This is a genomic window from Brevibacterium sanguinis, assembly GCF_039528855.1.
GTDB classification, from domain to species: domain Bacteria; phylum Actinomycetota; class Actinomycetes; order Actinomycetales; family Brevibacteriaceae; genus Brevibacterium; species Brevibacterium sanguinis.
Genome location: NZ_BAAAMB010000016.1, coordinates 63,053 through 115,448 on the forward strand (window position 1 = coordinate 63,053; position 52,396 = coordinate 115,448).

General features: G+C 69.1%; 46 protein-coding genes. 32 read left to right on the forward strand and 14 right to left on the reverse strand.

Features of this window, described 5'->3' with window-relative positions:
- Positions 1-50 precede the first annotated feature (50 nt).
- On the forward strand, positions 51-179 hold the full coding sequence (locus ABD154_RS16300) for a tetratricopeptide repeat protein (protein ID WP_344251793.1): 129 nt from the start codon (positions 51-53) through the stop codon (positions 177-179).
- 47 nt (positions 180-226) lie between these two features.
- The gene (locus ABD154_RS16305; RefSeq protein WP_344251671.1) at positions 227-1,951 is read left to right on the forward strand and encodes a hypothetical protein; all 1,725 of its coding nucleotides are present in this window, start codon (positions 227-229) and stop codon (positions 1,949-1,951) included.
- A gap of 5 nt (positions 1,952-1,956) precedes the next feature.
- Here the strand turns inward: ABD154_RS16305 and ABD154_RS16310 are convergent, their stop codons facing one another.
- A complete protein-coding gene (locus ABD154_RS16310; RefSeq protein ID WP_211978974.1) occupies positions 1,957-2,409 on the reverse strand; it encodes a hypothetical protein in 453 nt (150 codons plus the stop codon).
- Positions 2,406-2,756 carry a hypothetical protein gene (locus tag ABD154_RS16315; RefSeq protein WP_137826071.1) on the reverse strand — a complete coding sequence of 117 codons (351 nt, stop codon included), beginning with the start codon at positions 2,754-2,756 and terminating at the stop codon, positions 2,406-2,408. Before ABD154_RS16315 ends, ABD154_RS16310 begins: the two co-directional genes overlap by 4 nt.
- 138 nt (positions 2,757-2,894) lie before the next feature.
- Between ABD154_RS16315 and ABD154_RS16320 the strand changes: the two genes are divergently transcribed.
- From ABD154_RS16320 to ABD154_RS16370, 11 genes are all read left to right on the forward strand, one after another.
- A complete protein-coding gene (locus tag ABD154_RS16320; protein WP_211978975.1) occupies positions 2,895-4,124 on the forward strand; it encodes a cysteine desulfurase family protein in 1,230 nt (409 codons plus the stop codon).
- Positions 4,121-5,296 (forward strand): tRNA 2-thiouridine(34) synthase MnmA, encoded by a 1,176-nt coding sequence (gene mnmA, locus ABD154_RS16325; RefSeq protein WP_211978976.1) that lies wholly within the window; start codon positions 4,121-4,123, stop codon positions 5,294-5,296. The genes ABD154_RS16320 and mnmA overlap by 4 nt, the downstream gene beginning before the upstream one ends.
- Before the next feature lie 56 nt (positions 5,297-5,352).
- Positions 5,353-7,338 carry a S9 family peptidase gene (locus tag ABD154_RS16330; protein WP_211978977.1) on the forward strand — a complete coding sequence of 662 codons (1,986 nt, stop codon included), beginning with the start codon at positions 5,353-5,355 and terminating at the stop codon, positions 7,336-7,338.
- On the forward strand, positions 7,295-8,434 hold the full coding sequence (locus ABD154_RS16335; protein ID WP_211978978.1) for a uroporphyrinogen decarboxylase/cobalamine-independent methonine synthase family protein: 1,140 nt from the start codon (positions 7,295-7,297) through the stop codon (positions 8,432-8,434). Before ABD154_RS16330 ends, ABD154_RS16335 begins: the two co-directional genes overlap by 44 nt.
- A gap of 33 nt (positions 8,435-8,467) precedes the next feature.
- Positions 8,468-10,630: an NAD-dependent DNA ligase LigA gene (ligA, locus tag ABD154_RS16340; RefSeq protein ID WP_211978979.1), complete on the forward strand. Its 2,163-nt coding sequence runs from the start codon at positions 8,468-8,470 to the stop codon at positions 10,628-10,630.
- A 62-nt stretch (positions 10,631-10,692) separates the two neighbouring features.
- Positions 10,693-11,166, forward strand: coding sequence for a hypothetical protein (locus ABD154_RS16345; protein WP_211978980.1), 474 nt, complete (start codon positions 10,693-10,695; stop codon positions 11,164-11,166).
- Positions 11,167-11,179: 13 nt separating this feature from the next.
- Complete coding sequence (locus ABD154_RS16350; protein WP_344251672.1) at positions 11,180-13,543, forward strand: molybdopterin-dependent oxidoreductase; 2,364 nt, start codon at positions 11,180-11,182, stop codon at positions 13,541-13,543.
- A 106-nt stretch (positions 13,544-13,649) separates the two neighbouring features.
- A complete protein-coding gene (gene gatC / locus ABD154_RS16355) occupies positions 13,650-13,955 on the forward strand; it encodes an Asp-tRNA(Asn)/Glu-tRNA(Gln) amidotransferase subunit GatC (protein WP_137826078.1) in 306 nt (101 codons plus the stop codon).
- The gene (gatA, locus tag ABD154_RS16360; RefSeq protein ID WP_211978982.1) at positions 13,955-15,454 is read left to right on the forward strand and encodes an Asp-tRNA(Asn)/Glu-tRNA(Gln) amidotransferase subunit GatA; all 1,500 of its coding nucleotides are present in this window, start codon (positions 13,955-13,957) and stop codon (positions 15,452-15,454) included. The genes gatC and gatA overlap by 1 nt, the downstream gene beginning before the upstream one ends.
- Entirely contained in the window at positions 15,451-16,932 is a 1,482-nt protein-coding gene (gene gatB / locus ABD154_RS16365; RefSeq protein ID WP_211978983.1) for an Asp-tRNA(Asn)/Glu-tRNA(Gln) amidotransferase subunit GatB, read from the forward strand. The genes gatA and gatB overlap by 4 nt, the downstream gene beginning before the upstream one ends.
- Positions 16,933-17,093: 161 nt before the next feature.
- A complete protein-coding gene (locus tag ABD154_RS16370) occupies positions 17,094-18,152 on the forward strand; it encodes a hypothetical protein (protein ID WP_249121041.1) in 1,059 nt (352 codons plus the stop codon).
- Between the two features lie 21 nt (positions 18,153-18,173).
- On the opposite strand, the gene def is transcribed toward ABD154_RS16370, so the two are convergent.
- A complete protein-coding gene (gene def, locus ABD154_RS16375; protein ID WP_211978984.1) occupies positions 18,174-18,746 on the reverse strand; it encodes a peptide deformylase in 573 nt (190 codons plus the stop codon).
- A gap of 423 nt (positions 18,747-19,169) precedes the next feature.
- Here def and cysK point away from each other — a divergent pair, with 423 nt between their 5' ends.
- The 11 genes from cysK to ABD154_RS16430 all read left to right on the forward strand — a co-directional run bounded on the left by cysK (position 19,170) and on the right by ABD154_RS16430 (position 30,228).
- Positions 19,170-20,099, forward strand: a complete 930-nt coding sequence (gene cysK, locus ABD154_RS16380; RefSeq protein ID WP_211978985.1) for a cysteine synthase A — start codon at positions 19,170-19,172, stop codon at positions 20,097-20,099.
- Between the two features lie 101 nt (positions 20,100-20,200).
- A complete protein-coding gene (gene epsC, locus ABD154_RS16385) occupies positions 20,201-20,866 on the forward strand; it encodes a serine O-acetyltransferase EpsC (protein ID WP_211978986.1) in 666 nt (221 codons plus the stop codon).
- Positions 20,867-21,295: 429 nt separating this feature from the next.
- A complete protein-coding gene (locus ABD154_RS16390; protein ID WP_211978987.1) occupies positions 21,296-22,153 on the forward strand; it encodes a hypothetical protein in 858 nt (285 codons plus the stop codon).
- A 280-nt stretch (positions 22,154-22,433) separates the two neighbouring features.
- Entirely contained in the window at positions 22,434-23,663 is a 1,230-nt protein-coding gene (locus tag ABD154_RS16395) for an LLM class flavin-dependent oxidoreductase (protein ID WP_137826559.1), read from the forward strand.
- Positions 23,660-24,367, forward strand: a complete 708-nt coding sequence (locus ABD154_RS16400; protein ID WP_211978988.1) for a CE1759 family FMN reductase — start codon at positions 23,660-23,662, stop codon at positions 24,365-24,367. The genes ABD154_RS16395 and ABD154_RS16400 overlap by 4 nt, the downstream gene beginning before the upstream one ends.
- A gap of 2 nt (positions 24,368-24,369) precedes the next feature.
- On the forward strand, positions 24,370-24,849 hold the full coding sequence (locus ABD154_RS16405) for a MarR family winged helix-turn-helix transcriptional regulator (protein WP_198499229.1): 480 nt from the start codon (positions 24,370-24,372) through the stop codon (positions 24,847-24,849).
- A 58-nt stretch (positions 24,850-24,907) separates the two neighbouring features.
- Positions 24,908-25,855, forward strand: a complete 948-nt coding sequence (locus ABD154_RS16410; RefSeq protein WP_211978989.1) for a 2-hydroxyacid dehydrogenase — start codon at positions 24,908-24,910, stop codon at positions 25,853-25,855.
- Between the two features lie 146 nt (positions 25,856-26,001).
- On the forward strand, positions 26,002-27,714 hold the full coding sequence (ilvD, locus tag ABD154_RS16415; protein ID WP_137826555.1) for a dihydroxy-acid dehydratase: 1,713 nt from the start codon (positions 26,002-26,004) through the stop codon (positions 27,712-27,714).
- The gene (locus ABD154_RS16420) at positions 27,714-28,655 is read left to right on the forward strand and encodes a D-2-hydroxyacid dehydrogenase family protein (RefSeq protein WP_211978990.1); all 942 of its coding nucleotides are present in this window, start codon (positions 27,714-27,716) and stop codon (positions 28,653-28,655) included. Before ilvD ends, ABD154_RS16420 begins: the two co-directional genes overlap by 1 nt.
- 92 nt (positions 28,656-28,747) lie before the next feature.
- Positions 28,748-29,683 carry an SDR family NAD(P)-dependent oxidoreductase gene (locus ABD154_RS16425; protein ID WP_344251674.1) on the forward strand — a complete coding sequence of 312 codons (936 nt, stop codon included), beginning with the start codon at positions 28,748-28,750 and terminating at the stop codon, positions 29,681-29,683.
- Positions 29,684-29,685: 2 nt separating this feature from the next.
- The gene (locus ABD154_RS16430) at positions 29,686-30,228 is read left to right on the forward strand and encodes a MerR family transcriptional regulator (protein ID WP_198499224.1); all 543 of its coding nucleotides are present in this window, start codon (positions 29,686-29,688) and stop codon (positions 30,226-30,228) included.
- Positions 30,229-30,365: 137 nt separating this feature from the next.
- Here the strand turns inward: ABD154_RS16430 and ABD154_RS16435 are convergent, their stop codons facing one another.
- The 4 genes from ABD154_RS16435 to ABD154_RS16450 all read right to left on the reverse strand — a co-directional run bounded on the left by ABD154_RS16435 (position 30,366) and on the right by ABD154_RS16450 (position 32,816).
- Positions 30,366-31,187, reverse strand: coding sequence for an aldo/keto reductase (locus tag ABD154_RS16435; RefSeq protein WP_198499223.1), 822 nt, complete (start codon positions 31,185-31,187; stop codon positions 30,366-30,368).
- A 226-nt stretch (positions 31,188-31,413) separates the two neighbouring features.
- Positions 31,414-31,932 (reverse strand): adenine phosphoribosyltransferase, encoded by a 519-nt coding sequence (locus ABD154_RS16440; RefSeq protein ID WP_198499222.1) that lies wholly within the window; start codon positions 31,930-31,932, stop codon positions 31,414-31,416.
- 58 nt (positions 31,933-31,990) lie between these two features.
- The gene (locus tag ABD154_RS16445; RefSeq protein ID WP_198499221.1) at positions 31,991-32,581 is read right to left on the reverse strand and encodes a hypothetical protein; all 591 of its coding nucleotides are present in this window, start codon (positions 32,579-32,581) and stop codon (positions 31,991-31,993) included.
- 13 nt (positions 32,582-32,594) lie between these two features.
- Positions 32,595-32,816 carry a helix-turn-helix transcriptional regulator gene (locus ABD154_RS16450; protein ID WP_198499220.1) on the reverse strand — a complete coding sequence of 74 codons (222 nt, stop codon included), beginning with the start codon at positions 32,814-32,816 and terminating at the stop codon, positions 32,595-32,597.
- A 190-nt stretch (positions 32,817-33,006) separates the two neighbouring features.
- Here ABD154_RS16450 and ABD154_RS16455 point away from each other — a divergent pair, with 190 nt between their 5' ends.
- Together ABD154_RS16455 and ABD154_RS16460 are read left to right on the forward strand one after the other, a co-directional pair.
- Positions 33,007-33,597, forward strand: a complete 591-nt coding sequence (locus tag ABD154_RS16455) for a protein-L-isoaspartate O-methyltransferase family protein (RefSeq protein ID WP_198499219.1) — start codon at positions 33,007-33,009, stop codon at positions 33,595-33,597.
- 406 nt (positions 33,598-34,003) lie between these two features.
- The gene (locus tag ABD154_RS16460) at positions 34,004-34,810 is read left to right on the forward strand and encodes a hypothetical protein (RefSeq protein WP_198499218.1); all 807 of its coding nucleotides are present in this window, start codon (positions 34,004-34,006) and stop codon (positions 34,808-34,810) included.
- Positions 34,811-34,995: 185 nt separating this feature from the next.
- On the opposite strand, the gene ABD154_RS16465 is transcribed toward ABD154_RS16460, so the two are convergent.
- Positions 34,996-36,867: an ABC transporter ATP-binding protein gene (locus ABD154_RS16465; RefSeq protein WP_198499217.1), complete on the reverse strand. Its 1,872-nt coding sequence runs from the start codon at positions 36,865-36,867 to the stop codon at positions 34,996-34,998.
- On the reverse strand, positions 36,864-38,675 hold the full coding sequence (locus ABD154_RS16470; RefSeq protein WP_198501002.1) for an ABC transporter ATP-binding protein: 1,812 nt from the start codon (positions 38,673-38,675) through the stop codon (positions 36,864-36,866). Before ABD154_RS16470 ends, ABD154_RS16465 begins: the two co-directional genes overlap by 4 nt.
- A gap of 341 nt (positions 38,676-39,016) precedes the next feature.
- On the opposite strand from ABD154_RS16470, the gene ABD154_RS16475 reads away from it, so the two are divergent.
- The 3 genes from ABD154_RS16475 (at position 39,017) to ilvC (ending at position 42,617) form a co-directional block, all read left to right on the forward strand.
- Positions 39,017-40,954 carry an acetolactate synthase large subunit gene (locus ABD154_RS16475; RefSeq protein ID WP_198499216.1) on the forward strand — a complete coding sequence of 646 codons (1,938 nt, stop codon included), beginning with the start codon at positions 39,017-39,019 and terminating at the stop codon, positions 40,952-40,954.
- The gene (gene ilvN, locus ABD154_RS16480) at positions 40,951-41,463 is read left to right on the forward strand and encodes an acetolactate synthase small subunit (RefSeq protein WP_137826546.1); all 513 of its coding nucleotides are present in this window, start codon (positions 40,951-40,953) and stop codon (positions 41,461-41,463) included. Before ABD154_RS16475 ends, ilvN begins: the two co-directional genes overlap by 4 nt.
- 122 nt (positions 41,464-41,585) lie before the next feature.
- Positions 41,586-42,617, forward strand: coding sequence for a ketol-acid reductoisomerase (ilvC, locus tag ABD154_RS16485; protein ID WP_137826545.1), 1,032 nt, complete (start codon positions 41,586-41,588; stop codon positions 42,615-42,617).
- 66 nt (positions 42,618-42,683) lie between these two features.
- Here ilvC and ABD154_RS16490 read toward each other — a convergent pair whose 3' ends face one another.
- The 4 genes from ABD154_RS16490 to ABD154_RS16505 form a co-directional block, all read right to left on the reverse strand.
- On the reverse strand, positions 42,684-44,405 hold the full coding sequence (locus ABD154_RS16490) for an ATP-binding cassette domain-containing protein (RefSeq protein WP_198499215.1): 1,722 nt from the start codon (positions 44,403-44,405) through the stop codon (positions 42,684-42,686).
- Positions 44,406-44,409: 4 nt separating this feature from the next.
- Complete coding sequence (locus ABD154_RS16495; protein WP_344251675.1) at positions 44,410-46,080, reverse strand: ABC transporter substrate-binding protein; 1,671 nt, start codon at positions 46,078-46,080, stop codon at positions 44,410-44,412.
- A gap of 67 nt (positions 46,081-46,147) precedes the next feature.
- Positions 46,148-47,146 (reverse strand): ABC transporter permease, encoded by a 999-nt coding sequence (locus tag ABD154_RS16500; protein ID WP_198499213.1) that lies wholly within the window; start codon positions 47,144-47,146, stop codon positions 46,148-46,150.
- On the reverse strand, positions 47,143-48,147 hold the full coding sequence (locus ABD154_RS16505; RefSeq protein WP_198499212.1) for an ABC transporter permease: 1,005 nt from the start codon (positions 48,145-48,147) through the stop codon (positions 47,143-47,145). Before ABD154_RS16505 ends, ABD154_RS16500 begins: the two co-directional genes overlap by 4 nt.
- 207 nt (positions 48,148-48,354) lie before the next feature.
- On the opposite strand from ABD154_RS16505, the gene ABD154_RS16510 reads away from it, so the two are divergent.
- The 3 genes from ABD154_RS16510 to ABD154_RS16520 all read left to right on the forward strand — a co-directional run bounded on the left by ABD154_RS16510 (position 48,355) and on the right by ABD154_RS16520 (position 52,162).
- On the forward strand, positions 48,355-49,647 hold the full coding sequence (locus tag ABD154_RS16510) for a GNAT family N-acetyltransferase (RefSeq protein ID WP_198499211.1): 1,293 nt from the start codon (positions 48,355-48,357) through the stop codon (positions 49,645-49,647).
- A 138-nt stretch (positions 49,648-49,785) separates the two neighbouring features.
- Positions 49,786-51,378, forward strand: coding sequence for a phosphoglycerate dehydrogenase (gene serA, locus ABD154_RS16515; protein WP_198499210.1), 1,593 nt, complete (start codon positions 49,786-49,788; stop codon positions 51,376-51,378).
- 178 nt (positions 51,379-51,556) lie between these two features.
- Complete coding sequence (locus tag ABD154_RS16520) at positions 51,557-52,162, forward strand: DUF805 domain-containing protein (protein WP_198499209.1); 606 nt, start codon at positions 51,557-51,559, stop codon at positions 52,160-52,162.
- A 14-nt stretch (positions 52,163-52,176) separates the two neighbouring features.
- On the opposite strand, the gene ABD154_RS16525 is transcribed toward ABD154_RS16520, so the two are convergent.
- The coding region (locus tag ABD154_RS16525; protein WP_486303278.1) for a nuclear transport factor 2-like protein at positions 52,177-52,396 on the reverse strand (220 nt) is incomplete at its 5' end.

Consider the following 52,396-nt stretch of genomic DNA (forward strand, 5'->3'; position numbering starts at 1 on the left):
AGGTCGTCAGCGGCAACCCGGCCGGGGCGTTCGACCGCCTGATCTCGCTCATCCGCACGTCCACGGGACCGGAGAAGGAGGCGCTGCGCCTGCGCGTGCTCGACCTCTTCGAGATCGTCGGACCCGATGACCCGGCCGTCGCCAAAGCACGCACCAAACTGATGAGGGCATTGTTCTGAACCAGATAGTCCGCCTCACCACCGCCATCCTGTTCACGATCACCGGCGTGATCCTGACCGTGCTGGTGGCCTCTGCCATGTCCGTCGTCGGCACCGACGAAGTCACCGAGACCCCGGCCTTCGAAGTCTCCGACGGGTCGTACGCCGTCGTCCTCGACGAGGCGATCGTGCCGTTCTCCGGCACGAACGTCACCATCGAGGCGACGAACGCCGACGGCAAGGAACTCTTCCTCGGCACCGCGAACGGCGTCGACACCGCGAGCTACCTCGACGGGGTCTCCCAGGTCCAGATCAGCGACGTCGACTTCCCCAACGAGGCGACCCATCGCTCGATCCCCGGTGACCCGGCGCCCGCCGCGGACATCGCCGGCAGGGATTGGTGGACATCCGCGGAGACCGGGGCGACCGTGTCGAAGACCTTCGACCTCGATGCCGACCCGCAGGTCCTCGTCATCGCGCCGGCGACGGCGGGGGAGAACCTCGACGGGACGACCGTGCAGCTGAAGATGCGCGTGGCCGGTGTGCTCGCGCTCAGCCTCATCGGCCTGGCCGCCGCGATCATCGCCTTCGGCTTCGCCGCGTACTTCTTCCTCCGCTGGTGGAACGGACGGATCCGCCCGCGCAAGCAGTCCGGCAAGCTCAAGGAGCGCCGCCCCAGCACCGAGGCGCCCCGCCGGAAGTCCCGGAAGTCCGCCTCGGCGACCGGGCAGGAGACCGCGGACACCGCGCCGACCGGCAGCGAGAACCCGGCCGGGAGTCCGACCGCGGAGCCGGCGAAACCTGCGGCTCCGCCTCGGCGCCGGAACACCCGCGTGCGCGCGGCTGCCGGCATCTCGCTGGCTTCGGGCCTGGCGCTGTCCGGCTGCGGTGCGCTGCCCATCGCCCAGCCCGACACCCCGCAGGTCACCCCCTACGAGCGCACCGCTGTGCGCCCGGGCGAGGCCGGGGAGTTCATGACCTCGTACACGGAGTCGCTCGACAAGATCCTCGCCGACAAGGGCGAGGGACTCGAAGCGATCCAAGGCGCCCCGCTCATCGACCGCACCCGTGCGCAGATCCAGATCGCGGACAAGACGAAGCAGAACCTGCGCGCCCCGAACTTCACCGAGGTCGTCGCCGGCGGACCTGCCTTCACCGACTATCCGATGTGGTTCTACGCCCTCGGCACGACGGGCGGGGACGAGAAGCTCACGCAGGTGCAGCTGGCCACCCGGGAATCCGCCTCGGTGCAGCCGCTCGTGCGCACCGCGGTCTTCATTCCCGCCGATCAGGCCCCGACCCTGCTCGCCGACGGCAGCGGAGCGGTCGAGCCTGCCCCGCAGGCGTTCACCGAGGAGATGGCGACCGCAGCCGACCAGATCTCGACGTTCCTCAAGGACGGCAAGGTCGACGGCGGCATCGTCTCCGGACTCGACCAGGGCGGCTTCAAGTCCTTCCAGGACTACGTCGGCGGCCTGCGCAACGAGGACTCCGGCTTCGACGACGTTACCGTCGAATGCACCCCGTACCAGGACTTCGACTTCGGGTCGATGACGCTGACGACGGAGAACGGGGCGCTCGGCATGGGCGAGATCCGCTGCACCCTGACGATCAAGGTGCCCGAGGACTACTCGGTCGACCTCGGTGACACGATCGAGGCCGTGAAGACGAACGACAAGGACGGCAACACCGTCAAGGTCGACACCGCCCAGCCCTACGTCCTGCTCAAGGACGGGGAGACGATCACCGCACTCAACACCGACTGGGACATCCTCTCCTCACGGATCGAGTGAGGAGATCACACGAGGTCCGTCTGCTCCTCGCGCACCCGCCGGCCGACCCGCAGCAGCCACCACAGGCCGATGAGGGGAAGCACGAGCGGGATGAAGCCGTAGCCTGAGCCGAAGTTCGACCACACCGAGGGCTTCGCGAAGTCCTCGGGATGCGTGAAGCTGAGGATGCCGACGATGATGACGCCGGCGAACTCGATGAGGCACGCGGCGATCGCGATGCGGTGCGTGACCCGGTTGCCGATGACGAAGCACACCGTCGCGAGGATGTAGATGCCGGCGGCGATGACGGAGAGCGTGTAGGCGACCGGGGCGACGTCGAATTCGCGGATGACCTGGTAGCCGGCCCGCGCGGTCGCCGACAGCGCGAAGATCCCGTAGACCGCGGTCAGGGCCCGACCGGGTCCCGAATGCATCGCCGAGTACGGTGAGCGCGGTGCCGGGCGAGTGCGTCTGTTCACAGCCAAATCTGGTCCATTCTCTCGATCATGATGATCACCGTCAGCCCGGCGGCGGCGAGCACGCCGGGACCCCACCTGCTCAGCTCCGCGAACGCCCAGAACCCGGCGAGCGCGATGACGAGGATCGCGGTGATGACATAGCCGAAGTAGAGGAGCGGGTCGACGCCGTCGGTGCCTCCGAAGGTCGCGATCGAGATGACGAGCTCGACGATGAGGAGGAGGAGCAGGAGTGCGGAGCAGCCGAGCAGCAGCGGTCCCGCAGGTCGGTTGCGGATCGTCTCGACGATCGCCCACACGGTGAGCACGGCGGCGACGGCATAGAGCACGAGCGTGAAAACGGTGAACACCCGGACAAGTTTAGTCCGCAGGGCCCCGCGGCGAAGACCGCTCCGAGCGGCGGAACCGGGTGAGATCGGGCACGGAAGCGGGTGAGATCGGGCACGGAACCTGGCCGGGGCCGGGCCCGAGCGCCTAAAATACTCGACGTGCCGATCTATCTCGACCATGCCGCGACCTCGCCGATGCCCCAGGCGGTGCTCGACGTCTACACGACCGAGCTGAGCCGCCGGGCCAATCCGTCGTCGCTGCACGCGGTCGGTCAGGCCGGGCGGATGCGGCTGGAGACGGCCCGCGACGACATCGCCCGGGCACTCGGGGCGACGAGCTCCTCCGAGGTCGTCTTCACCTCCGGCGGCACGGAGGCCGACAACCTCGCCGTCAAGGGCCTCTACCTCTCCCGCAACAACGGCAGCTTCGCCGAGCCCGCCCGACCCCTCGTCCTCACCTCGGCGATCGAGCACCACGCGATCCTCGACTCCGTCGACTGGCTCGAGTCCCAGGGCGCGGAGATCGTCCTCCTCGACGTCGACGAGACCGGCCGGATCGACCTGCCCGCCGCCGAGGCGGCGTTGCGCCGCGACCCCGACCGGACCGCGCTGCTGTCGGTCATGGCCGCGAACAACGAGATCGGCACGATCCAGCCGATCGCCGAACTCGGTCGCCTCGCCCGGGACCTCGGCATCCCGTTCCACATCGACGCCGTCCAGGCGCTCGGGCAGATCCCGCTCGACTTCGCCGCACTGGAGGCCACGGCGATGACGATCACCGCGCACAAGATCGGCGGTCCCGTCGGCATCGGCGCCCTCCTCCTCGACCGCGCCGCCGCGCCCACCCCGATCCTCCACGGCGGCGGTCAGGAGCGCAGCGTGCGCTCGGGCACCCTCGACGTCGCCGGCGCGGTCGCCTTCGCCGCGGCCGTCGACCTCGCGACCTCCGACCTCGATTCGCGGGCCGCGAAGTTCTCCGACCTCCGCGACCGCCTCATCGCCGGTGTCGAGGCGACGATCGAGGGCGCGACACTGTCGGGCCCCCGCGGGACCGGCCGTCTGCCCGGCAGCGCCCACTTCACGTTCGCCGGCTGCGAGGGCGACTCCCTGCTCTTCGGCCTCGACGCCCGCGGGATCGCGACGTCGACGGGATCGGCTTGCTCGGCCGGCGTCTCCCGCCCTTCCCATGTCCTCCTCGCCGCGGGCATGAGCGAGGACGTCGCCCGCTCCGCACAGCGCTTCACCGTCGGCCACGACACCGCCGTCTCCGACATCGACGCGCTCCTCGAGGCGCTGCCCGCCGTCGTCGACCAGGCCCGCCGGGCCGGCATGGTCTCGGCGACGCCGCGCTGGCGGCAGACGGCCCACGAGAGTCAGGAGAGCGCATGAAGGTCCTCGTCGCGATGTCCGGCGGAGTCGACTCCGCCGTCGCCGCCGCCCGTGCCGTCGACGCCGGCCACGAGGTCGTCGGCGTCCACCTCGCCCTGTCCCGGATGCCCGGCACTCTGCGCACCGGCTCGCGGGGCTGCTGCACGATCGAGGACTCCCGCGACGCCCACCGAGTGGCGGGCATGCTCGGCATCCCCTTCTACGTGTGGGACTTCTCCGAGCGGTTCAAGGAGGACATCGTCGATGACTTCATCGCCGAGTACGCCGCCGGCCGCACCCCGAACCCGTGCATGCGCTGCAACGAGCGCATCAAGTTCGCCGCCCTCCTCGACCGGGCGCTCGCCCTCGGCTTCGACCAGATCGCGACCGGGCACTACGCCGAGGTGGTCCGCGACGCCGCCGGCCGCCCCGAGCTCCACCGCGGCGAGGACCTCGCGAAGGACCAGTCCTACGTCCTCGGCGTCCTCACCGGCGAGCAGCTCGAGCACTGCTACTTCCCGATCGGAGCGACCGCTTCGAAGGCCGAGGTCCGCGCCGAGGCGGCCGAGCGCGGCTTCTCGGTGGCGAACAAGCCCGACTCCTACGACATCTGCTTCATCCCCGACGGCGACACGAAGGCCTGGCTGGCCGACAAGATCCCGATGCGCCCGGGGCTCATCAAGGACGGCGAGGGCGAAGTCCTCGGAGAGCACGACGGTGCGATGACCTTCACCATCGGCCAGCGCAAGGGGCTCGGCATCGAGAAGCCGGCCGCCGACGGCAAGCCGCGCTTCGTCACCGGTCTCGACCCCGCCTCGAACACCGTGACCGTCGGCTCCCGCGCCGACCTCGGCGTCTCCCACCTCACCGGCATCCGCACCTCGTGGGCCGGACCCGCCCCCGCCGACATCGGCACCACACCGGAGACGGGGATCGACTGCGAGGTCCAGATCCGCGCCCACTCCGACCCCGTGCCCGCCCGCGCGTGGCTCGGGGACGTCGTCACCGAGGTGCCCGCCCACGAGGCCGCGGTGCCGGCGGCCCGGCCCGCCGGCCAGCTCCTCCACGTCGACGTCGCCGAGGAGCTCTCCGGTGTCGCCCCGGGACAGACGATGGTCGTCTACCGCGGCACCCGCGTCCTCGGTCAGGCCACGATCGACGTCACCGCCAGGGACCGCCTCGGCGCGCGGTGATGCGCACCGGTGACGCCCACCGGTGACGGGCCCGCTATGGGCGGTAGCCTGGGGGAATGAAGGAATCGCCCCAGGACGTCGTCACCGCGCCGTACGGCACGTGGTCCTCGCCGCTGAGCGCAGCGGAGGTCGCCACCGGGGCAGCCCCGATCTTCGAAGCCGCCTTCCGCGGCGAGCACGTCTACTATTCGGCGAAGTTCGCCGCCGAGAACTCCCGGACGGGACTCGTCCGCACCTCCCTGTCGCACCCGGGGCCGGGGGAGCGGATCCTGCCGGAGCCGTTCAACATCCGCTCGGCCGTCCACGAATACGGCGGCGGGGCCTGGGCGCTCGACCCCGACAGCGACATCGTCTACTTCGTCAACGCCGCCGACCAGCGCGTCTGGCAGCTCATCCCCGGCCGGTCGCCGCACGCGCTCACCCCCGAGACCTCGGGTCTCATCCGCTACGGTGACCTCCACATGACCCCGTGGGGGCTGCTCTGCGTGCGCGAGGACTGCCGATCGACGGTGCGGCGGCGCTCGATCGTGCTCATCACCCGCTTCGGGACGATGCGGGAGCTCGCGACGCAGGCGCACTTCATGGCGTGGCCGCGGATCTCGGCCGACGGCCGACTTCTCACCTTCATCGGGTGGGAGCACCCGCACATGCCGTGGGATGAGACGAGCCTGTGGGTCGTCGACCTCGGCACCGGGGGCGACCCGACCGTCGCCGCCGTCCTCCACGGCAGTGAGGTGGCCCTCCTCCAGCCGGAGTTCAGCGGACCGACGACGCTGCGGCTGTGCTCGGACCATCAGGGGCACTGGGCCCTCTACGAACTCGACCTCAGCGGGGTGGCGGGGTCGTCTGCCGCCGAGGCGGTCGACCTCTCCGTGACCGACCTCAGTCCCGTCCTCGACACGGGAACCGAGATCGGCGGACCGCTGTGGCAGCTCGGGGCGCTGTGGCACCTCGGTGACGGCGCCGAGGTGTGGGCGCACGCGCAGTCGGACATGGCCGCCCTCGTGCGGGCGCGCGACGACGCTGCCGCCACTCCCGTCGGGGACGCCAGCGCCACCGCCGCCTCGGCGCGGGTCGTCGAGGAGATCGCGACGCTGGGCAGCATCGAACTCCACGATCTCGGCCGCACCCACGTCCTGCTCACCGCGAAGTCACCGGACTGCGCGGGCGCGCTCATCGCCGTCGACCGGGTGACCGGGGCGTTCACGGAGATCGCGACGGAGCGGCTCGACGCCCACGACGACTACTACGCGCACCCGCGCACGACGGTCCTCGGCGGCGTCCCCGTCGTCCTCCATGAGCCCCACAATCCCCGCTTCATCGCCCTCGACCGGGAGCGCCCTCCCTACGTCGTCATCGCCCACGGCGGACCGACCGGGCAGGCGACGGCGGACATGTCGGCGCGGATGAGCTTCTTCGCCTCCCGCGGCATCGGCGTCATGGAGGTCAACTACGGCGGGTCGACGGGCTTCGGCCGCGCCTGGCGCGAGCGCCTGCGCGGACAGTGGGGGATCGTCGACGTCGCCGACATCGTCTCTGCCGTCGAGGGACTCATCGATGCGGGACTGGCCGACCCGCTGCGGATCGCGATCTCCGGCGGTTCGGCGGGGGGCTGGACGGCGCTGTCGGCGCTCATCAGCTCCGATGTCTTCGCGTGCGGCACCTCGTACTTCGGGGTCACCGACCTCATGCGGTTCGTCATCGACACCCACGACTTCGAGAGGCACTACGTCGACGGTCTCGTCGGCCCCTGGCCCGAGGCGCAGGACGCGCTCTTCTCCCGCTCGCCGATCCACCGCACGAGCGACATCAGGGTGCCCGTGGCGATCATGCAGGGCGACCGCGACCCGATCGTCCCGCCCAATCAGGCGCAGGAGTTCGTCGACATGCTCCGACTGGCCGGAGTGGAGTACATTTACCGTCTGTACAAGGGCGAATCCCACGGCTTCGTCCGCACCGAGACCATCATCGATTCCCTGGAAAGCGAGTTCGGATTCTATGTCGACGTCTTCGGAATCCCCCGCAGCCGCAGGCACCGCTGAGACGCAGTCACTCACTCCGTCGGCGACGACGACGTCGGTGTGGATTCCCGGTGGGGACAGTCTCGGCGGCTCCGACCCGGCCGCCGCGTCCCGGCCCGGTGACGTCTCCCGGCGGGCCGCCTCGGCGGGCTTCGACGTCCTCGCCTCGGGCCTGCCTCCCGTCCCGCTCATCGCCCACCGCTCCGGGGACCGGTGGGGCGCCGACGCGATCGGCCGCGCCGTCGGCCTGCTCACCGACCTCCACGTCGACCGCGCGTCCTACGGGTGGAGGCTGACGGCCGCGGCGGGACGGGACGAGCGTCTCGAGTCCTCCGGGCTCGGCGAAGCCCTCGACGCCGTCGCCGAATACGGCGAGGGCTTCCCCGGTGCCGTGCAGGTGTCCCTGCCGGGACCCTGGACGCTCGTCACCGCGCTCAGCCTGCCCTCGGGCGCCCGCGTCCTCGGCGACGCCGGAGCCCGCCGCGACGTCGTCCAGGCCTACGCCTTCGGCATCGCCGGCCTCACCGAACGGCTGCGCAGGCTCGGGCTGCGCACCGTCATCCGCTTCGCCGAGATGCGCCTCGACCCCGTCCTCACCGGCACCTGGCCCACCGTCTCCGGCTTCGCGAGCCTGCCCGCGATCAGCGAGACACAGGTCCACGCGGCGCTGACCTCGACCTTCGGGCACCTGCCGCCGTCCCTGCTCAGCCTGCCCGACCTCGCGCCCCTGCGGCTGCGCGGCAAGGAGATCCCCGCCGCCGAGGTGGTCCGCTCCACCGGTGCCGGCGCCGTGTCCGTGCCGTTGGCTAGTCTGAGGGCAGCAGGATGGGAGCAGCTGGCGATCCTCGCCGAGGCGGGAGTCGGCACATGGATCCGCCTGCCCGCCGACGCCGGTTCCCGACCCGGTGACGTGCGGCAGTGGCTCGACCGCATCGCCGAACCGTGGCAGCGGGTCGGCATGGGTGCCGCGAGCCTCGCGGGCTTCGGCGTGCTCACGGGAGAGGAGCTGCCGCTGGGGCACCCGCCGCTGCTCGCTCCGGCGGCGACGCCGGACCGCGCCGATGAGCCGGCGATGCGGCTGGCGGCAGGACTGCGGCGAGCCCTGACGGAGGGATAGATGAGCCAGACACAGCGAGACGGAGACACGACCATGGACGACACCTTGGACCTGCAGGACGCCGCTGCCCGGGCGAAGGCTCACGCCGCACTCGCCGAGCAGATCGAGTCGCATCGCGCCGCCTACTACAAGGACGACTCGCCGCTCGTCTCCGACGCCGAATACGACGAGCTCTCCCGCCGGCTCGAAGCGCTCGAGGAGAAGTACCCGGAGCTCGTCACCGACTCCTCGCCCACGCAGACCGTCGGCGGATCCGTCGACACGACGACGTTCTCCCCGGTCACGCACATCGGGCGCATGTACAGCCTCGACAACGTCTTCGACTTCGCCGAGCTGCGCGAGTGGTACCACAGGGTCAGCGGCGCGGTGAGCGCTGAGTCGAAGTTCCTCTGCGAACTCAAGATCGACGGACTCGCCGTCAACCTCCTCTACCGGGACGGCGAACTCGTCCGCGCCGCGACCCGCGGCGACGGGCGCATCGGCGAGGACATCACCGCGAACGTCCGGACTATCTCCGACATCCCGCAGCACCTCGACACGGAGTTCCCGCCCGCCGAGGTGGAGATCCGCGGGGAGGTGTTCTTCCCCGTCGAAGCCTTCGCCGAACTCAACGCGCAGCTCGTCGCCGAGGGCAAGCCCCCGTTCGCCAATCCCCGCAACTCCGCCGCCGGATCGCTGCGGCAGAAGGACCCGGCGGTCACGGCGAGCCGTCCGCTGCACATGCTCGTCCACGGCATCGCCGCGTGGACGCCCGCCGACGCCTCGCACCCGGAGCCGAAGGAGCAGTCTGAGGTCTACGAGCAGTTCCGCTCGTGGGGGCTGCCGATCAGCGAGTACTACAAGGTCCTCGAGACCGTCGAGGAGATCGAGGAGTTCATCGCCTACTACGGTGAGCACCGCCACGACGTCTCCCACGAGATCGACGGCATCGTCGTCAAGATCGACGACTTCGCCGTCCAGGAGGCCCTCGGCTACACCTCACGGGCACCGCGCTGGGCGACGGCGTTCAAGTACCCGCCCGAGGAGGTGACGACGAAGCTCCTCGACATCCAGGTGCAAGTGGGACGCACCGGCCGGGTCACGCCGTTCGCGGTGATGGAACCCGTCACCGTCGCCGGCTCCACCGTCGAACGCGCAACGCTGCACAACGGCTACGAAGTCAAGCGCAAGGGCGTGCTCATCGGCGACACCGTCACCCTGCGCAAGGCCGGAGACGTCATCCCCGAGGTGCTCGGCCCCGTCGTCGCCGCCCGCGACGGATCCGAACGCGAATTCGTCATGCCCACGCACTGCCCGTCCTGCGGGACCCTCCTCGGCGAGCAGAAGGAGGGCGACAAGGACGTCCGCTGCCCGAACGCGCAGTCGTGCCCAGCGCAGGTGACGAACCGGATCTTCTACCTCGCCTCCCGGGCCGCCTTCGACATCGAAGCCCTCGGCGAGGAGGCCGCCCTCGCGCTCACCGCGCCCGCCGAACCCGAGACCCCGCCGCTGTCCTCGGAGGCCGGACTCTTCGACCTCACCCCCGACGACCTCGCCGATGTGAAGATCTGGCGCAACAAGCGCGTCAAGGGCGTCGAGACGGGGGAGCGGGAGCTCGTCCCGTACTTCTTCACCCGGGGGACGGCGAAGAAGCCGAGTGCCCCGAGCCAGAACACGAAGAAGCTCTTCGCCGAACTCGACAAGGCCCGCGACCAGGACCTGTGGCGGGTGCTCGTGGCGCTCTCGATCCGCCACGTCGGACCGACTGCCGCGCGGACGCTTGCCGCCCACTTCCACTCCCTCGACGCCATCCGCGAGGCGAGCCTCGAGGAGCTCTCCGCCGTCGACGGGATCGGGGAGACGATCGCGGCGAGCATCCGCGACTGGTTCGCCGTCGACTGGCACCGCGAGATCGTCGACCGGTGGAGCGCCGCCGGAGTCCGGATGGAGGACGAGGTCGGTGAGACCGCGCCGCAGACCCTGGCCGGGCTGACGATCGTCGCCACCGGGTCGCTGAGCACGTTCACCCGCGACGGCATCAAGGAGGCGATCCTCGCCGCCGGCGGCAAAGCTGCGAGTTCCGTGTCGAAGAAGACCGACTACGTCGTCGCCGGGGAGAACGCCGGCTCGAAGCTCGAGAAGGCCGAATCGCTCGGTGTGCCCGTGCTCGACGAAGACGGCTTCCGGACGCTGCTGGCGACCGGGTCCCTTGCCTGAGACCAGGAACGTCTCAGGCGGAGCGGAGAATGGGGACAGAATGGTTTGGCAGAGTGGGAGCCATGAAGGCATTCCCCCGCTTGATCGCCGGCACCGCGGTCGCTCTGGCAGCAGTTCTCACCGCGGCACCTCTGGGAGCGGGTCTCGCCGACTTCGTCCTCAGCCCTGACCACCACACCAAGCGCAGCACGGCGCCGACCGCGGCGGCCGAGTCTCCGCAGGAGCAGGGCGAACCGTGGAGCGGGGGACTGCTCGGCAGCGCCGAGCGCGGTGAGGGACTCGAGAGACCCGAACCGCTCGCGCTCGCCCCGCGCACCGCCGACGCCGCCGTCACGGCCGCGACGTCACCGAACCTCACGCTGGCCGCCGGGACGGGAGGAGAGTCGGTCGAAGCGCGGATCACCGAACTCGCCGCGGACCTCCAGGCAGGGGTGCGCGCCGGCGAGTTCACCCAGGCCGACGCCGACCGCGTCCTCGGCGACATGGCCGGCTACATCCGCGGTGAGAGAACCTGGCCCGAGCGCGTGAGCGTGTGATAGAGAGGACCCCATGAGCACTGTTCCGCACAGTTCGCACTGGGGGTCCTTCACAGCAGTCGTCGACGACGACACCCTCGTCGAGGTGGTTCCACCCGACACCGATGCCCGACCGAGCCGGCTCATCCACGACTTCGCCGACTCCGTCGACTCCGACCTGCGGGTGCGCAGACCCGCCGTGCGACGCTCCTGGCTCACCGCAGTGCGCGCCGAGCGCCAGGGCCGGGGCGAACCCGAGACCCGCCGCACCGATGAGCGCAGAACCGATGAGCGCAGAACCGATCTGCGCGGCGCCGAGCCCTTCGTCGAGATCGACTGGGATGAGGCCCTCGACCTCGTCGCCGGGGAACTCGAGCGCGTGCGCGGCGAGCACGGGAACGCGGCGATCTTCGGCGGGTCCTACGGCTGGGCGAGCGCGGGTCGTTTCCACCACGCGCGCACCCAGCTCCACCGGTTCCTCAACGCCTTCGGCGGACACACCTCGCAGGTCGGCAACTACAGCTTCGGTGCGGCGGCGATGATCCTCCCGCACGTCCTCGGGCCCGCCCAGTTCGCCAACGGTCGGCTCAGCAGCTGGGACGTCGTCTCCGAGCACACCCGGCTGTGGGTGATGTTCGGCGGGATCGCGCTGAAGAACACGCAGCTCGAATCCGGAGGACTCTCCGACCACCCGATCCCCGACCGGCTGCGGGCCACCCACGACAACGGCTGCCGGTTCGTCTCCGTCTCCCCGCTCAGGGACGACGCCCCCGATTTCCTCGATCCGCAGTGGCTGCCGGTGCGACCGAACACGGACACCGCGCTCATGCTCGGACTCGCCCACACGCTGCTGGCCGAGAACCTCCACGACGAGGAGTTCCTCACCACCCGCTGCGTCGGGTGGGAGCGCTTCGGCCCCTACCTCCTCGGTGAGAGCGACGGCATCGCCAAGGACGCGGACTGGGCGGCCGGGATCACCCGGATCCCCGCGGAGACGATCCGCGAACTGGCCCGTGAGATGGCGGGCACGACGACGATGATCTCCGTCGCCTGGTCGCTGCAGCGCGCCGACCACGGGGAGCAGCCGTACTGGGCGGCGCTCGCGCTCGCGGCGATGCTCGGACAGATCGGCCTGCCCGGGGCGGGATTCGGATTCGGGTACGGGGCCGCAGGGACGATGGGCAACTGGCAGTACCCGTTCCCCGCGCCGCGCCTGCCCGTCGGGGAGAACCCGGTGACCGCGCCGATCCCGGCCGCCCGGATCGCCGACATGCTCCTCCACCCCGGTGAGGACTACGAGTTCAACGGCGAGCGGCGGACGTATCCCGACACCCGCCTCGTCTACTGGGCGGGCGGGAACCCCTTCCACCACCATCAGGACCTCAACCGGCTGCGCCGCGGATGGCAGCGGCCGGAGACGATCGTCGTCCACGAACCCTTCTGGACGGCCACGGCCCGGCAGGCCGACATCGTCCTGCCCGCGACGACGACCCTTGAGCGCAACGACCTCGGCGCCGCCTCGGGGGACAAGCGCATCGTCGCCATGCACCGGGCACTGAGTCCCCGCCACGCGGCCCGCGCCGATTGGGACATCTTCTCAGCACTCGCGGCCCGGGTCGGCACGCACGAGTCCTTCACCGCGGGCCGGACCGAGATGGAGTGGATCGCACACCTCTACACGCGCACCCGGCAGGCCGCTGCCGACCACGACATCGCGCTGCCCGACTTCGCCACGTTCTGGGCCGACGGGGGAGTCGACGTCCCGCAGGGCAGCACGGTGCTCCTCGCGGACTTCCGCGCCGACCCGGCAGGCCACCCGCTGTCGACCCCGTCGGGACGGATCGAGCTCTTCTCCGAGACCATCGACGCCTTCGGCTACGACGACTGCCCCGGACACCCCGCGTGGCTGCCCCCGACCGAGTGGCTCGGCGCCGCCGACGCCCCGGCCGGGTCGCTGCATCTCGTGTCCAACCAGCCGGGACAGCGCCTCCACAGCCAGCTCGACACGGGTGGGACGAGCCAGGCGGCGAAGATCGCCGGACGCGAACCCTGCCGCCTCAACCCCGCCGACGCCGCAGCCCGCGGCATCGCCGACGGCGACGTCGTCCGCATCGTCAACTCCCGGGGCGCGTGCCTGGCCGGGGCCGCACTGAGCGCGGACATCAGCCCCGGCGTCATCCAGCTCTCCGCAGGAGCCTGGTACGAGGCCGCGGACCCGACCGACCCCGCCTCGCTCGAGATCCACGGCAACCCCAATGTCCTCACGGCTGACCACGGGACGTCCCGGCTCGCGCAGGGGCCCGCGGCGCTGTCGACGCTCGTGCGCGTCGAACCGGTCGATGCCGCCGGGCTGCCGCCGGTGACGGTGACGAGTCGACCGCCGGTCTTCGCGGAGTGAGCACAGCCGCCTCGGCGAGGGACGGGTCACGGTCACAGCGTGCCGGTGGGCGCGGGCTGAGACATTAGACTGGAGCGCAGTGTTGAACGACGATGAAAGGCAGGGAATGACGGAGTCCTCCGCAATCACCCCCGAACAGGTGGCGCACTTGGCGTCGCTGTCGCGGATCGCCATGAGCGAAGACGAACTGGCCGCACTCGCCGGCGATCTCTCGACGATCCTCGAGAACGTCGCGCGGGTCAACGAGGTCGTCGGTGACGACGTTCCGGCCACGAGCCACCCGATCGCCCTGTCGAACGTGCTCCGTCCCGACGAGGTCGGTGCGACCCTGACGAGCGAGCAGGCGCTCGCCGCCGCTCCGGCCGCAGCCGACGACAAGTTCCTCGTCCCCCAGATCCTCGGGGAGGAATGATGAGCGAACTCATCGCCAAGAGCGCCCTCGAACTCGCCGCAGGTCTGACATCCGGCGAGTTCTCCTCCGTTGAGGTCACTCGGGCCCACCTCGACCGCATCCGCGACACCGAGGAGGACTTCGGCTCCTTCATCACCGTCACCGACGACCTCGCCCTGGCGACCGCCAAGGACGTCGACGACCGGCGCAGCCGCGGTGAGGACCTCCACGCCCTCGCCGGTGTGCCCGTCGCCCTCAAGGACCTCGTCGTCACCGAGGGCGTGCGCACGACCGCGGCCTCGAAGATCCTCGAGAACTGGGTTCCCCCGTACGAATCGACCGTCCACCTCAAGGTCAGGGCCGCGGGCCTGCCGGTCCTCGGCAAGACGAACCTCGACGAGTTCGCGATGGGCTCGACGACCGAGCACTCGGCCTTCGGCACGACCCGCAACCCGTGGAACCTCGAGCACGTCCCCGGCGGCTCCTCCGGCGGTGCGGCCGCCGCGCTCGCCGGCTTCCAGGCCCCGCTGTCGGTGGGCACCGACACCGGTGGTTCCGTGCGCCAGCCCGCCGCCTTCACCGGCACGGTCGGCGTCAAGCCCACCTACGGGTCGATCTCGCGCTACGGCATCATCGCGATGGCCTCGAGCCTCGACCAGGTCGGCCCGATGGGCCGCAGCGTCGCCGATGCCGCAGCCCTGCACATGTTGCTCGCCGGACACGACCCGCTCGACTCGACCTCGCTGCCCGACCCGGTCGACGACTTCGTCGCGCTCGCGCAGAACGGAACGCTCAAGGGCAAGAAGCTCGGTGTCATCAAGCAGCTCATCGGCGACGGCTACGACGCCGGGGTCCGCGACGCGTTCACCGCAGCCCTCGACGTCGCCGCTGCCGCGGGTGCGGAGATCATCGAGGTCGACGTGCCCTCGATCTCCTACGCGCTCGACGCGTACTACCTCATCATGCCTTCCGAGGTGTCCTCGAACCTCGCCCGCTACGACGGCATGCGCTACGGTCTGCGCGTCGAACCGACCGAGGGACCGGTGACCGCGGAGACCGTCATGGCCGCGACCCGTGCCGCCGGCTTCGGCGCGGAGGTCAAGCGCCGCATCATCCTCGGCACGTACGCGCTCTCGGCCGGATACTACGACGCCTACTACGGGTCGGCGCAGAAGATCCGCACCCTCGTCCAGCGGGACTTCGCGAAGGCCTTCGAATCCGTCGACGTCCTCGTCTCGCCGACGGCCCCGACGACGGCTCTGAAGTTCGGGGCGGAGTCCGCCTCCGACCCGATGGCCCTCTACCTCGGCGACGTCGCGACCCTGCCGGCGAACCTCGCCGGCATCCCGGGCCTCTCCCTGCCCGCCGGCCTCGCCGACGGTCTGCCCGTCGGCTTCCAGGTGCTCGCCCCGGCGCGTGAGGACCGGCGGATGTACGCCGTCGCCGGCCCCCTCGAGGCCGCTCTCGAAGCCGCCGGATCCCGTGTCCTCGACACCCTTGCGGAAGGACTGACCAAGTGAAGTACGAAGAGGCGATCACCAAGTACGATCCGGTCATCGGCATCGAGGTCCACGTCGAGCTCGGCACCGCGACGAAGATGTTCGACGCGGCCCCGAACACCTTCGGCGGCGGACCGAACTCGAACATCACCCCGACCTCGCTCGGTCTGCCCGGCTCCTTGCCCGTCGTCAACGCCAAGGGCGTCGAGTACGCGATCAGGATCGGTCTGGCGCTCGGCTGCGAGATCGCCGAATCCTGCCGTTTCGCCCGGAAGAACTACTTCTACCCGGACGTGCCCAAGGACTTCCAGACGAGCCAGTCCGATGAGCCCATCGCCTCCGAGGGACAGGTCGAGGTCGAACTCGAGGACGGCACCCAGTTCACGATCCCCGTCGAACGCGCCCACATGGAGGAGGACGCGGGCAAGAACACGCACGTGGGCGGGGCGACCGGCCGCATCCACGGAGCCGACCACTCGCTCGTCGACTACAACCGGGCGGGGGTGCCGCTCGTCGAGATCGTCACCCACCCGATCACGGGCACGGGGGAGCGGGCCGCCGAGGTGGCCGCCGCCTACGTCCGGACCCTGCGCGACATCTTCCGCGCCCTCGGCGTTTCCGAGGCGCGGATGGAGCAGGGCAACGTCCGCGCCGACGTCAACGTCTCGCTGCGGGAGAGCCCCGAGGCACCGCTGGGCACCCGCACGGAGACGAAGAACGTCAACTCGTTCCGCTCGATCGAACGCGCCGTGCGCTACGAGATCGCCCGCCAGGCCACGGTCCTCGACGCCGGTGAGAAGGTCGTCCAGGAGACCCGCCACTTCCATGAGGACACCGGTGAGACGACCTCGGGGCGCCTGAAGTCCGACGCCGACGACTACCGGTACTTCCCGGAGCCGGACCTCGTCCCGCTCGTGCCCTCCCGCGACTGGGTCGCCGAGATCAAGGAGTCGCTGCCCGAGCTGCCCGCCCAGAAGCGCCGCCGGCTGACCGCCGAATGGGGCTTCTCCGACCTCGAGATGCGCGACATCGTCAACGCCGGCCTCCTCGAGGCCATCGAGGACACCGTCACCGCCGGGGCGCCTTCGGCTGCCGCCCGGAAATGGTGGACCGGTGAGGTCGCGAGACTCGCCAACCAGCGTGAGATCCACCCGACGGAGCTCGTCACTCCGGCCCAGGTCGCCGGTCTCACGGCTCTGCTCGCCGACGGCAAGCTCAACGACCGGCTGGCGAAGGAGGTCCTCGCCGGAGTCGCGGACGGTGAGGGCGACCCTGCCGAGGTGATGTCGGCCCGCGGTCTCGAGATCGTCGAGGACACCGGTGCGCTCGAGGCCGCCGTCGACGAGGCGATCGCCGGCAACCCCGACGTCGTCGAGAAGATCAGGGGCGGGAAGATGCAGGCCATCGGCGCGCTCATGGGGCCGATCATGAAGGCCACCCGCGGTCAGGCCGACGCCGGCAAGGCCAAGGAGCTCATCCTCGCGAAGATCAACGGCTGAGGCCGAGGCGGACTCAGCGTTGATCCAGCCACACCCTCTAGACTTCTGAGCAAAGGGAACCCCCCGGGGTTCCCGCAGAGAGTCGGAGGGTGTGGCTGTTCGCATTCTCCCCGGAGCGCGCGTCGGCCGCCGAGCCGGCTCGCCCCCTGCTGAGCGTGGAGGTGGACGCAGTGGCACATGCGTGGAAGTCGCTGTGGAAGGACGAATGCGGCAGAACCGTGCCGATCTACCGGGTGCTCGTGCCCGACAGCGTGAATGAGGAGATCCTCACCGCCTGGAAGGCCCGCGGCTACCGGTACACGGCCGGCGCCCCGAGCGCGATCATGCTCACCGGCGCGATGCGCCGGAACTTCTTCCGCACCTCCGCGGTGTTCAAGGGCGGAACCGCCACCGGTGCCGCCGTGACCACGGGCTTCGCCGCTCCCGGCGGCATTGCGCTGCTCGCCGGGTACCTCGATGCCGCCCTGACCTTCGGCGTCCTCGGTGGGGCCACGGCCGTGGGCACCGGCGTCTTCGCCGCCGTGACGGGACCGAAGTACCTGCGCGATCCCCGTCGCCTCAATCGCCGCAACCGGCAGCGCGCGGCCCACGCCGAGTGGCTGACACCGGCGAGCCTCGGCTTCCAGCCCGGCCGGAAGGAGGGACGCGACACCGATGAGCAGCGTCTCTTCCATCTCGCCGTCACCATCGCCCGCAAGATCGTGCGCACCCGCGCCTGGACGCATCCGATCCTCACCGACCACGTCTCCCGCGTCGACCTCGACCACGCCGTGGCGTCGATCGGCGTGCGGCTGCGCGAGCTCGTCCGCCTCCGCGAGGAGATCGAGAGCATCAAGGACTCGGGCACGGCGAAGACCGTCGATGCGTACCTGACGAAGCTCGCCGTCGCGTTCACCTCGATGGCCAATCGCGTCGTGTCGATGCACGACTACTATCTGCGGCTGCTCGAGCTCGACCAGCAGCTCGTGCTGCTCCACAACTCCGAGCGCTCGCGGGAGCTCGGCGACCGAGTCCTCGACGTCCTCTCCCGCACCGCCGCCGACGATTCCGCCGACTGGCAGTTCCGGGAGCTGCGTATCGACGCGGACTCCCAGGCCGAGGTCGTCTCCGGTCTCCTCACCGAACTCGAGGAGACCGCCGACACCTTCGACGACTTCGACACCCGCCTGGCCGCGGCGCAGAAGTCGCTCGAGACCGGAGACGGCGCGCCCGCACAGTGAGCAGGCTGCTGGCCTGAGCGGTCAGTGGCCGAACGGATCGGGGTCGACTCCCGGCATCCATGACCGTCCCGGTTCGTCGTACCCGGCGGCGGTCTGCTCCTTCTTCCACTTCTTCGCCCAGCGCTTGTCGAGCCTGTCGACGTAGAGGGTGCCCTGGAGGTGGTCGAACTCGTGCTGCATGACGCGGGCGAACCAGCCCTCGGCGTTGAGCGAGACGGGCTCGCCCGCCTCGTCGACTCCGGTGACCGTGACCCGGTCGGCGCGCTTGAGCGGGTAGTCGAGGCTCGGCACCGACAGGCATCCTTCGGTGTCCTCGGCAGGGTCGGGGCGACCGTCGGGCACCCGGGAGGCGACGAGTCGGGGGTTGACGAAGGTGCCGCGACGACGCACCCCGGCGTCATCCTCGGCGTGGTAGACGAAGATCCGCAGGCCCACGCCGATCTGCGGTGCGGCGAGACCGACCCCGTTGCTCGCATCGAGGGTCTCGTGCATGTCGGCGACGAGTGTCCTAAGGGCGTCATCGAACTCCGTGACGGGGTCGGCAGGGCGGTGGAGCACGGGTTCGCCGTAGATGACGATGGGATGAACGGTCATGGTCTCCATCGTATCGAGTGCGGCCGGAGTCAGCGGGGTGCCGAGCACGAGAGCTTCGTCATCCGCAGACTCCCTGAGTTGTCTCAGAATTCGCGCTGAGGTTGCCTGCGCGCGGCGCTGCTCGGTCGACGGGCGAGGGGCCCGCGCGAGCCCACTGCGCCTGTAATTGCTCAGCGGTTATCGGCGCATCACTGGGTTCCCGAACGCTCAGGCATGTTCGTCCTCGCGTGGTGCCAGGCTATTCATCCCGTGCGTCGGAATGTGACGCAGGATTTCGCCCCCAGCGAACACTGATTGTTGAGCAACCTGTGAGGAGGCGATCGCCGGGGCCGCGTGGTTAAGATGGGCGTGTGACGTCTCGTTCCACGAGATGACAGCCGCAGCCGAGGCTCGACTGCCCACGGACATCTGGAAGGACATGACTTGACCATCTACAGCAACGTCTCCGAACTCGTCGGTCGCACCCCGCTCATCCGCCTCAACAAGGCCAGCGAGCGCACCGGGGCCGAGATCATCGCGAAGCTCGAATCCTACAATCCGGCGAACTCGGTCAAGGACCGCATCGGCGTGGCGATGATCGACGCCGCCGAGGCGTCCGGTCAGCTCCAGCCCGGCGGCACGATCGTCGAAGCGACCTCGGGCAACACCGGCATCGCCCTGGCCATGGTCGGGGCCTCCCGCGGCTACAAGGTCGTCCTCACGATGCCCGAGTCGATGTCGAAGGAGCGCCGCGCCCTGCTGCGCGCCTTCGGCGCCGAACTCGTCCTCACCGACAAGGCCCTGGGTATGAAGGGCGCGGTCGAGAAGGCCGAGGAGATCGCCGCCGACGGCGCGGTGCTCGTGCGTCAGTTCGAGAACGAGGCGAATGCCGCCATCCACAAGGCGACGACCGGTCCTGAGATCCTCGCCGACACCGATGGCGACATCGACGTCTTCGTCTCCGGCATCGGCACCGGCGGCACGATCTCCGGTGCGGGAGCCGCCCTGCGCGAGGCGAAGCCCGACGTCCGCATCGTCGCCGTCGAGCCCTCGGCGTCGCCGCTGCTCACCGAGGGCAAGGCCGGTCCGCACACAATCCAGGGCATCGGCGCCAACTTCGTCCCGGCGATCCTCGACACCGAGATCTACGACGAGGTCATCGACATCGACAACGATGCCGCCTTCGATCGGGCCCGTGAACTCGCGAAGGAGGAGGGCCTGCTCGTCGGCATCTCCTCCGGTGCCGCGCTCGTCGCCGCCGAACAGGTCGCCTCGCGGCCGGAGTTCGCCGGCAAGCGCATCGTCGTCATCCTTCCCGACTTCGGCGAGCGCTACCTCTCAACGCCGCTCTTCTCCCAGTACCTCGACGACTGAGGGAGACGACAGCACGGGATCGCTCAAGGGGCGTCGGTCACCGGCGCCCCTTGAGCACTCTTTGAGGGGATGAGAAGCACGCGGGATGAGGAGATGAGGACATGAAGGCACTGTGGGCGGCGGCGGCCGCAGCGGCGGGTGCGGCGGCATACGGTCTGACGAGGCCCACGGTCCGGGCCGCGCTGCGGGAGGACCTCGACACCGTCAAGCGCCGTGACCCGGCGGCCTCGAGTGACGTCGTCTCGATGCTCTCCTACCCGGGCCTCCACGCGATCTGGGCGCACAGGGGGCTGCACCGGATGTGGCAGCACGATGAGCTCAAAGTCCCCGCGCGGCTCCTCTCCCAGGTCGTGCGCACCCTCACCGGGGTCGAGATCCACCCCGGGGCGACGATCGGCAGGCGCTTCTTCATCGACCACGCCAACGGCGTCGTCATCGGCGAGACCTCGGACATCGGCGACGACGTCATGCTCTACCACCAGGTCACCCTCGGCGGCACGTCGATGGAGAAGACGAAGCGGCACCCCACGATCGGCAACCACGTCCTCGTCGGCGCCGGTGCGAAGATCCTCGGACCCGTCGTCGTCGGCGACAACTCCTCGGTCGGGGCGAACGCCGTCGTCGTCAAAGACGTCCCCGCCGAATCGAGCGCGGTCGGCATCCCCGCCACGGTGCGCCCCAAGCGCACCGGTGCCGCTCCGGCACCGGAGCCGCAGGAGACGGCGGACGCCGACTTCGAGCTCTTCGACCCCGCCATCTGGATCTGACCGAGGGTCACTGCTGGGTCTGCGCCCCACCTCGGCGAGGATCGGTCAACCCGACAGAGTCATCGCCGAGGTGGATCCCGCTCGATTCCCGGCCGGATCTCGAGCGGAATCCACCTCGGTAGCGTTGCTCCGGGTAGCTCTCGACCTTCCACCGTGCAGTCATCACGGCGGGGTCGGGTCGGGATCACGGCGCATCGTCGATCCCTCTCCACTGCACGGGGTGGTTACGGACCACTGTGACTCATGCTCATTTCGCTGTGGATGAGAATTCTCCATCCACAGGCCTCTCACTGGGGCTGGCGCTCATCGGGCGGCCCCACCGATGCTGTCCGTATGTGGACCTCGTTGAACGAATCAGTGCGGTTTCGGAAGGCCCCCACGCCCTTCATGATGGGATCGCCGCAGCAGCGTGGAGTCTCGCGGTACGCGGTGGGCACCAAGGGACGGTACATCCAGATCTTCCGCGGTGTGTGGATCGATGTCGAGGACGAGACGGAGATCCCCGCGCCGCTCTGGGCCGATGAGGACTGGCTCGTGACTCTGGTCAGGCTGCGTGGACTGCGGCTGCTCCACCCCGGCGTCGCCGGCAGCCACGCGACTGCCGCGCAGCTGTACGGACTGCCCATGCCCCACCGCCTCCGCGACAAGGCGATTCACGTATCGAGCGGCTCGCGGGGTCTGAAAATCGAGCGGCCGGGAGTGATCCTGCACCGCTCGATGTTCCATGAGGCCGATGACATACCGCTGCTCGAACTGCCGCTGGTGAGCATTCCGCTTCTCGTCGTGCAGCTGGCGCCGTCGCTGAGCACAGAGGAATTGGTGCAGCTGGGTGATGCGGCGATCGGTCGACAGGCCGGCGGCCCCTACATCGGCATTGAGGAGCTGAGCACGAGGATCCTCGAGCGTCCCCGTGTCACGGAGCGGCGCAGAATCGAGCGGGCGCTGTCACTGATGCGCCCGACGGTCGAGTCCCCGCGCGAGACGTGGCTGCGACTGTGGCTGATCGGCGAGGGCTTCCCGGAACCGGCAGTCCATCCGCCGCTGCGCAGCACCATCGGAGACTGTCTGCTGCATCCGGATCTCGGCTATCCCGACCTCAGGATCGCCATCGAATACGAGGGCGACCAGCATCGCACCTCGGAGGCGCGGTTCGCTGCCGACATCCGGCGCCGCGAACTCATGGAAGCCGAGGGGTGGATCGTTCTGCGCGTGACGAAGAGGACCGACATGACTGCCTTCGCACGGACCCTGGCAGCCCACTTGGGCCGCCGAGGTGCGTCCATCTGACGAAGGAGACTGCCTGCGGAGGTGGATCCCGCTCGATTCCTGGCCCGAATTCGAGCTGGATCCACCTCGGAGACGCATTCCGGGGTTCGCTCGGCGGGCAGAATCTCATCGACCCCGAGCCCGCCGGAATCCTGATTCCTCCCCACTGAGAACGCGCTCGCCAGGCGCGGGAATACATCCGGAACCTTGACTGTTAAGATTTCAACAAGTTGCTTCAAAACTGAAGTTTCAACCACTGTAGGCTGGCCCCAACGGCCGGTCACAGAGACGAGGAGCAGTCATGGAATTCGGTATCTTCACCATCGGCGACGTCACGACTGACCCGACCGACGGCACCACCATCTCCGAGCACCAGCGGATCAAGAACACGGTCGAGCTTGCGAAGAAGGCCGAAGAGGTCGGCCTCGATGTCTTCGCGACGGGACAGCACCACAACCCGCCGTTCGTCGCTCCCGCGAATCCGCCCGTGCTGCTCGCCAACATCGCCGCGCAGACCGAGAAGCTCCAGCTCTCGACCGCGACGACGCTCATCACGACGACGGATCCCGTCCGCATCGCCGAGGACTACTCGTACGCCCAGCATCTCGCGGACGGACGCCTCGACCTCATCATGGGCCGCGGCAACACCGGTCCCGTCTACCCGTGGTTCGGCAAGGACATCCGCGCGGGCATCCCGCTGGCCGTCGAGAACTACAACCTCCTCTACCGCCTGTGGCGGGAGAAGAACCTCGACTGGGAGGGCAAGTTCCGCACTCCGCTCAACGGGTTCACCGTCACCCCGTGGCCGCTCGACGACGTTCCGCCGTTCGTGTGGCACGGCTCGATCCGCAGCCCTGAGATCGCCGAGCAGGCCGCGTACTACGGCGACGGCTTCTTCCACAACAACATCTTCTGGCCGACCTCGCACACCGCGCGGATGGTCCAGCTCTACCGTCAGCGCTACGAGTACTACGGTCACGGTCGTGCCGACCAGGCGATCGTCGGACTCGGCGGGCAGGTGTTCATGCGGAAGAACTCGCAGGACGCGGTCAAGGAGTTCCGTCCCTACTTCGACAACGCCCCGGTCTACGGCCACGGCCCCAGCCTCGAGGACTTCGCGAAGCAGACGCCGCTGACCGTGGGATCCCCGCAGGAGGTCATCGAACGGACCCTGAGCTTCCGCGACTGGGCCGGCGACTACCAGCGTCAGATGTTCCTCATCGACCACGCGGGCCTGCCGCACAAGACCGTGCTCGAACAGCTCGACCTCCTCGGCGAGGAAGTCGTGCCGGTCCTGCGCAAGGAGTTCGCGAAGAACCGTCCCGCCGACGTGCCCGACGCCCCGACCCACGAGTCGCTCGTGCTGCGGCACAAGGAGGGCCGGGACCCGATCCCCGGCGGCGGACCCGGATCGCAGGCGTACAAGGATCGCGAAGCCCGCGCGGCCGAGGCCGAGCAGGCTCGCCAGGAAGCCGCGAAGGCCGACGCCGAGAAGAAGGCCGAAGCGGAGACAGGAGCGCAGACCGAATGAAGATCCTCGCAGTCACGACCTCGCTGAGCGAGGACTCGACGACGCAGAAGCTCAGCGATCGGATCGTCGATGCGGCCGCCTCGGCGGGCCGGGCAGCAGGGCTGACGGTCGAGACCGAGCACATCAACGTCCGCAGCCTGAGCACCGCGCTCACGGACATGGCGCTCACCGGATTCCGCTCCGAGGAGCTTGAGGAGGCTTACCTCAAGGTCGCCGAGGCGGACGCCATCATCACCGTCACCCCGGTCTACAAGGTCGCCCCCGTCGGGCTGCACACGCTCTTCTGGCAGCTCATCGACGAGAAGGCACTGGCGGGCACGCCCGTGCTCATCGCCTCGACGGGCGGGACCTCGCGGCATTCGCTCGCCGGGGAGACGGCGATGCGGCCGATGCTGTCCTACCTCAAGGGCATCGTCGTGCCGACGACGGTCTTCGCCGCCACCGACGACTGGGGCAGCGCCGAGGGCGGACGCGCACTCAACTCGCGGGTCAGGCAGGCCGGGGAGGAGCTCGTGGCACTGACCGCGTCGATCCGGGGCCTGACCGGTGGCGAGGGCGGCGAAGGCGACGAGGTCGACGGGAACGAAGGTCCCGACAGCCTCGCCCCGCATCGGATCACGATCGGACGCGGGGAGAAGCGCGGCGTCGACGACGAGTTCGACCCGAACCGCATCACCCCGTTCGCGCAGCTGCTCGAGGGCTGACGATGAGTGAGACGACAGCCGCCCCGGTCATCCGCTTCGGGCGCGGCCGCGAAGAGCGCGCGCAGTGGGCGTGGCGGACGTACTTCGAGACGTCCCAGCGCATCCGGCAGGAGCTCGACGACCGCCTCAAGGAGCAGGCGGGGCTGACGGTCAGCGACTACAACGCCCTCCTGCTGCTGTGGGAGGCGCCGGATCGGACGCTGACGATGGGGGCGCTGGCCAAGGGTCTCGTGTTCTCCCCGTCGCGGCTCAACTACCGGATCAAGGTCCTCGAGGACGCCGGTCTCGTCGAGAAGACGACGTGTGCCGACGACCGCCGGTCCCACAACGTCCGCCTCACCGAGGTGGGGGCCCGGCGGTTCCTCGACGCCGCCCGGCTGCATCGGCGGGCCATCGACGAGGTGGTCCTCTCGCAGGTCAGCGACGAGGAGCTGGAGATCATCGGCACGGTGTTCTCCCGGATCGCCGCTGGCCTCGACTGAGGACCAGGGGAGCAATCGGGCTTGCCTGCGGCCGTGAGGCCCGTGTCACAATGGCCGTATGACGATCACGACCATCGCGTTCCCCGATTCCGAACTCCGCAACCGCGTCATCGCGCGCATCCCCGCCCACCAGCGGGCCAACGTCGACCTGGTCGTCTACTCCGACAAGGAGAAGTCGGCGAAGCTGAGCAAGGACGATGTCGACGTCGTCGTCCTGCCGTACATGGATTCGGCGGGAACGATCGACCTCCTCGGCGAGCTGCCCAATCTTCGCCTCGTCATCACGCAGACGACCGGGTACGATCCTGTCGCCCACCTGCCCGAACAGGGCATCGAGGTGGCCACGGCGTCGGGCGTCCACACGGGCGGGACGGCGGAGCTCGCGCTCGCGCTGACCCTGGCGAGCCTGCGCGGGATCGACGATGCGGTGCGCAACCAGGTGTCGCGGACGTGGAATCATCAGCGCTACCGTTCGCTACAGGACCGGCGCGTCATGGTCGTCGGCGTCGGTGAGATCGGGCGGGCGATCGCCGACCGGTTCGCCCCGTTCGAGGTCGAGCTCACCCGGGTGGGCACGACCGCCCGCGAAGACGATCACGGGGTCGTCCACGGTGTCGACGAGCTGCCCGATCTGCTCCCGCACACCGACGTCGTCGTCCTCATCACGCCGCTGACGGATTCGACGCACCACCTCGTCGATGCCGAGTTCCTCAAGTCCCTGCCGGACAACGCGCTCATCGTCAACGTCGCCCGGGGCAAGGTCGTCGACACCGACGCCCTCGTCGCGGAGCTGAATACCGGCCGCCTCCATGCCGCCCTCGACGTCATGGATCCCGAGCCGCTGCCGGAGAACCACCCGCTGTGGGGAACCCCGAACACGCTCATCACCCCGCACGTCGGCGGCGACACCTCGGCGTTCGAACCGCGTGTGGTGAAGATCCTCGCCGAACAGGTGCGCCGGATCAACGACGGGGAGAAGCTGCTCAACGTCGTCGAGCTCGACTGAGGCCGCGGGGGAGGGCGGGGCACTGGGCGGCCCCGGGTGCGGCCCTGCACGGGGCCGCACGTGGGACCCACGCGCGGCCCGAAACGTTGGTTCCACCATGCGAGAACCGCGCCGACGTATGCCGGACGGAAGCGTAGAGTGCCCCCATGAGCATTGATACCCCCACTTCAGCACCGGACATCAAACCGCGTTCCCGCGATGTCACGGACGGGCTCGAGAGCACCGCCTCGCGCGGCATGCTCCGCGCCGTCGGCATGGGCGACGAGGACTGGTCGAAGCCGCAGATCGCCGTCGCCTCGTCGTGGAACGAGATCACCCCGTGCAACCTCTCCCTCCAGCGCTTCGCCGGAGCCGCGAAGGAAGGCGTCCACGCCGCGGGCGGCTACCCGCTCGAGTTCGGGACGATCTCCGTCTCCGACGGCATCTCGATGGGACATGAGGGCATGCACTACTCGCTCGTCTCGCGCGAGGTCATCACCGACTCCGTCGAGACCGTGATGAGCGCCGAGCGCCTCGACGGCTCCGTCCTCATGGCCGGCTGCGACAAGTCGATCCCCGGCATGCTCATGGCCGCCGCCCGCCTCGGACTCTCGAGCGTCTTCCTCTACAACGGCTCGATCATGCCGGGCACCGCGAAGCTCTCCGACGGCACGGAGAAGGAGGTCACGCTCATCGACGCGTTCGAGGCCGTCGGCGCATGCCGGGCCGGCACGATCACCCGCGAGGACGTCGACGCCATCGAACGTGCCGTCTGCCCCGGTGAGGGTGCCTGCGGCGGCATGTACACCGCGAACACGATGGCCTCGGCCGCCGAGGCGATGGGGATGTCCCTGCCCGGATCGGCCGCGCCGCCGGCGATCCACCGCAACCGGATGATCTTCGCCCGCCAGTCCGGCGAGGCCGTCGTCGAACTCCTGCGCCGGGGGATCACGACGAAGGACATCATCACGAAGGAGTCGCTGCACAACGCGATCGCCGTCGTCATGGCCTTCGGCGGTTCGACGAACGCCGTTCTCCACCTGCTGGCGATCGCCCACGAGGCGGGCGTCGAGCTCGAACTCGACGACTTCAATCGGATCGGCGACAAGGTGCCGCACCTCGGCAACGTCAAGCCCTTCGGCGAGTACGTGATGAACGACGTGTTCAAGATCGGCGGGGTGCCCGTCATCATGAAGGCCCTCCTCGATGCGGGTCTGCTCAACGGCGACTGCATGACGGTGACCGGCAAGACGGTGGCGGAGAACCTCGCCGCGATCAACCCGCCGGACCCCGACGGGAAGATCCTCCGGGCGCTCAACAACCCGATCCACGCGACCGGCGGCCTCACGGTGCTGCGCGGGTCGCTCGCCCCCGAAGGCGCGGTCGTGAAGTCCGCGGGCTTCGACGCCGACGTCTTCGAGGGCACCGCGCGCGTCTTCGACCAGGAGCAGCCGGCGATGGACGCGGTGCTCGGCGGCGAGCTGAAGAAGGGCGACGTCGTCGTCATCCGCTACGAAGGGCCCAAGGGCGGTCCGGGGATGCGCGAGATGCTCGCGATCACCGGAGCCATCAAGGGAGCGGGCATCGGCAAGGACGTCCTCCTCATCACCGACGGTCGCTTCTCCGGCGGCTCGACCGGGCTGTGCATCGGTCACGTCGCCCCCGAGGCCGTCGACGGCGGGCCGATCGCCCTCGTCGAGGACGGGGACCGGATCACCGTCGACATCGCGGCGCGCTCGATCGAGCTCCACGTCGACGAGGAGGTGCTCGCCGAACGGCGCAAGGCGTGGACGATCCCGGAGAACCACCGGCTCACCGGGGTGCTCGGCAAGTACGCGAAGCTCGTCCAGTCGGCGTCGACCGGAGCCGTCTGCGGCTGATGCGCATCGTCGTCCTCGACGACTACCAGGACGTCGCCCGGTCCTTCGCGGACTGGGCGACGCTGCCGGCCGACTTCACCGTCGTCACGCGTCCGGTCACCGGCACCGCTGACCTGACAGCGCTGCTCTCCGGCGCCGAGGTGGTCGTCGCGATGCGTGAGCGCACCGTCTTCGATGCGCAGCGTCTGGCGGCGCTTCCCGACCTGCGGCTGCTCGTGACCACGGGGGCGGCGAACGCGTCGATCGACCTCGACGCCGCCCGTGCGCACGGGATCACGGTCTGCGGCACCGACGCGCCGCGGACGGCGACACCGGAGCTGACGTGGGGGCTCATCCTCGCCGTGGCCCGCAGCATCCCCGCCGAGGATGCGCGGATGAGGGCCGGAGGATGGCAGGAGACGATCGGAGCAGACCTGGCCGGGTCCCGCCTCGGCGTCATCGGTCTGGGTCGCCTGGGATCGCGCGTGGCCCGCATCGGGCAGGCCTTCGGGATGGACGTCGTCGCGTGGAGTGCGAATCTCACGCCCGAACGCGCCGCCGAGGTGGGGGTGCGCGCCGTGGGCAAGGAAGAGCTGCTGGAGACCTCCGACGTCGTGACGATCCACTACAAGCTCAGCGACCGCAGTCGCGGGCTCATCGGGGCGAACGAGCTCGCGCTGATGAGGCAGAGCGCGATCCTCGTCAACACCTCGCGGGCCGGGCTCATCGACACCGCGGCGCTGACCGACGCGCTCGACTCCGGAGCGATCCGCGGGGCGGGCCTCGACGTCTACGACACCGAGCCGCTGCCCGCCGACCATCCGCTGCGCACGAGCCCGCGGACCGTGCTCACCCCGCACCTCGGCTATGTCACCGAGGGCACGTATCGGATCTTCTACCCGCAGGCGGTCGAGGACATCGCGGCGTGGATCGCCGGTGAGCCGATCCGTGTGCTGACGTAAGGGACGCGGAGAGGCGCGAGCCACCAGGGCAGCGAACTTCTTCGGCGCTCGGCCTTGCGTTCGAGTGCGCTCGAACTTGTAGCGTCGCTGTCATGAACTCACACATCGAGACCAACACAGCAGCGACGACAACGACGACAGAGGTACGCGAGCCGTCCGAGCACCGGCGGCGCTGGGCGATCACCGGTGCCTCGCAGGGGTTCGGGCGGGCACTGACCGAGGAGGTGCTGGCGCGCGGGCACGATGCCGTCGTCGTGGTCCGCGACCCGGAGTCCCTGCAGAAGCTCAAGGCGGACGTCGGGGAGCGCCTCACCGTCCTCACCGCGGATCTCCGTGATGAGACCGCCGTCGCCGAAGTGGGGGAGGCACTGACCGACCTCGACGTCGATGTCCTCATCAACAATGCGGGGCGGGCGATCGTCGGGGCTGTCGAGGAGATCGGCCTCAGCGCGCTCAGGGAGCAGCTCGAGCTCAACTTCTTCGCGGCCGCCGCTCTCACCCGCGCCATCCTGCCGCTCATGCGGGCGCGGGGCCGTGGTGCGATCGTCCAGATGAGCAGTCAGGGAGGGCGAGTGTCGTTTCCCGCGGCGGGGGCCTACTCGGCGAGCAAGTTCGCGCTCGAAGGCTGGTCGGAGGCACTGGCCGCCGAGGTGGGTCCGCTGGGCATCGGCGTGATGTTCGTGGAGCCCTCACGGTTCCGGACCGGGTTCAATACCGCGCATTCGCTGGGGGTGACCGCGGGAACGGACGTCTATGCGGCGATCGTCGGACCAGCCCGCACGGATCTCGCCGAGGTCGACGGCCGGCAGGAGGGAGACCCAGTCCGTGCGGCGGCGATCATCGTCGATCTGGTCGAGGCGAGCCTTGAAGGCAGTGGTGAGCTGCCCTTGCGTCTGCCTCTCGGCGCCGAGGCGGTGCGACGTCTGCGGGCGGCGTACAGTGGAGGTGCGGCCGAGGTCGAGCGCCTGGCCGCCGTGGCGGAGAGCGCTGACTTTCCCGGCATGCGACCTTCACAGCGGGCGGTGTGAGCATGGCGACCGACGATCTCATGAGCCGGATCCTCGCGGACCTGGGCGACTTCGCCGAGGTCGACGGGACGCTGCCGGTCGAGATCATCCACCGGATGGTCAACAGCGGTGACGAGGCCGCTTCGCTGTCGATCGCGGAGATCTCCGAGCTGCTCGGCCTCTCACCCCACACCCTGCGGTACTACGAGAGCAAGGGGCTCGTCGCGGTGGACCGGGACACAGCCGGGCATCGTGTCTACGGCGCCGAGGCTCAGCGGCGGTTGGTGTTCCTCACCCGGATGCGGCTGTCCGGGATGCCCATGCGCGACCTCGCCCACTACGTCGAACTCGTCGAGGCGGGGGAGACGACCGTGCCGGAGAGGCTCGACCTGCTCATCGAGCACCGCGACACGATCCGTCGCCGTATCCGCGAGCTCACCCTGTCGCTGGCCGCCACCGAATACAAGATCGCCGCTTACGGCGGTCGCACCGGTGACGTGCTCGGCGGGGACCCTGCCGACGGTGACGGCGGCGACGGCGAACGACCTGCCCCTGATCCGAGCTGACCCCACCAACGCAGAACGCGGGCGAAACAATTTCGCCCGCGTTCTCATGGTGTTGTGGCACCGGACTCAGCCGGTGCGGACCTCAGCGGACCACGTCAGTCCGCACAACCTCGGCGAGGTCAGCTCGCTTCCGTACGTCAGTTCACGTCGGCGGGATCGGCCGAGACGCGACCGCCGTTCTCGAGCGCGTCGATAGAGGCCATCTCGGCGTCGGTGAGGGTGAAGTCGAAGACGTCGAAGTTCTGCGCCATGCGCTCGCGGTTGTTCGACTTGGGGAAGAGGATGTGGCCGCGCTGCAGGTGCCAGCGGATGATGACCTGGGCCCACGACTTGCCGTGTGCCTCGGCGATCTCGCCGATCACGGTCGACGCGTAGTCGACATTGCCCTGACCCAGCGGTCCCCAGGCTTCGATCTTGATGTCGTTCTCGGCCAGGAGGGGGCGGGTGTCGATCTGCTGGAACTGCGGGTGCAGCTCGATCTGGTCGACGGCCGGGATGATGCCGGTGTCGAGGATCTCCGGCAGGTAGCGGTAGTCGAAGTTCGACACGCCGATCGAGCGGGTGAGGCCCTCGTCGCGGTAGCCGGGGAACGCTTCCCAGGTCTCGACGGCGTTCTTCTGCGCCGGGGTCGGCCAGTGGATGAGGTAGAGGTTGACGTAGTCGAGTCCGAGCTTCGTCAGACTCTCCTCGAGCGCGCGGCGCGATTCGGCGGCGCCGTGGCGGTCGTTCCACAGCTTGGTGGTGATGAAGAGCTCGTCGCGGGGGATGCCCGAAGCGGCGAGGGCGCGTCCGACGCCCTCTTCGTTGCCGTAGACAGCGGCGGTGTCGATGTGACGGTAGCCGACTTCGAGGGCATCGGTGACGATGCGCTCGGTCTCCTTGGGGTCGACCTTGAAGACGCCGAAGCCGAGCTGCGGGATGGTCAAGCCGTCATTGAGGGTGAGATCTGGTACCGACATGGTGTCGCCTTTCGTCACGGATGATGGTCTGGTCGGCGCCCGGTGGGACGCCTCGACCCGAAGTCGCGCGCCGGTATCCGGCACACAACAGAGCGTACAACGACACTCACCGCCCGAATCATTCCCGAAGTCTGGATGATTTCTCCGATTGCGCTGAGCGTGAATTCTCCGGCGCCGAGGCGGTGGTGCAGGCAGGGTGCATTGCCGCGTCAGCGCGGCCGGCGGTTCAGTCCGCGAACACGGTGTGGACGTCGCCGGTATGGGCACGACCGCCGAGGTCGGTGAGCTCGAGGACGACGGCTGAGCCGACCACCTCGGCGCCGAGTTCGGTGACGAGAGCCTGCGCCGCGCTGAGCGTCCCGCCGGTGGCGAGGATGTCGTCGACAAGAAGGACGCGATCGCCTGGGCGCAGGACGTCGGGGGCTTCGATCGTCGCGGTGCCGTACTCGAGGGTGTAGGACACGGCCGCGGCGGGTTTGGGCAGTTTGCCGGCCTTGCGGATGGGGAGGATGCCCGCACCGGTCTTCGCCGAGATCGCCCCGGCGAAGAGGAATCCGCGCGCCTCGAGTCCGCCGACGAAGTCGAAGTGCCCGACGAACGGCGCGATGAGCGCATCGGTGACGGCGTTGAACGCGGTGCCGTCGGCGAGCAGCGGGGAGATGTCGCGGAAGTTCACCCCGGGCTCCGGGTAGTCGGGGATCGAGGTGATGAGGGTCCGCGCGCGGTCGAGCTCTGCATTCGTCACGGGTCAACTGTACTCGCGGCCGCTCGCTTCCCGACGCGGCGCCGTCGCGCCTCGACTCCTATTTCAGAGCCGCACGCGACCTCTTGCGGCGTAGGCTCCAGCCGATGATCAGCCCGACCGCAGCGCCGACGATCGGAGGTGCCGACGATTCCAACTCGGTCGGAGCCCCGACGCTCCACGACCATGGCAGAAGCGGGTGGCCCACTGTCGACTGAAAGGCGATGAGTCCGAGCATCACAGCGAACACACCCAACATCATCAGAGTGGATCTCGTGGTCCACTCTCTTCGGGCAAGGCCGGATTGGCGATAGAGGTTCACCCCTCGCCGCCGGGCATGGAAGCGAGCGACCCAGAACGGAAGGTCCGCCGAAGCGAGAACGACTACGGTCGCCCACCAGAGGCCGGAGGCCAGGAAGAGGAGCGCAATTGCGACTGACGTCCAGCGGAAGACGGTGAAGCCGATGGCCAGGGATCGGAAGATGACGTCGCGCTCACGCTCGTCGGCTTCCGGCATATCGGAGATTCCAGAGACCCGTTCCAGCCCGGAGTCGAGGTGGGCCGCCAGCGCAGACGTCCTGCGGCTCCCCGGATCGCGGTCGAAACCGTGAGCGGAGCGCTCATTGTCGTGTTCGTCGGGAGTCGAACTCATCAGTCTCTCTCCTTCACTGTGGGGTGGTGTTCTTCCTCGTTGACTCGACCTCGAAGAGATCTTCGACGCTCGTTTCGAGCACCGCGGCGATGCGGAGTGCGAGATGGACGCTCGGGGAGTAGTCGCCGCCCTCGATGGCGATGATGGTCTGTCTAGAGACCCCGACCGCTTCGGCGAGGTGGGCTTGAGTGAACCCGAATGCACGGCGGCGCGCCCTCACCCGAGTGGGATTCATCCGCACCTCCGTGCAGCGGCTTCGTCATGCCCGAAGGCGGTGAACAGATCCTTCGAAGTCAATGATCGTTGACATTTTTCACTCTGCCATGCCGTGTCATGCCTGGCAAGAGTCGTTGTGCTCTACGGGGTCGTTGCCGGAATTCATTCCTGCCATCGTGCGCGCCGAAATGTGGGCGTATCCTCGTGCCATGAGCGCTCGCTCAGAACCGGTCACGCTCGCCGAGGCGTTCGCGCAGGTGCCGCGGCACCGTTTCCTGCCCGCTGGCCAGCAGGGCTGGTCGGACAGCAATGTGCCGCTCGAGATCGGGTGCGGGCAGACGAACTCGCAGCCGAGCACCGTCGCCGACATGCTCGCGCTACTCGGCGTCGAACCGGGGGAGACCGTCCTCGATCTGGGGTCCGGCTCGGGATGGACGACCGCCCTCCTCGGCGCGCTCGTCGGGCCCGGCGGCCGCGTCATCGGCGTCGAGCGTCACCGGGAGCTCCTCGATCGTTCTATCTCCGCCGTCGCCGGGCTCGGCATCGACTGCCTCGAATTCGCCGAGGCGACGCCCGGGGTGCTCGGCCGACCCGAGCGCGCGCCGTTCGATCGCATCCTCGTGTCCGCCGGTGCTGATGAACTGCCCGACAGCCTCGTCGCGCAGCTGTCTGTCGGGGGAGTCATGGTCATCCCGGTCGCCGAGGTGATGCTCCGCGTCGAACGCACGGGCGCGGCCGCCGGCGCAGTGACGATCACCCGGCACGGCCGCTACCGGTTCGTCCCTCTCATCACGGAGTGAGGCGGCGGACACCGACGCGGTGAACCGACAAATACGCGGTTAGCGCAGGGCGTATTTGTCGGTTCGGGGCGTCGCAGCGGAATGTGTCGCGCGCTGGCTGCTCAGGCCTGTCCGCGCTACTCACGTCGAAGCACAGTGTGAGTGCACTGTGACGCATTTGCTCAGCTATATTGACGTTTGGTATCGATAGGCGCAGAATGATGTCATGTATCAGGTGTTCACGACCGCCGACCTGAGACGTCTCGGCTGCTCCGACCGCGACGTGAGCGTGGCAGCCGACTGCTGCCTGGAGCGAGTCGCTCGGGGGCGGTTCGCGGTCAAGCGCCTGTGTGACAATCCCAGGCACGCCAGGATCGCGGACGCGGTCACGCTCGGCGAGGCCGAGTTGTTCGAGGAAGTGGGAGACGTGCGCGACGTGCTCGCTCGGGCCAAGGTCCTCATCCGCACCCGTGCCGATGTCGTCAACGGTCGGTCGGGGGAGTCGGGTCGCCACGACGTGGAGGTCTTCTCCCATCTGTCGGCCGCTCTGCTGTGGGACTTCACCATCGTGAAGATGGACAAGCCGTTCGTCGAAGTCATCCGAACCTCCACGAACAAGCGGCACGCCCACCTGTTCATACGACGGCGCGACGTTCCTCCAGGACAGATCGACCGCCTTGGCGATGTCGCCCTGACGACACGGGAGCGCACGCTCATCGATGTCGCCCGCGACTGCGACCTCGACATCAGCGTGCCCATGCTCGACGACGCACTGCGTCGGCACGTGGTGACGCCGGACGGACTGCGCGACGCCGCCGCGAAGTGCCGCGAGACTCGCGGCCGATTCCGCGTCGCGGCGGCTCTCGACCTCGCCGATCCGCGTCGCGAGTCACCCGGAGAGTCGATCAGCGCGGTGAGGCTCCACGAGGTCGGCCTCACCGGGTTCGAGCCGCAGGTGGAGATCGCCGACGCCCACGGTCGCTTCGTCGCTCGGGTCGACTTCCTCCACGCCGCATCGAAGACGATCCTCGAGTTCGACGGCCGGATCAAATACACGATCGACGACACGGACCCCCGTCACGCGTTCGACAGGGAGCGCGAACGCGAGCGGCAGCTGAGGGCTCTCGGCTACACCGTCGTCCGCATCTTCTGGAAGGACCTGTGGCGCCGGCGCCCGTTCACCGATCTGGCACGGCTCGTCAGCGCCCGTACACCGGCGGCACCGACGCGGTGAACCGACAAATACGCGGTCACACTCCGCACGCGGCAGTATCGACGCGGTGAACCGACAAATACGCCGTTAGCGCAGGGCGTATTTGTCGGTTGAGGGCGTCGAAGACGGGCGGACGTCGGCTCGGGGCGTATTTGTCGGTTCGGGGCGTCGATCGCCAGCGGACGCCGCGAACGCCGCCGGGCCCCTCACACGAGGGTGTCGCGCCAGGCGCGGTGGAGCTGGGCGAAGCGACCGGTGCCGGCGATGAGCTCCTCGGGCGTGCCGTCCTCGACGATGCGCCCGGCGTCCATGACGAGCACGCGGTCGGCGATCTCGACGGTCGAGAGCCGGTGGGCGATGATGATCGCCGTCCTGCCCTCGAGCACCGTCGCGAGCGCCTTCTGCACGAGCCTCTCCGACGGGATGTCGAGGTGAGCGGTCGCCTCATCGAGGACGACGACATCGGGATCGGCGAGGAACACCCGGGCGAACGACACGAGCTGCCGCTGGCCCGAGCTCAGCCGGCCGCCGCGCTTCTTCACGTCGGTGTCGTAGCCGTCGGGCAGGCGGCGGATGTAGGGGTCGAGCCCGACCGCCCGGGCGGCGGCGACCACCTCGGCGTCGGTGGCCTCCGGATTGCCGATCCGGATGTTGTCGGCGATCGTGCCGGCGAAGAGGAACGACTCCTGCGTGACCATGACGACGCTCGAGCGCAGCTGTGCGTCATCGAGGTCGCGCAGGTCGACCCCGTCGAGACTGACCGTGCCCTCCGAAGGATCGTAGAACCGGGTGACGAGCTTGACGAGCGTCGACTTGCCGGCACCCGTGGCGCCGACGAGCGCAACGATCTGCCCCGCCGGGATCGTCAGGTCGAAGCGGGGGAGGACATCGGGTCCGTCGGCGTAGGCGAAGCGGACGTCCGTGAGGTCGATCGACCGTCCCGTCGCCGAGGTGGATGACCCATTCGACTCAGCCGCCCCGGCCGCCCCCGCCGACTCAGCCGCCCCGGTCTCCGTGTGCGCGGGCAGGGGTGTGGGCTGGGCCGGTGCCGGGACGCCGGGATCCGTGTCGAGGACGGCGGCGATCTTCTCGAGCGCCGCCGACGCCGACTGGTAGAGGTTGAACGACTGCACGAGCTCGTCGAGCGGACCGTAGAACCGGCGCAGGTAGAGGATGAACGCGGCGAGCACGCCGATCTGCGTCCATCCCTCGATGACGAGCCACGCGCCGACGACGATGATGACCGTCTGCGTGACGTTGCCGACGAGCCGCGTCCACCCGGCGAACCACGCGACGCCCCGCAGCGCATCGGTGTTGGCGTCCCGGTACGCCGTGTCCTGCTCGCGCAGAGTGCCGCGACGGTCGGGCTGGCGCCGGTAGGCCTGGACGGCGCGGATGCCGCCCATCGTCTCGACGAAGTGGACGATGACCTTCGCGATCGACGTCCGGGTGCGCCGGTACGCCCCGCGCTGGGTCCGGTGCGCGGCCTTCGTGATGAAGAACAGCGGGATGAACCCGGCGAAGACGACGATCGCCAGCGGCACATCGAGGACGATGAGCGTGATCGCGATGAACACCATCTGGAGCAGCGCGAGCGCAGTCTCGAACAGCGAGTACGAGAGGAACTGCTGGACCGACTCCATGTCCGAGGTCTGCCGGGACACGAGGCGGCCCGACGTCGACTTCTCGTGATACCCCAGGTCAAGGCGCTGAACATGGGTGAACACGCGCTGGCGCAGGGTGAAGATGATCTTCTGCGCGGTGATGCCGACAAGGCGGGTCGCCGTGAACGCGAGCACCGCCGAGGCGACGGCGGAGGCGACGAAGAGCGTGATCGCCCGCGTCAGCGCCGCCGGGTCGCCGGCGACGGCCTGCGGGATGCCGGTGTCGAGGGCGTCGGCGATGAAGAGCGGCCCGATGACGAGGGTGGCCGAGGTGAGGACGACGATGACGAGGAGAAGCACGGCCATCGGCAGGTGCGGGCGCACGAGCGAGAACAGCAGCGCCCGCGCTTTGGCCGCGATGTCCGGCGGCAGCTCCTCGACCCCGTCGTCCTCTGCCAGGCGCGGCGCACTCATGCCAGGCCCCCTTCCGTCGGCCGGTTCCCCGCCGAGGCGGTCGCTCCCTCACCGCGCGCCGAGGCGGTCGCCTGCATGCCCGCTCCCATGAGTTCGCGATAGAGCGGGGAGGTCTCGAGGAGCTCCTCATGCGTGCCCCGCGCGACGATGCGGCCCTCGTCGAGGACGGCGACGACATCGGCGAGTGCGGCCGTCGACGGCCGGTGGGCGATGATGAGCGTCGTCGAATCGGGCAGGATCTCCCGCAGCTTCAGCTGCACGCGGTCCTCGGTGTCGACGTCGACGGCCGAGAGCGGGTCGTCGAGGACGAGGATGCGCGGCCTGCCGATGACCGCCCGGGCCAGGGCCAGGCGCTGCCGCTGTCCCCCGGAGAGGGAGAGTCCCTGCTCGCCGACCTGCGTGTCGAGGCCCTCGGGCAGACGGGAGACGAAGTCGTCCGCCGCGGTGATCTCCAGCGCCTGCCACACGGCATCGTCGTCGGAGCCCGGGGCGCCCATGACGACGTTGTCGCGGACGCTCGCGGAGAAGAGGATCGGGTCCTCGAAGGAGACGGAGACGAGATGGCGCAGCTCGTTGACCGGCAGGTCGCGGATGTCGACGCCGTCGATGCGCACGGCCCCGCCGGTGACGTCCTGGAGCCGGGGCACGAGCGAGGCGAGCGTCGTCTTGCCCGAGCCCGTCGTGCCGACGAGGGCGAGCGTCTGCCCGGGCTCGATCGTGAGGTCGAGGCCCGAGAGCGTGAGACGGTCCGTGTCGGAGAAGTGGAAGTCGACGTCGTCGAAGACGAGCTCCCCGCGGTGGCGGCCGACAGCGGGGTCGTCGTCGATGCCGCCTGCGGCATCGGTGATGTCGTGGCGGATGTCGATGACCTCCCAGTAGCGGCCGGCCGCGGTGATCGACATGATGGCATCGGCGAGGAGGAACCCGAGCATCTCGATCGGCATCCGCAGGACCATGGAGATCGTCACCCCGGCGACGACGGTGCCGATCGTCGTCCAGCCTTGGACGACGCCGAAGGTCCCGATGCCGACGATCGCGGCCTGGGCGAGGGTGGGCAGGAGGATGAGGACGCTCCAGAACCACGAGTCGAGCTTCGCCTTGCGCACCTCGAGGCCCTGGAACTTCCGCGCCAGGACGGAGAAGCGCTCGGCGGCCCACGGGGAGCGGCCGAAGGACTTGAGGATCCGGATGCCCTGGATCGACTCCTCGACATCGGTCGTGATCTCGCCGACGGCGTCCTGGGACTGCCGCGAAGTCTCCCGATACCGCCGTTCGAACATCGCCACGGCGATGATCGTCGGCACCGCCATGACGAGCATGATGAGGCCGAAGACCGGTTGGAGGACGGTGAGCATGATCGTGCCGACGATGATGACGATCGGAGTTGCCAGGAGGAACGGCAGTCCGAAGGCGAAGAACCGCCGCAGCTGCGAGAGGTCGTTCGTCGCGCGCGAGAGCAGCTGTCCCGACTCCCACGAGTCGTGGATCGCCACCGAGGTGTACTGGAGCCGGTCGAAGAGGCGCGCACGCCAGCGGATCTCCCACGCCGAGACCACCGGTGCGACGATCATCCGCCGCGCCCACAGGGCGACCGCCTCGGCGATGCCGATGCCGAGGACCCCGAGCACGGGCAGCCACAGGCCTGAGAGATCACCCGAGGTGATGGGGCCGTCGATGATGTACCCGGTGATGACCGGGACGATGAGCTGGATGCCGTTCGCGAGCAGGGTGAGGACGAGAACGACGATGTAGATGCCGATCCGCGCGCGCAGATCGGGCCAGAAGCGTAGAAGGGGGCGCACGAACATCAAGCCTAGTCCGCGGTTACTCCCGCGTCCATGGTGCTCTGAAGTGGAGTTTCGCCGATCGGCGGGGAGAACGGTCCTTGCCTCGCCGAGGCGGTCGATCTCATCCATCAAGCATCGTTGATCCCGAATTGCGAGACGATCGTTTCTGCCGTTTGACACTCCCGGTGGGGCGGTGAACCATTGAGGCATGACTCACCTTCTCGTCGTCGTCATTAGCCAGCGCGCGGATCATCCGTAGCCTGTCAGTACGACACGTTCCGCGCGCCCCTACCGAAACCGGAGGGGCTTTTTTCATGCAGGGACGAAACGCGAGCGGGTCAACCCAGGAAGGATACGACACGATGGCAGCCACGCCCTCGGCTCAGAAGGCGGCCGCCGGGACTGCGCAGAGCGCACCCCCGGTGACCGCGACCCCGACCAGCATCCGGCGATCCTCGGCGCCGGAGGTCCTCACCGGCGCGCAGGCGATCGTCCGCAGCCTTGAGCGCCTCGGCGTCGACACCGTCTTCGGGCTTCCCGGCGGCACCATCCTTCCGACCTACGACCCGCTGCTCGAGACCGACAAGATCCGCCACATCCTCGTCCGCCACGAACAGGGCGCCGGCCACGCCGCCGAAGGGTACGCGGCGGCCTCGGGTCGCCTCGGCGTGTGCATCGCGACCTCGGGACCGGGGGCGACGAACCTCATCACCGCGCTCGCCGACGCCCACATGGACTCCGTGCCGCTGCTCGCCATCACCGGCCAGCAGAGCTCGAAGCTGCTCGGCACCGACGCCTTCCAGGAGGCCGACATCGTCGGGATGACGATGCCGGTGACGAAGCACAGCTTCCTCGTCACGAAGGCCGAGGACATCCCCTCCGCGATCCTCAACGCCGCGCACATCGCCACGACCGGTCGCCCCGGACCCGTCCTCGTCGACATCACGAAGGACGCGCAGACCGGTGAGGCCCCCTTCGTCTGGCCCGAGGAGCCGCAGCTGCCCGGCTACCGGCCCATCCTCAAACCCCACGCCAAGCAGATCCGCGAGGCCGCGCGGCTCATCGGCGAGGCGCAGCGTCCCGTGTTCTACATCGGCGGCGGCGTCATCCGCTCCGAGGCGGAGAAGGAGCTGCTCAAACTCGCCGAGGCGACGAACATCCCCGTCGTCACCACGCTCATGGCCCGCGGCGCCTTCCCCGACTCGCACCCGCTCCACCTCGGAATGCCGGGCATGCACGGCAGCGTGCCGGCCGTCGCGGCCTTCCAGAAGGCCGACCTGCTCATCGCCATCGGCGCCCGCTTCGATGACCGGGTGACCGGCAACCTCGATTCGTTCGCCCCCGACGCCCAGGTCATCCACGCCGACATCGACCCCGCCGAGATCGGGAAGAACCGCGCGGTCGAGGTCGCGATCGTCGGCGACGCCCGCGAAGTGCTCTCGGAGATCCTCACCGAGCTGCGCGGCAAGTTCCCCGAAGCCCTCGAGCGCCAGCGCGAGCCGTGGTGGCGGTTCCTCCGGCGCCTCAAGCAGACGTACCCGCGCGGGTACTCCTCCCACGGCGAGCTCTGCGATCCGCAGTACGTCATCTCCCGCATCTCCGCCCTCACCGGCCCCGAGGCGGTGTACGCGGCAGGCGTGGGCCAGCACCAGATGTGGGCGGCCCAGTTCGTCGACTTCGAACGCCCCCGCTCGTGGCTCAACTCCGGCGGCCTCGGCACGATGGGCTACTCCGTGCCCGCCGCGATGGGCGCGAAGGCCGCCGAACCCGACCGCGTCGTCTGGGCGATCGACGGGGACGGCTGCTTCCAGATGACGAACCAGGAGCTCGCGACCTGCGCGCTCAACGACATCCCCATCAAGGTCGCGATCATCAACAACTCCTCCCTCGGCATGGTGCGGCAGTGGCAGACGCTCTTCTACGACGGCCGCTACTCGAACACTGACCTCAACACCGGGCACGAGACGATTCGGATCCCCGACTTCGTCAAGCTCGCCGAGGCCTACGGCTGCTTCGCGCTGCGCGTCGACAGCAACGACGAGGTCGACGCGGCGATCGAGAAGGCTCTCGAGATCAACGACCGGCCCGTCGTCCTCGACTTCACCGTCCCGCCCGATGCCATGGTCTGGCCGATGGTCGCCGCCGGAGTCTCCAACGACGAGATCCAGTACGCCAACGGCATCCGCCCGGACTTCGAGGACGAGGGGGAGGAGCAGGCGGAAGCGGCGATCGCCGAGGCGGCCGCCGGTGAAGACGGAACCATGCGCTCCGTGGCGCAGATCGAAGGAGGCCTGGAATGAACAACCGGCACACGCTCTCAGTCCTCGTCGAGAACAAGCCCGGTGTGCTCGCGCGTCTCACCGGGCTCATCGCCCGCCGCGGCTTCAACATCCACAGCCTCGCCGTCGGCGTGACCGAACACGATGAGCTCTCGCGCATCACCGTCGTCGTCGACGTCCGCGACGTCGCCCTCGAACAGGTGACGAAGCAGCTGAACAAGCTCGTCAACGTCATCAAGATCGTCGAGCTCGAACCGGCGGCGTCGGTGCGCCGGGCCCACGTCATCTACAAGGTCAAGGCCAATGCGGCGACCAGGCCGCAGGTCGCTGCCGCCGTGGAGATGTTCCGCGCCTCGATCGTCGATGTCTCCACCGACTCGGTGAGCGTCGAGGCCACCGGTGAGCTCGACAAGGTCGAAGCCCTGCGCGAGGTCCTCGAGCCCTTCGGGATCAAGGAGATCGTCCAGTCCGGCGTCGTCGCCGTGGGACGCGGACCGAAGTCGATCACCGACCGCGCCCTGCGCAACTGACCTCGCTCTGAGGGTGGCCGACGTTCCACGCCGTGGAACACCGACCGTCTCAATGGGTGAGCAACTGTACCGAACTGTGAAACAATGGGGTGAGCACCCCGAAACTCTAAGGAGCAGCAACAATGGCAGCAGAACGCTTTTACGACGACGATGCCGACCTGTCCGTCATCCAGGGCAAGAAGGTCGCCATCATCGGCTACGGAAGTCAGGGCCACGCCCACGCACTGAGCCTGCGCGACTCCGGCGCGCAGGTCCGCGTCGGACTCAAGGAAGGCTCGTCGAGCCGGGACAAGGCCGCTGCCGAAGGGCTCGAAGTGGGCACCCCCGCCGAGGTGGCCGCCTGGGCCGATGTCATCACCATCGCCGCCCCCGACCAGGTGCAGGCGGAGATCTTCGAGAAGGAGATCAAGGACCAGCTCGCCCCGGGCAAGACGCTCGTCTTCATCCACGGCTTCAACATCCGCTTCGGCTACATCAAGGCCCCCGAGGGCGTCGACGTCGTCATGATCGCGCCCAAGGGCCCGGGCCACGTGGTCCGCCGCGAGTACGTCGACGGCCGCGGCGTGCCCGTGCTCGTCGCCGTCGAGGTCGACGCGACCGGACACGCCTGGGAGCTCGCCCTCTCCTACGCGAAGGCGATCGGCGGTCTGCGCGCCGGCGGCATCAAGACGACGTTCACCGAGGAGACCGAGACGGACCTCTTCGGCGAGCAGACCGTGCTCTGCGGCGGCGTCTCCCACCTCGTCCAGTACGGCTTCGAGGTCCTCACCGAGGCCGGCTACCAGCCGGAGATCGCGTACTTCGAGGTCCTCCACGAGCTCAAGCTCATCGTCGACCTCATGGTCGAGGGCGGCATCGCCAAGCAGCGCTGGTCGATCTCCGACACCGCCGAGTACGGCGACTACGTCTCCGGTCCCCGGGTCATCACGCCCGAGGTCAAGGAGAACATGGAGAGCGTCCTCGTCGACATCCAGAACGGCACCTTCGCCGAGCGCTTCATGACCGACCAGAAGAACGGCGGCGAGGAGTTCAAGTCGCTGCGCGCCAAGGAGGAGAAGCACCCGATCGAGGCCACCGGCCGGGAGCTGCGGAAGATGTTCGCCTGGCTCAAGGACACCGACGACGACTACACCGAGGGCACTGCCGCTCGCTGAGAGTGACGAGTGCGAGAAGGCGCCGCCGGAGGGATTCCGGCGGCGCCTTCGTCGTCGTGGCGGGTTCTACGCGGCGAGGCGGGCGGCGCGCCTGGCCGCCTGGATGCGCGGATCGGGCACGGGCGCGGATTCGATGAGGCGGCGCGTGTAGGCCTCGCCCGGATCCGTGAGCACCTGAAGGCTCGGGCCCTGCTCGACGATGCGACCGTCCTTGAGGACGACGACGTGACTGGCGAGCTGTTCGACGACGGCGAGATCGTGGCTGATGAACAGGCACGCGAAGTCCAGCGACGCATGGAGCTCACCGAGGAGGGCGAGCACCCCGCGCTGCACGGAGACGTCGAGCGCCGAGGTCGGTTCGTCGGCGATGAGCAGCTTCGGGCGCAGCGCGAGGGCACGGGCGATCGCCACGCGCTGCCGCTGTCCGCCGGAGAGCTCGTGCGGGAAACGGGCGGCGAAGTCGGTCGGCAGCTGGACGTCGGCGAGCAGCGCATCGACCCGGGCGTCGATGTCACGGCCGCTGAGATCCGTGTGCACCCTCAGGGGTTCGGCGATCTGCGACCCGACCGAGCGTCGCGGATTGAGCGAGCCCCGCGGGTCCTGGAAGACGACGCCGACCTCGGCGCGCAGCCGGCGCTGGCGGCGGTTCGGGCGGGTGGACACGCGCTCACCGGCGACGAACGCCTCGCCCGAGGTCAGCGCCTGACCACCGGTGAGGACGTTCGCGATCGTCGACTTGCCCGACCCCGACTCCCCGACGAGACCGGTGATCTGACCCGCCGGGATGACGAGGCTGACGTCGTCGAGCGCGGTGACCTGGCGGCCGGACGAACGATGGACGACGGTGGCGTCGCGAAGTTCGGCGGCGGGAACGGTGCCGGCGGGAACGGCGTCCGCGGCGGGCTCGGGGTCGTCCGGGCGCGCGGCGGACGGTGTCTGCGCATCGACGACCGCGCTCAGCCTCGGCACGGCGGCGAGCAGCTGCTTCGTGTAGTCCGAGGCGGGACGGTCGAAGATGTCCTCGACGGACCCGGTCTCGACGATCCGCCCGTCCTTCATCACGGCCACCCGGTCGGCGATGTCGGCGACGACGCCCATGTCATGGGTGATGAGGAGCACGGCCTGACCGGCCTGGGCCTGGGCGACGAGGAGGTCGAGGATGCCCGTCTGCACGGTGACGTCGAGGGCCGTCGTCGGTTCGTCGGCGATGAGGACCTGCGGGGAGTTGATCGTCGCGAGCGCGATCATCGCCCGCTGCAGCTGACCGCCGGAGAGCTCATGCGGGTAGGCCTCGGCGACCGTCTCGGGATCGGGCAGGCCGACCGCGCTCAGCTGCGCGAGCACACGCTGCCCGATGTCCCCGCGCCCGGCCCCGCCCGCACCGTCGCTGCCGGCGTGGGCCCGGACCGCCTCGGCGATCTGATGGCCGACCCGGAACATCGGATTGAACGCGCTCATCGGCTCCTGGAAGACGACGCCGACCCGCTCGCCCCGGATCGGACGCAGCTCCGCGGAGTCGAGACCGACGAGCTCGATCGCCCCGGTCAGCCCCACCCCGCCTCCGGCCGGGCCGGCGGGATCCCAGAGCACCACGGATCCGGCCTGGCTCGCGCCGGGCACGAGGCCGAGCGGAGCGAGCGCGGTGACCGACTTGCCCGACCCCGATTCGCCGACGAGGGCGAGGATCGACCCGGGGACGAGGTCGAAGGACACGTCCCGGGTGACGGTGCGGGCACCGAAGGACACCGAGTAGTCGCGGTAGCTCAGGGCGGGGGTGGTCGCGCTCATCGGGTCAGCCCTTCAGCGAGGCCTTGAAGTACACGGGGTAGGCCGGGAACTCGCCGATGATGAAGTTCTCGACGTTCGAGCCGTGGAGGAACGAGTTCCGGTTGTACGTCAGCGGCACGATCGGCGCGTCCTCCATGATCCGCTTGTCGGCTTCGGCCCAGATCTTCTCGGCCGCGGCCGCATCGACAGTCCCGGTGGCCTGCTGGATGAGGTCGTCGACCTCGGGGTTCGAGTAGCGGGAGATGTTGTAGTTGCCGCCGCCGATCTGCGAGGAGTCGAAGAGCGGCTGGATGTTGCCGAACGGCGACGGGTAGTCCGGCTGCCATGAGGTCAGTGCGAGGTCGTAGTCGCCCTCGTCGTTCGTCGCATCGGCGGAGAAGGTGTTCGTGTCGACGGACCTGATCTCGACGGTGATGTCGACCCGGGCCAGTGCCTGCTGGATCGCCTCGGCCTGGGCGACGTCGGTGGCGGAGTTCTTCGTCAGCAGCGTCAGCGGGCCGAGGTCGGCACCGGACTCGGCGAGGAGGGACTTCGCCTTCTCGACGTCACCCTCGGGACCGGCAGGGTAGAGGTCGTAGTCGACGCGACCGGGAATGCCGGGGGTGATGAGCGTCGTCGCATAGTCACCGGAGATCTCACCGCCGCCGGCGATCCGGTACGTGTTCTTGTCGACGGCGTAGTTGATCGCCTGCCGCACCTTGAGGTCCGTGAGCCCTTCCCGCTCGGTGTTCATCGCGAGGTAGGACAGGGCGCCGGGCCCCGAGGTGACGAGCCTCGACTGCGCGTTCGGGTCGTTCTGGACCTGCGCGAGCTGCGAGGCGGGGACGAAGCTCGCGGAGAACCCGTTCTTCGCGTCCCCGGAGTCGGAGATGAGCGCCTGCGAGGTCACCGAGGCGTCCTGGCCGAGCTTGAACACGACCTGGTCGGGGCCGGCCGTGCGGACCGGATCGGTCTCCTCATTCCACTGGTCGTTGCGAGTGAGCACCGCCTCGGCGCCGGACTGGTTCGACTCGACCTTGTACGGACCCGAGGCGACGGGATCGAGGCCGTACGTGCCGGGGTCGTCGCTGCCCTCGGGCACGGGGGAGAAGGCGGGCATCGAGACGATCCACGGGAAGTCGCCGAACGTCGAGTTGAGGCGGAAGACGATCGTCTTCTCATCCGGTGTCTCGATCGAGGCGAGGTCGTCCCCGGTGAACGGGCCGGCGTAGTCGTCGCCGCCCTCGATGAGGCCCTTGTGGTAGCTCAGGCCGCCTGAGAGCTCGGTCGAGAACGACCGCTCGATGCCGTACTTGATGTCGGCGGTCGTGATCGGGTCGCCGTTCTCGAACTTCAGCCCGTCCTTGAGGGTGAACGTCCACGTCCTGCCGTCGTCGCTGACCGTGCCCGTGTCCGTGGCGAGGTCGGGCACGACCTCGCCCGGCTGGTCGGGCTGGATGTCCCACGTCGTGAGCCGGCGGTGGACGAGGGAGAGCGAGGTGATCGCGAGCCCCTGGCTCTTGCCGGGGTCGAAGTCGATGTCGGGGTCCTCGGAGAAGATGTTGAGGGTCCCGCCCTTCTGCGTCTCGCCGAGCGTGTTGCCCTGCGAGTCGTCGTTGAGTTCGGGATTCGCGTTGCACCCGGTGAGGACGAGCCCCAGGGCGAGGGTGGCGGCGAGGAGGCCGAAGCGCTTCATGATGGTCCTTTGCGTGAGATGAGCGGAGAGGGGGTGAGGAGGAGCCGTGGGCGGCGACAGTGCGGGATCATGCGCGTGCTCCGATCCGCGGGTCGAGGATCGAGTAGCTGAGGTCGGCGAGCAGGTTCGCGATGATGACGACGGCGGCGGCGAAGAGGGTGACGCCGACGATGACCTGGATGTCGAGGCTCGACACCGACTCGAGCAGCAGGGTGCCGACCCCGCCGAGGGCGAAGACCTTCTCCGTGATCACCGCTCCGCCCAGCAGGCCGCCGATGTCGATGGCGAACAGCGTCGTCAGCGGCACGACGAGGTTGCGCAGGCCGTGCTTGCCGACGACGACGGTCTCGCTCAGGCCCTTCGCGCGGGCCGTGCGGATGTAGTCCTGACTGAGCACGTCGAGCATCTGCCCGCGGGTGAGCCGCGCGTAGATCGCGCCGTTGGCGATCGCGAGCACGATCCACGGCAGGATGAGGTGGAAGGCCCACATTAGGGGGTTCTCCGTGAGCGGGACGTAGCCGCCGATCGGGAGGACGTTGAGGGTGAACCCGAAGAGGAGGACGCCGAGGAGGCCGAGCAGGTACGTCGGTGCGGAGATTCCCGTGATCGCCGCCCCCATGACCGCGGAGTCGGTGAACCGGCCGCGCCGGAGTGCGGCGATGAGTCCTGCCGCGATCCCGCCGATCGCCCAGAGCACCGCGGCACCGAGGGTGAGGGAGACGGTGATCGGCAGCCGCTGGAGGATGAGGTTCGTCACCGAGTCCCGCAGCCGGAACGAGTACCCGAAGCACGGGGCATTGCAGTGGATCGCCGCCGCTCCCTCGCCGAAGGTCCGCCCGCCGATGATGCCGGCGAGGAAGTCGAAGAGCTGCTTCCACCACGCCTGGTCGACGCCGAGGTAGGCCTCGACCTCGGCGAGGCGCTCGGGGGAGCAGGGTTTGCCGCACGAGAGCTGAGCGGGATTGGTCGGCATGAGGTAGAAGATCGCGAAGCACGCGGCGGCGATGATGATGAGGACGACGACGGCCCCGAGGATCCGGGACGCGGCGAACTTCACGCGGTTCACGGCTGGCCTCCTGCGCTCATCGGGTCGATCCTCGGGGTGTCGGGGCCGCGGTCAGGGGTGCGGTCGGCACTGCGCTCGGGGCCCTGTTCGGCGGTGGGGTCGAGGGCGTCGCGGAGTCCGTCGCCGAACATGTTGAACCCGAGCGTGACGAGGAAGAGCGCCATGCCGGGGAAGATGAGGTACATCGGGTCGACCTGGACCCAGGAGATCGCATCGGAGATCGACCGGCCCCACGACGGGGTGGGCGGGTTGACGCCGACGCCGAGGAAGGACAGGGCCGCCTCGGCGCCGATCTTGCCGGGAATCGACACGGTCGTGAAGACGATGATCGTCGCGGCGAGGTTCGGGAGGATCTCGCGGACGAGGATGCGCGCGCTGCTCGTGCCCTGCGCGGCGGCGGCGCGGACGAACCCGCGCTCCTTGAGCGAGAGCGTCTCGCTGCGGACGACGCGGGCGACCGGCGGCCAGCCGAAGAAGCCGATGACGAGGATGAGCAGGAGCGGGCGCGGGAAGCTTGCGGGCACGGTCGCCGAGAGCGCGATGGCGAAGATGAGGAACGGGAAGCCGAAGACGATGTCGGTGAACCGGGAGAGCAGCCGGTCGGCGAGGTGCCCGTAGAAGCCGGCGATGAGTCCGATCGCCACGCCGACGATGACGGAGACGAGCGTCGCGGCGAGTCCGATGAGCAGGGAGACCTGCGCGCCGTAGGAGACGATCGCGAAGAGATCGCGTCCGGTGCGGGGCTCGACGCCGAACCAGTGCTGAGCACTCATCCCGCCCAGCGGCCCGGCCGGGGCGGTGTCGGGGGCGAGCAGCTCGGGGTTGTAGGCGTAGGGGCTGTTGCCGGTCAGGGCCGCGAACACCGGGGCGAGGACGGCGAGGAGGACGAAGAACACGACGAGCCCGAGGCCGATCATCGCTGGTCGGGAGCGCTTCAGTCGCGCCCAGACGGTGTCTGTGCGGGGCGCGCGTCCCGGCCGCTCGGGCGGGGCTGCTGTCATCGTGGTCCTTCGATTCGTGGTCGGTCGGACGGTGGGCTCGGTCGCGTCCGGGATCGCCGAACTGCTCAACAATTATGCGCCTGATCGTCGTCTGAGCAAACTCATGAAGTTCCGTGACAGTAGCGCAGTTTCCTCCGTTCGTCACCAGGGGCCCCGGTGCTAGAGTCGCAGGCAGGGAACCCTGGCCGACTCGAGGAAGACGACACCGTGACGAACTACCGATTCGAGAGCTTCACTCCCGCCTTCGACGAGTCCACGGGGGAGCCGGATGCCAGGACGAAGGGCTACTTCGCGTCGACGAGCGTGGGGTTCCACGACTCCCGGTCGACCGATGCGGCGCTCAAGGCCCGTGTGCAGCGGGCGATCGACGACGATCGTCGTCTCACCGCGGTCTACGCCGATAACGAATACGACTATGCGCTCGACGCCGACATCCCCGTCGCGACCTTCGCGTGGTTCGAGAAGCTCGTCAACGTCGGTGCCGGGCGGCTCGTGCCTGCGCACCTCATCACGTGGGTGACCGTGCGGCCCACCCATCGCCGCCGGGGCCTGCTCCGGTCGATGATCACCACCGACCTCGCCGAGGCGAAGGCCGCCGGCTACCCGTTCGCGGCGCTGACCGCGACCGAGGGCGGGATCTACTCCCGCTACGGCTTCGGCGTGGCGACGTGGTCGCATGCGATCGAGGTCGACACCTCGCCGGGCTTCCAGATGATCCGCGAACCCGACCGGCGGGTGGAGATGTGTCTGCCGAGCGTGCTGCGCGAACTCGCGCCGAAGATCTACGGCGAGTTCATGAAGACCTCGCCGGGGGCGATGGAGCGGCAGCAGACCTACGTCGAACGGGCCACCGGCGCGCTCAACACCGAGACCGGAGAGGCCGATCGCGGAGTCCGCGCCGCCCTGCACTTCGGGGAGGACGGCGAACCCGACGGCTACGTCTCCTACAAGTTCGCGGGCTGGTCGACGACCCCGCCGACGATCGAGCTCATCGACTTCGTCGCCGTCACCGACGCCGCGTACGCCTCCCTGTGGTCCTTCCTCGCCGCGATTGACCTCTCGACGCGGGTGAAGTTCGGCGAATCCGCCGAGGACTCGCCGCTGCCGTGGCTGCTCACGGACTCCCGCCGCGTGAAGACGACGTCGACGGAGGACAACATCTGGATCCGGATCCTCGACGTCAGGGCCGCCCTCGAGGCCCGCGCATGGTTCGTGCCCGGCACTCTCGTCCTCGACATCGACGATCCGCAGGAGCTCACCGGGGGACGCTTCCGCGTCACCTCCGACGGGCAGAGCGCCGTCGTCGAACCGGTCTCGGAGGCGACGCCGGCCGACCTCAGCCTCGGCATCGCCGAACTCGGCTCCCTCTACTTCGGCGGGGCGGACCCGGTCATCCTCGTCCGCGCCGGTCGCATCGAGGAGAACGTGCCGGGAGCCGCCGTCCAGGCGAAGTCGATGTTCGGTCTCGAGCGGATGCCGTACTCGCCGAACGGATTCTGACGCTGAGGCGCCTCGAGGTGCTCCAGGTGTCCAGGGTGCTCGGGGCGCGGACGGTGTTCCCAGATCCTGAGACTTTGTGAAGGTATTCACGCAGTCTCATATGATGAGCCCGTCCCGGTTCCCTGAAGGAGTAACTCAGTGCCCAAGCCCATCGTGCTCATCGCCGAAAACCTGTCACCGGCCACCATCGACGCACTCGGAGGCGACTTCGAGATCCGTCACACCGACGGCGCTGACCGCTCCCGCCTGCTCACCGACATCGTCGACGCCGATGCGATTCTCGTCCGCTCGGCCACCCAGGTCGACGCCGAGGCGATCGCCGCGGCCGCGCACCTCAAGGTCATCGCCCGCGCCGGCGTCGGCCTCGACAATGTCGACGTCCCGGCCGCCACCTCGGCGGGTGTCATGGTCGTCAACGCCCCGACGTCGAACATCATCTCCGCCGCCGAGCTGACGATGGCCCACATCCTCGCCTCGGCCCGGTACTTCGGCGCCGGCAACACCTCGCTCAAGGCGGGGGAGTGGAAGCGCTCGAAGTTCACCGGCGTCGAACTCTACGAGAAGACGCTCGGCATCATCGGCCTCGGCCGCATCGGCGGTCTCGTCGCCGAACGCGCGAAGGCCTTCGGGATGCGCCTCGTCGGCTACGACCCCTACATCACGCAGGCGCGCGCCGCGCAGATGGGCGTCGAGGTCGTCGACCTGCCGGGGCTGCTCGCGGTCTCCGACTTCGTCACCGTCCACATGCCCAAGACGCCCGAGACGATCGGGATGATCAGCACCGAGCAGTTCGCGCTCGCGAAGCCGGGCGCCCGCTTCGTCAACGTCGCCCGCGGCGGCATCATCGATGAGGAGGCGCTCGCCGAGGCGGTCGCCGCGGGCACCGTGGGAGGCGCCGGCATCGACGTGTGGAACGTCGAACCGCCCGAGCCGTCCGCGCTCATGGACCTCGACGCCGTCAACGTCACGCCCCACCTCGGCGCGTCGACGGTCGAGGCCCAGGAGAAGGCCGGGGTCGCGGTCGCGAAGTCCGTGCGCAAGGCGCTCGCCGGTGAGCTCGTCCCCGACGCCGTCAACGTCGCAGGCGGGGCGATCCACGAGGACGTCCGTCCCGGGATCCCGCTCGCCGAGCGCCTCGGCCGGGTCGTCAACGCCCTCGCCGAATCCTCGGTCACGCACTTCAAGGTCGAGGTCAACGGCGAGATCGCCGACAAGGACGTCTCCGTCCTCAAGCTCTCGGCGCTCAAGGGCCTGTTCAAGGACGTCGTCTCCGACCAGGTCTCCTACGTCAACGCCCCGCTGCTTGCCGAGGAGCGGGGGATCGGGGTCGAGCTGACGACCGATCCGTACTGCGAATCGTTCCGCAACATCACCCGCCTGACCGCGACGACCGGGGACGGACAGCGGATCACCGTCGCCGGCACCGTGACGGGTCCGAAGCTCGTGCAGAAGCTCACCGAGGTCGACGGCTTCGATCTCGAGATCGAGCTCACCGACAACCTCCTCATCTTCCGCTACGAGGATCGTCCGGGCATCATCGGTCAGCTCGGGCTCGCGCTCGGCGCCAACGAGATCAACATCGCCGGCATGCAGGTCTCACCGTCGTCGGAGGACAACGAGGCGCTCTCGGTCATGGCCGTCGATTCGGCGGTGCCCGAGGAGGTCGTGCGGGCCGTCGCCGGCGCAGTCAACGCCTCGGCGTTCTCCGCGGTCTCGCTCGACGAGGACTGAGCGGACCCGACGCAGACCACACTCGGTGCCCCGTATCCGCGCAGGCGGGTGCGGGGCACCGCTATGATGGTCAGCGCACATCGAAACCCTCGGTGACTGCATCGACCATCGCCGGTCCCGCGCTGGTCGTCCTCGGGTGGCCTGCGTCGGGCCGGTTCCACTCCCATGAAGGAACCCGATGACCAACTCCCCCCAGTCCCCTCTGCCCGCTCCCGGGCAGGACACCCACCAGGCCCCGGTGGCCGGCACGGCCGCTGCCGGCAGCCTCGGCGATCTCGCGCTGCCGCTGCGCGGTGCCCGTCCGAAGCAGGCGGTCTCCCGCTTCCTCAAGAAGTACTCCGTGTTCTCCGGCCGTGCCTCCCGCAGCGAGTTCTGGTGGGTCTACCTGTTCGTCGCCATCGCCATGGCGATCCCGTATGCGCTCATCATCATCGGCATGTCGATCGGCCTCGCGTGGGCGGCCGCGAACCCCAAGATCACCGAGTTCGGGGTCGATCAGACCACCGGTGAGGCGATCACCCTCGAACAGTCCCCGGGCATCATGAACCACGCGCCGGCTGCGACACTCATCTGGCTCGGTCTCGCGCTCCTCGTCGTCGTCTTCCTCGCCGTCATCGTGCCGATGCTCGCGCTCATGGTCCGCCGTCTCCACGACGTCAACATGCCCGGAGCGCTCCTCTTCATCGCGCTCGTCCCGTTCGCCGGGCCGCTCATCGTCCTCGTCTTCATGCTGCTCGAGGCCAAGCCCGAAGGCGCGCGCTTCGACGCCGTCGGCGCGCACTGAGGCCGACTCGCCGGTCAGGGCGAGTCCGTGATCGGCGCGGCCGCAGCGTCCGGATTGCCCGCGGCGGCCACCTCGGCGAGCGCGCGCTGGAGGACCTGCAGGTCCTCGAGCGTCTCGACCGCGATGATCCGCCCCCACCGCAGGGTGAGGAACTGGAACATCGTGTTCTCGTAGCGGCCGCCGCCGGGCAGTGAGCCCGAGACGCGGGTGCGCACGGCGATCCGCGTGTGCCAC

What these genes read in the sequence shown, in the direction of transcription:
- mnmA (WP_211978976.1), top strand. Translation starts at nt 4,121, where the DNA reads ATGAAGGTCCTCGTCGCGATGTCCGGCGGAGTCGACTCCGCCGTCGCC.
- ABD154_RS16330 (WP_211978977.1), top strand. Translation starts at nt 5,353, where the DNA reads ATGAAGGAATCGCCCCAGGACGTCGTCACCGCGCCGTACGGCACGTGG.
- ABD154_RS16335 (WP_211978978.1), top strand. Translation starts at nt 7,295, where the DNA reads ATGTCGACGTCTTCGGAATCCCCCGCAGCCGCAGGCACCGCTGAGACG.
- ligA (WP_211978979.1), top strand. Translation starts at nt 8,468, where the DNA reads ATGGACGACACCTTGGACCTGCAGGACGCCGCTGCCCGGGCGAAGGCT.
- ABD154_RS16345 (WP_211978980.1), top strand. Translation starts at nt 10,693, where the DNA reads ATGAAGGCATTCCCCCGCTTGATCGCCGGCACCGCGGTCGCTCTGGCA.
- ABD154_RS16350 (WP_344251672.1), top strand. Translation starts at nt 11,180, where the DNA reads ATGAGCACTGTTCCGCACAGTTCGCACTGGGGGTCCTTCACAGCAGTC.
- gatC (WP_137826078.1), top strand. Translation starts at nt 13,650, where the DNA reads ATGACGGAGTCCTCCGCAATCACCCCCGAACAGGTGGCGCACTTGGCG.
- gatA (WP_211978982.1), top strand. Translation starts at nt 13,955, where the DNA reads ATGAGCGAACTCATCGCCAAGAGCGCCCTCGAACTCGCCGCAGGTCTG.
- def (WP_211978984.1), bottom strand. Translation starts at nt 18,746, where the DNA reads ATGACCGTTCATCCCATCGTCATCTACGGCGAACCCGTGCTCCACCGC.
- epsC (WP_211978986.1), top strand. Translation starts at nt 20,201, where the DNA reads ATGAAGGCACTGTGGGCGGCGGCGGCCGCAGCGGCGGGTGCGGCGGCA.
- ABD154_RS16395 (WP_137826559.1), top strand. Translation starts at nt 22,434, where the DNA reads ATGGAATTCGGTATCTTCACCATCGGCGACGTCACGACTGACCCGACC.
- ABD154_RS16400 (WP_211978988.1), top strand. Translation starts at nt 23,660, where the DNA reads ATGAAGATCCTCGCAGTCACGACCTCGCTGAGCGAGGACTCGACGACG.
- ABD154_RS16405 (WP_198499229.1), top strand. Translation starts at nt 24,370, where the DNA reads ATGAGTGAGACGACAGCCGCCCCGGTCATCCGCTTCGGGCGCGGCCGC.
- ABD154_RS16410 (WP_211978989.1), top strand. Translation starts at nt 24,908, where the DNA reads ATGACGATCACGACCATCGCGTTCCCCGATTCCGAACTCCGCAACCGC.
- ilvD (WP_137826555.1), top strand. Translation starts at nt 26,002, where the DNA reads ATGAGCATTGATACCCCCACTTCAGCACCGGACATCAAACCGCGTTCC.
- ABD154_RS16420 (WP_211978990.1), top strand. Translation starts at nt 27,714, where the DNA reads ATGCGCATCGTCGTCCTCGACGACTACCAGGACGTCGCCCGGTCCTTC.
- ABD154_RS16425 (WP_344251674.1), top strand. Translation starts at nt 28,748, where the DNA reads ATGAACTCACACATCGAGACCAACACAGCAGCGACGACAACGACGACA.
- ABD154_RS16430 (WP_198499224.1), top strand. Translation starts at nt 29,686, where the DNA reads ATGGCGACCGACGATCTCATGAGCCGGATCCTCGCGGACCTGGGCGAC.
- ABD154_RS16435 (WP_198499223.1), bottom strand. Translation starts at nt 31,187, where the DNA reads ATGTCGGTACCAGATCTCACCCTCAATGACGGCTTGACCATCCCGCAG.
- ABD154_RS16445 (WP_198499221.1), bottom strand. Translation starts at nt 32,581, where the DNA reads ATGAGTTCGACTCCCGACGAACACGACAATGAGCGCTCCGCTCACGGT.
- ABD154_RS16450 (WP_198499220.1), bottom strand. Translation starts at nt 32,816, where the DNA reads ATGAATCCCACTCGGGTGAGGGCGCGCCGCCGTGCATTCGGGTTCACT.
- ABD154_RS16455 (WP_198499219.1), top strand. Translation starts at nt 33,007, where the DNA reads ATGAGCGCTCGCTCAGAACCGGTCACGCTCGCCGAGGCGTTCGCGCAG.
- ABD154_RS16465 (WP_198499217.1), bottom strand. Translation starts at nt 36,867, where the DNA reads ATGAGTGCGCCGCGCCTGGCAGAGGACGACGGGGTCGAGGAGCTGCCG.
- ABD154_RS16470 (WP_198501002.1), bottom strand. Translation starts at nt 38,675, where the DNA reads ATGTTCGTGCGCCCCCTTCTACGCTTCTGGCCCGATCTGCGCGCGCGG.
- ABD154_RS16475 (WP_198499216.1), top strand. Translation starts at nt 39,017, where the DNA reads ATGGCAGCCACGCCCTCGGCTCAGAAGGCGGCCGCCGGGACTGCGCAG.
- ilvN (WP_137826546.1), top strand. Translation starts at nt 40,951, where the DNA reads ATGAACAACCGGCACACGCTCTCAGTCCTCGTCGAGAACAAGCCCGGT.
- ilvC (WP_137826545.1), top strand. Translation starts at nt 41,586, where the DNA reads ATGGCAGCAGAACGCTTTTACGACGACGATGCCGACCTGTCCGTCATC.
- ABD154_RS16490 (WP_198499215.1), bottom strand. Translation starts at nt 44,405, where the DNA reads ATGAGCGCGACCACCCCCGCCCTGAGCTACCGCGACTACTCGGTGTCC.
- ABD154_RS16495 (WP_344251675.1), bottom strand. Translation starts at nt 46,080, where the DNA reads ATGAAGCGCTTCGGCCTCCTCGCCGCCACCCTCGCCCTGGGGCTCGTC.
- ABD154_RS16505 (WP_198499212.1), bottom strand. Translation starts at nt 48,147, where the DNA reads ATGACAGCAGCCCCGCCCGAGCGGCCGGGACGCGCGCCCCGCACAGAC.
- ABD154_RS16520 (WP_198499209.1), top strand. Translation starts at nt 51,557, where the DNA reads ATGACCAACTCCCCCCAGTCCCCTCTGCCCGCTCCCGGGCAGGACACC.